Below are 56453 nucleotides of genomic sequence, written 5' to 3'. Positions count from 1 at the left end.
TCGTCGGCGGTGGCCAGGAGCCGGGAAACCGCCTCGCCGGACACCTTGCCCAGCACGCCGGCGGGCAGGGTCGCGGTGAAGCGCGGGTGCGAAGGCCAGTCCGGCGGCGTGGGCAGGGAGGACCGCCACTGACGCTGGACAACGGCGTGCCGCGCGCGCCCGACGACCTCCGCCGGCCCCATCCGGGACAGCCGGCGCAGGTACCAGCCGGGACCCATCATGCCGGGGCACCCGCCTTCAGCTCCACCGGCGCGATGCCCGCCCGGGCACCCGCCTCCAGCTCCATCGGCGCAATGCCCGCCCGGGCACCCGCCTTCCGCGACAGCTCCACCGCCGCACCCGGCCGGGCGCCGGCCGCTCGCAACCGCACCAGCCCCGCTCGACCCATCATGCCGGGGCACCCGCCTTCCGCGGCAGCTCGATCCGCACCGGCGCCGCGTTCGCGACGCTCGTCTGCGCGGCGAGGGTCGCCAGCGTCGTCGCGGCCAGGGACTCGACCGGGATCGGCATCGGGCCGCCCGTGCGCACCGCCTCCAGGAACGCGTTGACCTCGGCCGCCTGACCCTTGTCGCGGCCCTTCGGGAGGCGGGAGCTGGCCCACTTCTTGCGCGCGTACACCGATGCGCGGACGAAGTCGTCGAACTTCAGGACCTTGCCGTCGGCCGTGAGGTCCAGGGTCTCCTTCGGGAAGCCCGACGAACCCGTCTCGGCGTAGGTGATGACCGCCGTGGAACCGTCCGGGTAGCCCAGCGTCACCTGGACGTCCCCGGTGGCGTACACCGAGACCGGGTCGGCGTCGAGCAGCCAGCTCACCGTGTCGATGAAGTGGCCGCCCTCGCCGGCGAAGCGGGAGCCCTCCGTGGCCGTCTGGTTGTACCAGCTGCCGTGGTCGAGGCGGCCGGCGTTGACCAGGTAGCGGACCGTCGCCGGGCCGACGCGGGGGCCGAACTGGTCGCGGGCCTCGTGCAGCAGCGGCGCGAAACGGCGGTTGAAGCCGACCTGGAGGCGGTCGTTGCCCGACTCCTCGATCGCGTCCAGGACCTTCTGCAGCTCCGAAGGCGACAGGGCCAGGGGCTTCTCGACGAACACCGTCTTGCCCGCCAGCAGCGCCTGCCGGGTCAGCTCCGCGTGGGAGCTGTGCCGCGTCACCACGAACACCGCGTTGATCGAGGAGTCGCCGAGGACGTTGTCGATGTCCGTCGACGCCGCCGCGAAACCGAACTTGCGGCGGGCGTTGGCGCCGGACAGCGCCGAGGTCGTCGCGACGTGCTCGAGCTGGACGTCCGGGCGCTCCACCAGGTGCGGCAGCAGCATCGACGACGCGTAGTTGCCCGCCCCGATGAAGCCCAGGCGCACCGGCTGTCCCGCCGGCAAAGCCGCAGCAGAAGACGAGGCCGGCCCGAGCCGCGCGGAGGCGATCACGGGCTCCGTCCGGGCGACCGCGTCCGGGTAGCGGAACAGCACCGCCACGGCCTTCAACGCGCCCTCGTTCAGGGACTTGTACGTCTCGACCGCCGAAGAGAAGTCCGAGACGTGCGTGATCAGCGGCTCGACGTCGAGGCGGTCGCGGGCGATCAGGTCCAGCACGCACTCGAGGTTGCGGCGCTCGGTCCAGCGGACCTGGCCGATCGGGTAGTCACGCCCTTCCAGCTCGTACGACGGGTCGTAGCGGCCCGGCCCGTAGGACCGCGAGAACCGGACGTCCAGTTCCTTTTCGTAGTAGGCGTTCCACGGCAGGTCGAGCTTGCACTTGCCGATGTCGATGACGCGGCCGCGGTCGCGCGACAGCTTCGCGGCCAGCTCCACCGGGTCGTTGGTGTTGCCGCCGGCCGCCAGGTACGTCTGGTCGACGCCCGCGCCGTGCGTCAGCTCGTCCACGGCCGTGTCGACGATGCCGGACGCCGGGTGCGCGCAGGTCAGCGCGCCGAGGCTCTCGGCGAGCTTGCAGCGCTCCGGGTCCGGGTCGACGCCGACGACGCGCACGCCGGACGCCGCCAGCAGCTGCACGACCAGCTGGCCGATCAGGCCGAGGCCGATGACCAGGGCGACGTCGCCGATCTGCGGTTCGCCGCGGCGAACGCCCTGCATCGCGATCGACCCGACGGTGCCGAACGCCGCGTGCCGCGGGTCGACGCCGGCCGGGACCCGCGAGTAGAGGTTCTTGGGCACCCAGTTGAGCTCCGAGTGCAGCGCGTGCTCGTTGCCCGCGCAGGCCACGAGGTCGCCCACGGCCACGTCGGTGATGCCGTCGCCGACCTGCTCCACGATGCCGCACAGCGAGTAGCCGAGCGGGGTGTAGGAGTCCAATTTGGACGTCACCTTGCGGTAGGTCGCCGACAGCCCGTTGGTGGCGACGCTCTGCATCACCTTCGCCACCTGGTCGGGCCGGGCCTTCGCCTTGCCCACCAGGGACATGCTGGCCTCGGACACCTTCATCATCTCGGTGCCGGTGGAGATCAGCGAGTACACCGTCCGCACCAGCACGCCACCCGGCTTGCAGGCGGGCTCGGGGACCTCGAGGAGCGCCAGTTCCCCGCTCTTGTAGTTCTGGACTACCTGCTTCACTTCGCTCCCGCTCCAGACATCGCGTTCCGGTACCAATACTCGAGGGTCAAGACGTGCCAGAGGTGCTTGCCGCGGTCTTCCTGGCCGGCGGCGTCCTCGGCGACCATCCGCTGCAACGCCTCGCGCTGCAGGAGGCCGGACGAAACGAGCACGCCTTCGTTGACGACTTCGCGCACCAGCGGCGCCAGGTCGCGGCTCATCCAGGCCCGCAGCGGCGCGCTGAACAGGCCCTTCGGCCGGTGCACGATCTCGCTGGGCAGGATGTTCAAGGCCGCGTTCTTCAAGGCCACCTTCCCGGCGCGGCCGACGATCTTCTTGCTGCCGGGGATCCTGAACGCGGCTCGCACGACCTCGACGTCGACGAACGGCGTCCGCACCTCGGTGGACGCCGCCATCGTCGAGCGGTCGGTGTAGGTCAGGTTCAGCCCGGGCAGGAACATCCGCGAGTCGGCCAGGCACATCCGGTTGACGAAGTCGTCGAGCGCCTGGTCGTTGTAGGTGTCCGCGTGCTCGGTCAGCACCGAGTCGACGTCGGCCGCGAGGTCCGGGTTCACCAGGTCGAGCAGCTCCGCGCGGTCGTACATCGTGTAGCTGCGCCGGAACGCCGTCTCCTCGGGCAGGCCCGCGAAGGACAGGAACCGCTTGGCGAACCGCACCGACCGGTACCCGCGCTTGGCCGACGCCACGGGCAAGCGGTCCACAATGGACTCGACCGGCCGCCGGACCGCGCCCGGCACCTTGTGGTAGCGCAGCGCGATCAGGTTCGCGAGGTGCTTGCGGTAGCCGGCGAACAGCTCGTCGGCGCCCATCCCGGACAGCATCACCTTGACGCCGGCCTCGCGCGCGGCCGAGCAGATCAGGAACGAGTTGATCGCCGCCGGGTCGCCGATCGGCTCGTCGAGGTGGTAGGTCATCTTCGGCAGCAGGTCCATGACCTGCGGCGCGATCTCGATCTCGTGCAGGTCGACGCCGAACTGCTGCGCGACGATCCGGGCGTACTTGAGGTCGTCCGGCATCGCTTCGAACTTCGCGTCCTCGGCCCGGAAGCCGATGGTGTACGCGGAAATCCCCGGCTGCGACCGTGCGGCCAGCGCCGTCAGGTAGCTGGAGTCCAGCCCGCCCGACAGGAACGTCGCCACCGGGACGTCCGAAAGCAGGTGCTTGGCCGTCGACTCCGCGATCACCTCGTGCAGGTCGACCTCGCCGTCGAACGCCGCGCCTTCCTCGGCGACCTCCCGCAGCGACCAGAACCGGCCGCGGTCGACCCGGCCGTCCGGGCGACAGCGCAGCCACGTGCCCGGCTGCAGCTTCTCCGCGCCCTGGTAGGCGCACCGGCTGTCCGGCACCCAGTAGTAGAGCAGCGACGCGATCAACGCGCCGTTGTCGACCTGCAGGGACCCGCCGAGCTCACCGGCGATCGCCTTCAGCTCGGAGGCGAACACGACGCCGCCGTTCCGCTGCACGACGAACAGCGGCTTGATGCCCAGCTGGTCGCGGACCAGGAACAGCTCGCCGGTGCCCTCCTCGAACAGCGCGAAGGCGAACATCCCGCGCAGCTTGGGCAGGCAGTCCGTGCCCCAGCGCCGCCACGCCTGCAGCAGCACCTCGGTATCGGACGTGCCGCGGAAGCGGACGCCGGCGGCGGACAGCTCGGCCCGCAGCTCGGGCGCGTTGTACAGCTCGCCGTTGTAGCTCAGCGCGAGCCCGTCGAGGACCATCGGCTGGGCGCCGGTCTCGGACAGGTCGATGATGGAGAGCCGCCGGTGGCCCAGGTGGACCTCCCCGGTCCCCGCGCGGTGCTCGTAGCGGCCGGAGCCGTCCGGGCCGCGGTGGGCCAGCGTTTTCGTGAGCCGGTCGGTGAGCGGGCCGCCGTCCGGCCAGAGGTAAGTGCCTGCGATGCCGCACATCTCGGGTGCATTTCCCCTTCGGTCGCGGCGCAGGTCAGGAGACCTACGCGCTCTTTTCGGGGGCCTGGGTGGCGGAGCCCCCGGCCTGGGGCGAAGCCCCGGTTGTCACAGTGCTCTTTTCTGGCTCTAGTCCGGCGTTCAGTTCGCCCTTGTGGGCCGGTTCGCCGTGGTCGCGCTTGAACGGCGTCGGCCGTTTCGGCGGCTTGACCGGGGCGAACTTCTTGGTCGGCGCGTTCAGGTGGTCCGGGACGCTGACCGCGCCGGGCGGCGGCAGTGGCGAAGCCGGCGGCCGCGGGGTGGCGAGCGCGGGTGGCAGCACCGGCCGGATCGGGGTGAACCGGCGCGTCGGCTGCTCGGTCCTGGCGACGCGCTCGGCGACCCGGGCGACCAGCTCGTCGAGCCGGTCTTCGCGCTCGGCCGGCTGGGCCGCCGGAGCCTGGCTGCCGCGGCCGCGCAGGGCCGTGTGCAGGCCGTCCCACAGCGTGCCGTCGGACTTGTCGCGCGGGTCCGGGTCGACCACCACCACGCCGATGACCGGGATGCCCTGGTCGGCGAGCTGCCGCGCGACGGTGTGCAGCCACAGCGTGTTCGCGTGCCCAGCCTTGACGACCAGCACGGTCTCCGTGCCGAGGTGCTCCAGGTCGGTCCACGCCGTGCCCGGCGACACCGTGCCGACGCCGATCCGCAGCTCACCGGCCGCGTCCCCGGTGCCCACGACGGTGACTTCGCTCTTGGTCTCCTGCGCCAGCTTGCGGACGTCCTCGCCCGGCAGGTCGTCGATCACGCTCACCGCGCCGTCGTCCGCCAGCTCCGCGGCCATGTCGAGGGCGAGCGCGGCGACGACCTTCGGGGCGCCGAGTTCGAGCAGCGACACCGGGCGCTGGTCCTGCTTGACCAGCCGGACCAGCGTCGTGGCGACGCGCTTGCGTTCGGACACCGCGCGCGAGCGCCGCCACAGCCGGGCGGGGCCGCGCAGCTTCGACGGCAGCTGCGCGATCACGGACGCGCCGAGGTGCGTCGAGATCTCGCGGCGCAGCACCGGGCGGTCGCGCGACACCGCGCCGACGGCGACGAGCGCGAGCCCGAGGAACAGGCCGAGCGCGAAGCCGACACCGGCATCGGTCGCGGTGGTCTTGAGGACCGCCTTGGGCAGCACGCGGGGCGCGTCGACGATCTGGGTGCCCGCGGTGACTTGCGGGCTGCCGATGCCGGCCTGCTGGGCGCGCGAGGTGAAGTCCGAGATCTGCGCGGTGAGCGCGGCCCGGCGGCTGTAGAGGTTCTCGAGGGTGGGCTGGCTGGCCTGGCGGCCCTTGCCCTCCTCGTCGACGATCTGCTGCTCGACCTTGGCCAGCTCGTCCTGGGCGTTCTTGCGCTGGTCGAGGATGGCCTGCGACTGGGCGGCCGCGGCCGCCTGGCTGCGCTTGACGTGGTCGGCGATGAACGTGTCGGCCAGCGCCTGCGCCTGCGCCACGGCCTCTTCGTTGCTCTTCGCCTTGACGGTGATCTGCAGGACGTTGTTCGTCACGCCGAGTCCCGCGTAGTTCTTCATGAAGTTTTCGGGCGTCTCGGTGCTGCCGAGCTTCTTCAGGGCGCCTTCGGCGATCTGGGTCGTCTGCAGCACGGCGACGTCGGTGCGCATCAGCGTGCCGCTGTCGGTCGGCGAGTCGTCCTGGTGGACCACGATGACCTTCGCCACCGCGGTCGGCGGTGCGGGGAGCACGAACGCGACCGCCGCGCCCGCGATCAGCCCGAGCAGGGCGGTGGCGAGCCAGACGCGCTTGCGGCGGCGGATCGCGACGAAGAGCCGCGAAAGGTCGAACAGCGGTGCCGCCGGGGTTTCGGGGGAAGTCGTCACGCCGAACCTGCCAGGGCTTTCTCGGGGGCTTCCGCCGCGGGTTCGGGTTTCTCCGGCTCGGCAGGCCGGACGGCGTGGGTGAGGACCGCGCCGACGATCTCCTGCCCGCCGTCGGTGCAGGCTTCGGCGAGCCGGACGAGCTGCCACGCGGTGCGCGTGCCGGACCCGAGCACGACCAGGACGCCGGAGTCGGCGGTCGCGTCCGGCACCGTCGGGCGCTCGGCGGAGTACTCGAAGACGCGCAGCGGCACGGACAGCCGGTCGGCCAGCTCGGCGAGCTGCGCGGCGGCCAGGCGGCCGGTCTCGTCGTCGTCGGCCACCAGCAGCAGGACGTCGGCGGGGCCGGTGGCCAGCCGGGCCAGCACCCGGCGGTAGCGGATGTCGCGGTTGACCTCGTCGGCCGAGGTCGCGATCGGTGGCAGCACCCACGGCCGGTCGCCGCCGAGCAGCCGCCGGACCTTGCCGAGCAGGCCGGTGGCCGGGCGGCGGTCGCCCTCCGGAGTGGTGACGTCGACCCCGGCGAGGATCGGCGCGCCGAGCGCGGACGCGATCTCCGGCTCGCCCCGCAGGCGCCGGTCGGTGCGGGCGGTGAACAGGTGGCCGAAGACACCGGCGATGAAGAACAGGACCGCGCCGCCGGCGACGAACTGCGTCATCGTCGGAGCGGCCGGCGACGTCGGGCGCTGGGACGGCCCGAGCACCACGGTGTTGCCGACGCCGGTGGCCAGGTCGGCCTGGTTCAGGTCGTTGATCGCCTGTTCCAGCGACGTCTTCAGGCCCTCGAGCTGGGTGCGGACCTGCACGCTCTCCACGGTCAGGCCGCCGCCGACGTTCTTGGCGAGGTCGCTGATCTTGTCCGTGGTCAGCTTGACCTGCTGGCGCAGCGACTCGCGCTGCTCTTGGGCGAGCTGCACCGACGCGTCGGCGGAGTTGCTCGCCAGCTGCGTGGAGTACTTGACGTACTGCTGCGCGACCTGGTCGGCGAGCTGCTGGGCGTGCTCGGCGGTGTCGGCCGAGACGGTGATCGTCACGACGTTGCTCTGCGCCACCGACGCGCTGACCTGCTTCTTCAGGTCGGCGCCGGTGGGGTGCCACGGCAGCACCGCGGCGGCGCGGTCGAGGACGACCGAGGCGGTCGCGATCTCGGCCTGGGTGAGCAGCTCGTCGGCCTGGCGCGGGCCCTGGAGCAGCACGCCCGAGGTCGTCTTGTAGCCGGGCGAGAACAGGATCGACGCTCCGGCGCCGACCAGCGCGCCCAGGACGGCGAGGGCGGCCAGCAGCCGCCATCGTCGTCGCAGGACCTGCCCGACCAGGGTCAGGCGCACCGTGTCGTCAGTCAACGGCGGGATCTCCATTCCTGAGACGGGTACGCCGAACGGGTTCAGTTGATCGGCCGGTTACCCGAACCGTCGCACGACCGGGAGCATTGGTTACACGTTCGGTGGGTTCTTGACCGAACGGCGATCAAGACTTCACAGCGTGCTCATACGCAGCTAGCAGGGCCTTCGCCGAGTTCTCCCACGAGAGCGCACCCGCGACCCTGGCCTGGCCGAGCTTACCCATCCGCGCCCGCTCCTCGGGGTCGTCGAGCAGCTGGGCGACGAGCTTCGCGAACGCCGATTCGTCGTTCGCCGGGGCGTAGACGGCCGCGTCACCTGCGGAAACCCGCGCTTCGCGCAGTTCGAACGAGACGATCGGCTTGCTCATCGCCATGTACTCCATGACCTTGTTCATCGTGGAGACGTCGTTGAGCGGGTTGAGCGGGTCCGGCGACAGGCAGACGTCGGCGGTGGAGAGGTAGCGGACCAGGTCCTCGTCGGAGATCCGGCCGGTGAACTCGACCTGGTTCGCCAGCCCGAGCTTCGCCGAGAGCGCCACCATGTCGTCGAACGCGTCGCCGGAGCCGACGAACACCGCGTGCCAGTCGGTGCGCCCGACCTCGTCACGCAGCTTCGCGAGCGCGCGCAGGGCGTAGTCGACGCCGTCCTGCGGGCCCATCACGCCGAGGTAGGCCAGCATGAAGGGCTTGCCCTTCTTCAGCTCGGGCTCGGCAGGCACCTCGTGGAACCGCTCGACGACCGGGGCGCTGCGCACCACGAAGACGTCCTCGGGCTTCTTGCCGCCGCGGATCCGGGCGACCTCCTTGTAGCTCTCGTTCGTCGAGATGACGACGTCGGCGGCGCGGTAGGTGGCGCGCTCGAGCGCGCAGACCCCGCGGTAGAGCAGGTCCTGCCCGCGGTCGAAGCGCGAGAGGTACAGCTCCGGGCACAGGTCGTGCTGGTCGAAGATGAACCGCGCGCCGTGGCGCTTCAGGTACTTCGCGACCAGGTACAGCAGGTCCGGCGGGTTGCAGGCGTGGACGACGTCGACCGGGCCGACCTTGCGGGCCAGCCGCAGCGTGTGCCACAGCGCGCTGCCGTACTCCTGCAGGTAGCCGGCGGGCCCGCCGGTCGCCGCCTTGAGCGGGTAGCGGTGGATGTGGACGCCGTCGACGACGGCTTCGGCCTCGGTGTCGCGTTTCGTGCCCTGCGGGCAGATCACGTGGACTTCCCACCCGGCGTCGCGCAGGGTCGTGGACTCCTGCCAGACCCGCCGGTCGAAGGGGACGGAGAGGTTTTCGACGAGGATGAGCGCTTTACCAGGCAAGGCCGGCGTATCCCTCTTCAAGGCGACGCTCGGCGGCGTCGGGCAGGCGGACGAGGTCGATGAGCGCCCGGTCGCCACCGTGCGGCAGCGCCGCCAGCACGTCCGGGTCCTTGGTGCCGACGAGCAGGACTTCGGCGTGGTCCACGACTTCGCCGACCGACCCGGCCAGCAGCTGGCCGAGGTGCGGGAGCCTGCTCTCGATGTACTCGCGGTTGGCGCCCATCAGCCGGGAGAGGCTGACGTTGGCGTCGTAGATCTTCAGGTCGAACCCCTTGCCGAGCAGCTTCTCGGCCAGCTCGACCAGCGGCGACTCGCGCAGGTCGTCGGTGCCCGGCTTGAACGACAGCCCGAACAGCCCGACCTTGCGCTTGCCGGTGCGCGCGACCAGGTCGAACGCCCGCTGCAGGTGCTCGGCGTTCGACGCCAGCACGTGCGACAGGATCGGCACGCTGACGTCGGCGCGGTGCGCGGCGTAGACGAGCCCGCGCAGGTCCTTCGGCAGGCACGAACCGCCGAAGGCGAACCCCGGCTTCAGGTAGGCCGGGCTGATGTTGAGCTTGGTGTCGGCGAGGAAGACGTCGATCACCTGGTGCGAGTCGAGGCCCAGCGCCCGGCAGACCGCGCCGAGCTCGTTCGCGAAGCCGATCTTCAGGCCGTGGAAGGAGTTGTCGGCGTACTTCGTCATTTCCGCGACCGGGATGGGCACGCGGAAGACCGGGCCGGGAAGCCCCTCGTAGAGCGCCGCGACGGCGTCGCCGCTGGCTTCGTCGATCTCGCCGATCACCGTCTTCGGCGGGTCGAAGAAGTCGCGGACGCTGGTGCCCTCGCGCAGGAACTCGGGGTTCACCGCGACACCGAAATCGACGCCGGCGGTGCGGCCCGAGGCCTTTTCCAGGATCGGGACCAGCAGGTCGAGGCAGGTGCCGGGCAGCATCGTGCTGCGGAAGACGACGGTGTGCCGCTCGCTCTTCTTCGCGAGCGCTTCGCCGATTTCCTCGGCCACGCGCTCGAGGTAGACCGTGGACAGGCTGCCGTTCGGCGCCGACGGCGTCCCGACGCAGATCAGCGAGATCTCGCTGTCCGCGACCGCTTCCGCGACGTCGGTCGTGGCTCTCAGCGCGCCGCTCGCGACGACCTCGGCGGTGAGCTCGCCGATCCGCTCCTCGACCACCGGGGCGTTGCCCTGGGTGATGAGGTCGATCTTCACCGGGTTGACGTCCACGCCGACCACCCGGTGCCCCTGCCCCGCCAGGCACGCGGCGGAGACACAACCGACGTAACCGAGCCCGAAGACACTGATCTTCACGCCAAACCTCCGCTATTCCGCGCGACCCTCAAGTTGGTCGGCGGGCACCCCTGGATCGTTACCGCCGGCGCGGCGAACGGGGGACGGCGTGAGACTGCGGTGAGACACAAGGGATTCGGGTGAGAATTGTGTCTCGATCCGGTACGCGGACCGGCGGCGGACCGTGGACGAGAACCACGGTCCGCCGCCGGGCGGTGAATAGGTGTCAGTTGTTGTTCACGAAGGTGGTGGCGAGGCTCTGGCCCTTGCTCACCGCGTTGGAGTGGTTTTCGATCGGCGAGACGGTCGAGTTCTTGAAGCAGATGTAGGTGACGCCGGAGTCGGTGCCGCCGTTGGACGGGTCGGGGTTGATGCCGAGGTCCTTCGCGGTGGCGTAGGAGGCTTCGCCGATGATCTGCGTCGGGCCGGTGTCCCCGATGACGGCGTACTCGACCTTGCCGTTGTAGATCACCGCGCAGGAGCCGCCGCCCTTGAGGCCGGAGGAGGAGTACTTCCAGATGCTGCTGGAGCTCGGCACGACGATGTAGGGCAGCTTCGCGGCGTTGAGGGGCTTGCCGTCGGACTGGTGGAACGCGGTGTCGTCCTGGTAGCAGCAGTCGGTGTTTTCGTTGCACTGCGAGGAACGCTGGCCGTCGCAGTCGATGTCCATGTCGGCTTTCCAGAAGACTGCGCCATTGGCGTCGCAGATGGCGACGGTCTTGCTCGAGACGTCCTCGTCGGTCTTGTACTTGCCGTTCGAAATCTGCTTGCAGCCGGTGGTCTTGGCGAGCAGCTGGGCCGCGGTGGGGGCGGCCTCGACGGTGGCCGGCGCGGCGGCCGGAGCCGGCGACGCCGACGCGAGGGCCGACGGCATCACGGCCGCGGTCAGCGCGAGGGTCGCGAGCAGGATCAGTTTCCGCATTCCTGGTGCTCCCTTAGTTAGGAAACTTTCCTTACGGCGGCGGGGCACCAGGATGCACCGGCGCGACGGCCGGTTCAAGACCTGGGGGTACGGGAATTTCCCATCAGGTGGCCGAATTTGACGAAAAGGCTGCTCATCGGGGCGAGGTGACGGGGACGGGTTCGCGGGAGTGTCCCGTTCGCCGGGACGCGGCGAGTCGGCCCGGATCCGGCGAACGGCATCTGACGGGCAGGCGCGTTCAGCGACGCGACCTGCCGAGGCGACCCAGCAGGTCTTACCCGCGCGACGCACAGCGGACCGCCCCTGACGAGCAGCCCGCTCACTGCGGCCCCCCTACCGAGCCGCGCGCCGCAGCAGGCGGTTCACCCAGTGCGCCCGCCGGGAGCCGGCGGACAGCACACCGTCGAGCTGCTCGCCGTCGAGGTCGTGCCTCAGCTCGATCCGCGCCTGCAGCCAGCCGTCTCGGCGGGCCGCGCCGCCGTCGCTCGTGTACACCCGGGTCGCGCCCGCCTGCCGCAGCCGGGCCAGCACGCGCCGGTCGTACGCGCCGAACGGCAGCGAGTACCGCCGGACCGGCCGGCCGCACAGGTCGCCGAGCAGCTTCGGCGCCTCGGTCAGCTCGCGGCGGGCGTGGCGGTCGTCCAGCCACCGCCAGTCGCGCGGCTCCCAGCCGTGCGAGCCGATCTCCATCCCGGCGCGCGCGAGTTCGCGCAGGCCGTCCCGGTCGAGGTAGCCGCGCTGCCCGAGCCGGCCGGCAAGGGGGAAGAACTCTGCCGTCAGCCCGCGCTCGACCAGCCGCGGCAGCACGACCTCGACGTCGGATTCGTTGCCGTCGTCGAACGTGAGGTGGACGTCCTCACGGCCGGCCGCGCGGTCGAGCACCTCCTCGAGCTGCTCGACCGTCAGCCAGTGCTCGTCCTCGCCCGGGTCCAGCTGGCGCGCCGGCCGTCCCGCCCCGTGCATGGCGAAGATCACTGTCACCACTCCCACCGCCTGCCACCGCGAGTAGTCGTTTTGTTACTTCGATTAATCGCACTGGCAAACGGGTGAGTTACAGGTTTTTGCCGTGATTTAGCCTTTGCGAATTTCCAGCGTGCAGCACTTGGGGCCGCCGCCGGCTTTCCGCAGCTCAGAGATGTCGACGTAAACGGGGTCGTAACCACGCGCGGCGAGAAGTTCACCCAATCGGGTGGCCTCGACGGGCAGCACCACGTTGCGCCCGTCGGACACGCCGTTGAGGCCGAAGCATTCGGCGTCTTCGCGCGTGGCGAGCACGGCGTCCGGGAACAGCCGCTCGAGCACGCGGCGCGAGCCCGCGGAGAACGCTTCGGGGTAGTAGACGATCTGCGCACGCGTCGTGTCGGTCGCCTCGGCGAGCACGAACAGGGCCGTGTCGAGGTGGTAGTAGCGCGGGTCGACCAGCTGCAGCGAGACGACCGGGACGCCGAGGACCTCCTGCGCCTCGGCGTGCGCGGCCGGGTCGGTGCGGAAGCCGGTGCCGGCGAGCAGCAGCGCGCCGGTCCAGGCGAAGTCGCCCTCGGCCTCGTTGACCTTCTCCGGCATGGTGATGTCGCGGTAGCCGTGCTCGACGAACCAGCGGCGGAAGTGCTCGGCCTCGGCGGCGCGCTGCGGCGCGCGGAACCGCGAGCCGAGCACGCGGCCGTCGACGACGGTGCCGGAGTTGGCGGCGAAGACCATGTCGGGCAGGCCGGGCTGGGGCTCGATCTCCTCGACGGTGTGGCCGAGGCGGCGGTAGGTGTCGCGCAGCTCGGTCCACTGCGCGACGGCGACGTCGGCGCTGACCGGCTGAGTCGGGTCCATCCAGGGGTTGATCACGTAGTCCACCGCGAAGTGGCGCGGGGAGCACATGAGGTATCGACGGGTGGTCGGTACGCGCATCGCCTGCATGGTTGCAGGGTAAGGGGCGCCTAATATCGCAATCAATCGCTGTTCGCTGCGCGTATCTGTGCTAGATGTTGCGTGTGAACACCATCGACCAGCGAATCGTTTCGTGTCTCGTGGCGAACGCGCGCTCCAGTTACGCGGAGATCGGCAAGGTGGTCGGCCTGTCGGCCCCGGCGGTCAAGAGACGGGTCGACCGCCTGCTGGAGACGGGCATCCTGCGGGGCTTCACGGCGGTGGTCGACCCGGAGGCCCTGGGCTGGGGAACGGAGGCGTTCGTCGAGGTCACGTGCCAGGGCAACATCACCCCGGCCCGGATCAGGGCGCGCTTGGAGCCGCTCCCGGAGGTGGTGGCGGCGTACACGGTGTCCGGAGCGGCGGACGCGATCGTCCACCTGCGGGCGGCGGACATCCACCACCTGGAGACGGCGCTGGAGCGGCTGCGGGGGCTGGAGATCGTGGACCGGACGGTGTCGACGGTCGTGCTCTCCCGGCTGCTGGAACGGCCGCCGACGCCGGAGCAATAAGGCAGGCGTGCCACCCTGGCCGCATGACCGACAGCATCGTCAGCGAGCACTCCGACGGCGTCGCTCTGCTGACCGTCGACGCTCCCGGCAGCCGGAACGCGCTCACCCTCGACCTCTCCGCGCAGCTCGCCGCCGCTGTCGAGGCCGCCGAACGGGATGAGTCCGTGCACGCCGTCGTCGTCACCGGTACTCCGCCCGCCTTCTGCGCCGGTGCGGACCTCTCCGCGCTGGCCGAGGCCGACGAAGCCGGCCTGCGGGCCATCTACGAAGGCTTCCTCGCCGTCGCCCGCTGTGCGCTGCCGACCATCGCCGCTGTCGGGGGTGCTGCCGTCGGGGCCGGGCTGAACCTCGCCCTCGCCGCCGACGTGCGGCTGGCCGGGCCGCGGGCGAAGTTCGTCGCGCGGTTCCTCGAGCTGGGGCTGCACCCCGGCGGCGGGATGACCTGGATGACGCAGCGGCTGGCCGGCCCGCAGCAGGCCGCCGCCATGACGTTGTTCGGGCAACCGCTCGACGCCGAGGCGGCGGTGCGGGCCGGGTTGGCACTGCGCCTGGTCGACGGCGGCCATGACGAACTGCTGACCGCCGCGCGTGACCTCGCGCACAGTGCCGTTGCCGCGCCGCGCGAAGCGTTGATCGCCACGAAGCGCAGCCTGCGCGCCACCGCCGGCCTGGCCGAGCACAGCGACGCCGTCGACGTCGAGATCCGGCCGCAGCTGGCCTCGCTCGCTTCACCGGAGTTCGCCGAACGGCTTTCCCTGTTGCGGGCCCACATCCGTTCTCGGCCGTGATTCGAGCCGGACGCTCTACCGTCGGCGGGAGACACGCATCACAACGCACCACCGCGGCTACCCGTTACCATCAGTTACAGGTATCTGGCGGACCAGCCAAGAGACATGAGAGAGCACCGATGAGGTCGCCCACTACCCGGGACACTACCAACATCGGTGTTGGGGGCGAGCTAACCTCGGGAGTAGACCTGGTGAGCGCAGCCGCGGCACCGGCAGGCGAACGGAAGCCGTACCGTCGGGAGAGAGGGAATCCCTGACCCATGAGCACGAGTGCGAACGGCAACGGCGCTGGCCACGGCTCGCTCGCCGCAACCAGGCCGACCGAGGTCAGCAAGCTGGACCGGGTGGTCATCCGGTTCGCAGGCGACTCCGGTGACGGCATGCAGCTGACCGGTGACCGCTTCACGTCCGAGGCCGCCGCGTTCGGCAACGACCTGTCGACGATGCCGAACTTCCCCGCCGAGATCCGCGCGCCACAGGGCACCATCCCCGGCGTCTCCAGCTTCCAGGTGCACTTCGCCGACTACGACATCCTCACCCCCGGCGACCGGCCGGACGTGCTGGTGGCGATGAACCCGGCCGCCCTCAAGGCGAACCTCGGCGACGTCCCGCACGGCGGCACGATCATCCTGAACACCGACGAGTTCATCAAGCGCAACCTGACCAAGGTCGGCTACGCGACGGACCCGCTCGATGACGACACGCTCACGCCGTACCAGGTGCACCGGGTCGCCATGTCGACGCTGACCCAGGGCGCGCTCGCCGACACCGGCCTCGGCAAGAAGGACGCCGAGCGCTGCAAGAACATGTTCGCGCTCGGCCTGCTGTCGTGGATGTACCACCGGCCGACCGAGGGCACCGAGCGGTTCCTGCGCGAGAAGTTCGCGAAGAAGCCCGACATCGCCGAGGCGAACATCCTCGCCTTCCGGGCGGGCTGGAACTACGGCGAGACGACCGAGTCGTTCGCGACGACGTTCCAGGTCGCGCCGGCGAAGCTGAAGCAGGGCACCTACCGGCAGATCACCGGCAACACCGCGCTGGCGTACGGGATCGTCGCCGCCGGCCAGCGCTCCGGCCTGCAGATCCTGCTCGGCACGTACCCGATCACGCCGGCGTCGGACATCCTCCACGAGCTGTCCAAGCACAAGCACTTCGGCATCATCACGTTCCAGGCCGAGGACGAGATCGCCGGCATCGGCGCCGCGCTCGGCGCGTCCTACGGCGGCGCGCTCGGCGTCACCTCGACGTCCGGGCCCGGTGTCGCGCTGAAGTCCGAAGCCGTCGGCCTCGGGGTGATGGTGGAGCTGCCACTGGTCGTCATCGACGTCCAGCGCGGCGGCCCGTCCACCGGCCTGCCGACCAAGACCGAGCAGGCCGACCTGCTGCAGGCGATGTTCGGCCGCAACGGCGAGTCGCCGGTCCCGATCATCGCGCCGCTGTCGCCGGCGGACTGCTTCGACGCGGCCGTCGAGGCGACCCGGATCGCGCTGAAGTACCGCACCCCGGTACTGCTGCTCTCGGACGGCGCGATCGCGAACGGCTCCGAGCCGTGGCTGATCCCGGACGTCGAGACGCTGCCCGACCTGCGGGTCGAGTTCGCCACCGAGCCCAACGCCGACAACGAGTCCGGCGAGTTCTGGCCGTACGTCCGCGACCCCGAGACCCTCGCCCGCGCGTGGGCGATCCCGGGCACGCCGGGCCTGCAGCACCGCATCGGCGGGCTGGAGAAGGCCGACAAGACCGGCCACATCTCCTACGACCCGGCCAACCACGACAAGATGGTCCGGCTGCGGCAGGCGAAGATCGACGGCATCGACGTCCCCGACCTCGTGGTCGACGACCCGAGCGGCGGCAAGGCCCGCGTGCTCGCGCTCGGCTGGGGCAGCTCGTTCGGCCCGATCGGCGCGGCCTGCCGGCGCGTGCGCAAGCTCGGCCTGCCGATCGCGCAGGCGCACCTGCGGCACCTCAACCCGCTGCCGGCCAACCTCGGCGACATCCTGCGCAGCTACGACAAGGTCGTGGTGCCGGAGATGAACCTCGGCCAGCTGTCCCTGCTGCTGCGCGCGAAGTACCTGGTGGACGTCCATTCGCACACCAAGGTCGCCGGGATGGCGTTCAAGGCCGAAGAGCTGCAGAACCTGTTCTCGGAGATCATCACCAGCGTTGCTACGGAGGCGGCACGATGACCGCGATCGATATCGGGCTCCCGACCGTCGGCGGCCTGGACCTTGTGCCCACCACCGACGAGCCGCAGAAGGCCAAGGACTACAAGTCGGACCAGGAAGTCCGCTGGTGTCCCGGCTGCGGCGACTACGTCGTGCTGAACGCGGTCCAGTCGTTCCTGCCGACGCTCGGCCTCAAGCGCGAGAACATCGTGTTCATCTCGGGCATCGGCTGCTCGTCGCGGTTCCCGTACTACCTGAACACCTACGGCATGCACTCGATCCACGGCCGCGCGCCGTCGATCGCGACCGGGCTCGCGACCACGCGCCCGGACCTGTCGGTGTGGGTCGTCACCGGTGACGGCGACGCGCTGTCCATCGGCGGCAACCACCTGATCCACGCGCTGCGGCGCAACGTGAACATCAAGATCCTGCTGTTCAACAACCGGATCTACGGCCTGACCAAGGGCCAGTACTCCCCGACGTCCGGCCAGGGCATGGTCACGAAGTCGACCCCGATGGGCTCGGTGGACACACCGTTCAACCCGCTGTCGCTGGCGATCGGCGCTGAGGCGTCGTTCGTGGGCCGGGCCATGGACTCCGACCGCAAGGGCCTCACCGAGGTCCTGCAGGCCGCGGCGCAGCACCGCGGCTCGGCGCTGGTCGAGATCTACCAGAACTGCCCGATCTTCAACGACGGCGCGTTCGACGTCCTCAAGGACGCCGACGAGGCCGCGGCCCGGCTGATCCCGCTGCGCGCGGGCGAGCCGATCCGCTTCGGCCCGAACCAGGAGTTCGGCGTCAAGCGCGGCGACTGGGGCGGCCTGGACGTCGCCAAGGTCGCCGACATCGGCGAAGACAACGTGGTGGTGCACGACCCGTCGATCCAGGACACGTCGTACGCGTTCGCGCTGTCCCGGCTGGGCGACCAGAACCTCAACCACGTCCCGACGGGCATCCTCCGCCAGGTCGAGCGCCCGACGTACGACGACGGCGCCCGCGCCCAGGTGGAAGAGGCCCGCGCGGCCCGTACCCCGGACCTGCAGGCCCTGCTGCGCGGCAAGGACACCTGGACGGTCGCGTAACCAGCTGCTCCCGAAGGCCGCCATGCCCGGTGCATGGCGGCCTTCGGCGTCTCTGGGGTTGCCTCGATTGGGACACGTGTCCTAAGTTCTAGGTCATGCGACCTGACTCTCCATTCGTGTTCTTCGACGTCCGCACGGCCGACGCCGCGGGCAGCAGGCGGTTCTTCGCCGAATTGCTGGGCTGGGAGGCCGACGACACCCTGCTGAAGAGCGGCGGCGTGCCGTGGGGCGGCCTCACCGAACTGACCCCGGGCGACGACCGGACGCCGCAGTGGCTGCCCTACGCGCCGGTGTCCGATGTGGACGCCGCCGCGGCGAAGGCCGTGCAGCTGGGCGGAACCCTGGTGCGCGAACGCACCGACCTGCCGTTCGGCTCCCTGGTGGTGGTCACCGATCCCGGTGGCGCCGCGCTCGTCCTGTTCCAGAAACTCAGCTGAGCGGGCGGAACCCGACGCGTTCGGCGTCCTCGGCGGTCCGGAACCACACCTCGGCGACCATCTTGGGGAACTGCGTCGAATCCTCGGTGCAGTAACGCAAAGCCGTGACACTGGCCTTCACGGCGAAGCTGTCGCTGGGCGCTCCACCGCCGGGGCGCGGCATCGCCGAACCGGGACCGAACGGGCCCGGCGGCACCGAGTCGCCCGCCGCCTCCCGCGCGGGGGGCGGCTCGGGGGCCGCGATCGCCGCGGCGGCCTGGTTCGGCTGCACCGACGGCTCGAACAGCGAGCCGCTGTGCGCGCCGGCCAGGTCGGGCTCGCGCCGCTCGACCGTGCGCATCGACGGCTGGATCGGCTGGGGCGCGTCGAAGCCGCCGCGCACCGCCTCCCGTGGCTGCCGCTTCGGCAGCACCTGCGTCGCCTCGGCCGGGGTCTCCGCCGGCACGTCGAGCTCGCTGTCGGCGACGTCGCCGCCGAACGCGTACTGCGGCGCCTCGTCCTCGTCCGGCTCGTCCTTGCGCACCGAGCCGAGGTAGCGCGTGCGCTCGACCGGCTCCTCGAACGCCGACCGCTCGCTCCGCGGCTCGTGGTCGAACCAGTCCGGCGCGGGCGCGTCCTCACCCGGGGGCTGGAACAGCGAGCCCGCCGAGGAGTCGGGGTCGAGCTGCGCCAGGGCCGGGGAGACGGGCTCCGGTTCCTCGTCGGGAACCAGGTACTCGGTGGCCGGGGCGTGGTAGGCGTCCGCCTGCTCCGGCTCGACGACCGGCGTCAGGAACTGGGTGGCCGCGGACCGGTAGGGATCGTCCTCGTCGGGCTCCGGCACCGGCTCCGGCTCGGGCGCCGGCGGCACCCGCGCAGGCACCTGGGCGTCCAGCTCGGCGAAGTCCTCGTCGATGTCGTCGTGGACGTCGTCGCGGTGGATCGGCGGCGCGGCGACCAGCGTGCCGGGGTAGGAGGTCTCCTGGCGCGTCGGCTCCGGCTCGAAGCGCGGCTCCGGCCGCGAGAAGACCTCGGTGCCGGTGGCCGCCGCGTTGGCGGGGGTGCGCGCGGCGTCGGCGTGGGCCTGCGCCAGCGCGCTCTCCAGCTTGCGGACGCTCTTGCGGAGCGGCAGCACCAGCACCAGCCAGGTGAGGACTGCCCCGACGAAGAACGCCGCCAGGCTCCACAGCCAGACCTGTCCGAATATGGACATCGTTTCCTGCCCCTGTTTAGTGCATCAGTGCGTACGCGCGACCAGGTAGTCGGCAACCGACTCGCAGGCGTCCCGGGCGGGTGACGCCGGCAGCGCGGAGAGCTCGGCTCGCGCGCGCTGAGCGTAGTCGGAAAGGGTGACGCGTGCTCGTTCGAGTCCGCTACTGACCCGCAGCAGCTCCAGCGCCTCCTGCACGAGCGCGTCGTCGGCGATCGGGCCGGACAGCAGCTCGACCAGCCGGGGGTCGGTGCCCGGGTCGGCCAGCGCGTACAGCATCGGCAGCGTCCGGACGCCTTCGCGCAGGTCGGTGCCCTGCGCCTTGCCGAGCTCGTCGGACGGCGAGGCGATGTCGATGATGTCGTCGGAGATCTGGAACGCGGTGCCGATGATGTCGCCGAACCGGCGCAGCGCCTCGATGTGCTCCTCGGCGGCGCCGGACATCATGCCGCCGAACCGGCCGGAGGTGGCGATCAGCGAGCCGGTCTTCTGCGCGATGACGGTGAGGTAGTGCGCGACGGCGTCGTCACCCGGACCGGGGCCGACGGTCTCGCGCATCTGCCCGGTGACCAGCTCGCCGAAGGTCTCGGCGATGATCCGCGCCGCGTCGGTGCCGAGGTCGGCGACCAGGCGCGAGGCGTGGGCGAAGAGGAAGTCGCCGGTGAGGATGGCGATGGTGTTGTCCCACCGCGCGTTGACGCTCTCGGCGCCGCGGCGCATGTCGGCCTCGTCCATGACGTCGTCGTGGTAGAGCGTGGCGAGGTGCACCAGCTCGACGGCGGCGGCGGCGACCACGACGTGGTCGTCCTGCTTGGGGCCGAACTGCGCGGACAGCAGCGTGAAGAGGGGACGGAAGCGTTTGCCCCCGGCCTCGACCAGGTGCAGGGCGGCGTCGTGGACGGCCTGGACGTCGCTGCGGACGACGTCACGCAGCAGTTTCTCGACCTCGGCCAGCCCGCCGGCGATGGAGCGCAGCAGGGCTTCGTCGGCGATCTGCAGGCCGACCGACGCCCGCAGGTCGTCGAGGGCGCCACCCGGCGCAGCGGGGAGGGATCCCGCCCCGGGGGCTGGGGAAGGCACAGACACGTCGGCTCCGCTCTACTCGTGCACCGGTCGGGTTGCCCCTTGAGCGTAGTGGCTACCTCGCGTCGTCGTTTACCCGCTGTCCAGCGGAAACGGTGACGAACATGACACCGCCCACCATCACCTCCCGGGTGGTTCCCGATCCTCGAAAGGGTGATCGGAGATTCCGGGCGCAACGGACGTCTCCGGCAGGCGGATATTCAGCCGAGGAGGAGCGGCCGCCCAGGCCGCTCTCCGGCGGCGAGGAGGACAGTGGGATGCGCACCACGATCGTCACGGCGGTGCTTTCGTTGGCGGCGGTTGCTCCGGCGCAGGCGGCCCAGGCCCCGGGCATGGCGAGCATCGGCTCGGCTTCGTTCACCAAGGCGGGAGTGACGGTCGAGGTGCCACCCCAGGGAACGTGTTCGCTGGAAGGCCCGGCAACCACGACGGCCCAGGAGGTCTCCCGCCCAGGCATCACATTCGGCGGCGGAACATCCTCGTGCAAGCCATCATCATTGACGGCAACGGGCAAGAACTTCGAGCTGTCGGCACTGGTCCCGGCGGGCGGCCCACGGGTGAAGCTGTCGACATTCACGGTGACATGCACGGCAACGCGAACGCAGACGAGCGCGAACTGGACGTACGACGGCCTGTCGGGCATCCCGAACCCCCCGAGCCCGGTACCGGCGTCGTACGTGTCACAGATCAGGAAACCGGACGGAACGGCCCTGGCAAACGCGGTGTTCAACATCCAGCGGCTCCCGGGCGACGGAAGCGCGGGTCTGACGATGTTGCGCATCGACTTCCTCCCGTCATCGGGCCTGTCCGGCCAGGTGACGCTGGGCGAAACGAGCTGCTCGCCGACCCCGTAGCCGTCACGAGGGCCGCGGCCGGGGAGAGCACCGCGGCCCTCGTGACCTCGCCTTTTCCACGGTGGGAACTTTGATAGGGTCGGCGGCGTCGGATACGCAGGGTGCTCGGGGTGGAGCAGCCTGCAAGCTAGGGGAGAGCTGATGACGACAGGCAAGGGGCCGATCTACGACCCGGGTGGGGATTGGACGCTGCCGGGGCCGGACGGGGTGCCGGTTCCGGGGTCTTATGGAGGCGGGGACGGCGGTGCGGGGTTCGCGTATGACGAGGAGACACTGCACGAGCTGGTGCGGGAGTGGAACGACTTGGCGAACGAGTTCCGCGACGACCGAAACCGCGCACAATTGATAGCCCAGGCGCAAGCGCCAGGGCTCGAGTACGCGAGCGAAGGCAACGCCGAGCAGATCCGAAACTCCGGCTTGGCCCTTCTGGCCACGCTCGACGAGCGGGAACGATACTGCCGGGGGATGGCAAAGAAATTCGAAGCTGCGTTGGGCAGGTACGCAACCGTCGAGGCCGCGCACGACTCGGAGATCAAGCAGACTGGGGGCACGCTTTGATCCGCCGGACGCTTGTTCTGCTGGGCACCTCGCTACTGGTGCTGACGGCCTGCACCGACCAGATGAATGGCACCGCTTCGCCCTCGACTTCCGGGACCCAGCCGACGACGGCTCCGCCCTCGAGCGGCGTTGTACCCGGACCCGGCGTGCCAAAGGTCGACAACCCACTGGACGTCAGCCACTTCCAGCAAGCGCCTTGTGACTCATTGAGCCCGGAGCAGAGCCGGGAACTCCTCGGCTCTGCTGTCACAACCAATCCGGCGGTCGACGATCAAGCCGGCCCCACCTGCCGCTGGAACGTTCCTGCGGTCTCTCAAGCCGGCGTTGGAGTGACTTATTTCAAGACCACCCAGCTCGGTCTGACCGGCATCTACCAGGCCAAAGACACCATCTATCCGTTTTTCGAGCCACTCGATCCGATCGACGGCTATCCCACAGTGGCTTTCGGCCAGATCGACGAGAGAAGCACGAAGGGGCGCTGTCTGCTCGCACTCGGCACGAGTGACACCCAACAAGTGGACATCGCCATCTCTCTTTCCGAGGCGAACATCGGAAAGAAGGATCCTTGTGCTGCCGCTCACGAGGTGGCGGCAAAGGTGCTCGAAAACCTGCGGAAGGCGAACTGATGGTCACCGAGGGCCCACTGACGGCGGCACAGATCTATGAGCAAGTCACTGGCGGAGCCGGCAGTGATTCACTCGCCAACGCGCAAGACGGTGCTACCGACCTGACTAACCGGATGGTTGAACGGGCTCAGCGGATCAGTGCGCTTCGGGCCAAGACCATGTCCGGCTGGCGTGGACGCGCCGGTGAGGCCGCGGCCGACGCCACCCTTCCGCTTGTCCAAGCCGCCGCCGATGATGCTGTTCATCTTCAGAATGCCCAGACCGCTGTTGGGGCTCAGATGGATGCCTTCGGTACCGCCAAGCACTCCGTCAAGCCCGTTGCCGCTCAGCCGCCTGAGCTGGGGATTGAAGATGTCCGGAATGTTCTTGCCGGTCGTGGGTGGGATTCCTACAGCTCCAAGGTTGCCGGTTGGCAGGCTGACAGTCAGGCCAACATCGATGCCTTCAGTGCCTATCACTCCGCCAGTTCCGACAATGGTGGGCGGATGCCCGCGCAGTACGCGCAGCTTGCCGACTCCGGTGCCTCCGTCTCCATGACCGATCGGTCCTCGGCCGCGAAACCTGGGCCTACCGATACCGGGGAATGGGCGCGCAATCCTCGGGACACCCAGGTTCCCGCGCAGGATCGGCAGACCGTCCGGCCCGGCCAGGACCAGGGCACGAAGCAGGTCGCACAGCAGGACACCCACAAGACGGATCAGACAGCGAACCGGCCTCAGAACCAAACCCAGCCGCAGAACCCCTTCCCGACGCAGCCTCCCGGGAATGGGAACACGAACGGCGACGCCACCCACGCCAACAGCTACGTCCCCAGTCCCATCGCACCACCCGCCGCTCAGGGTGGGTATGTCTTCGGGCCTACCGGGGGTTACAACACGAACTGGTCCAGTGCCGGCAGCTTCTCCGGCGACTTCGGGCCCGGGACCGGCGGCGGCTACTTCCCAGGAACGGGCACTGGAACCGGAGCAGGAACCGAACCGGGAACAGGCCAGGGAACAGGCACCGGCAACAGGCCAGGAACCAACCAGCCCGGCACCCGAAACCCCGGCACCGCCACGGGCACCCGCCTCCCCGAGGAACGCTTCCCCGGCGCCAACCCCACCCGCGGCGCGGCCGGCCCCCGCGGCGCCAACGCCACCCCCATGGGCGGCCCCATGGCGGGCCGCGGCGGCAAAGAAGAAGACCGCGAAAAGAAGAAAGCTCCCTACCTGCAAAACCCCGACCCCGACGAAACCTTCGGCGGCTTCACCGAAAAGCCAGTACCCCCAGTGATCGGCGAGAAGAAGAAATAATGGCCGTCTTCTCCCTGAACACCCTGCTCACCGCCATGCGCGACGTCGGCTGCGGTGACCCGCACCCCGTTCTCGCCAAAGGACTTCGCTACATCCCGCCGTCCGCCGCAAAGCGCGTCCACCGGGAAGCCTTCGAAGAACTCAGCCCCTACGGCTTCATCCAAGGCGACGGCTTCACCCCCGAATTCGAAGACGCCCTGCACCTCATCGGCAATCCCGCCGAGCAATTCGTCGCCTATGCCCGGGACACCGTCGAGCAAATCGGCGTCCTCGTGGCAAAACGAGGCCGGACCGCCGTCAGCGTTGTCTGCCGCGGGGAACACGTCGAACTCGAGAGCGTCTCCCCCGACGTCCACCCCGCCGACGCCCTCATCTCGAAGCTTCCGCCCTGCCGACCGGCCGACATCAAACCCTTCTCGCTGCCTCAAGAGGACTTCCAGAAGGACAGCGACATCTTCGACGAAGCCGGCAGCCGCGAAGCGCAGGAACTCGACGCCCTCTTCGAACAACCTCACTACGGCATCGGGCAGCTCCAAACCGAAGGAACCACCGTCAGCTACCTCGACCTGGAAGCCGGCCGCGTCGGGATCGCCGTCGCCGACGGCTACATCAGCGTCGTCCCGGGGGAACCGCGGCAACTTGCCCACAAACTGAAAGTCGCCGCCCCTCGGTGAGAGGGGCGGCGACAATGGGCCAAGCTCAGAAAGCGAAACCGCCGGCTCCTGCCCAAGACAGGGCGAACGCCGGGACCAATCCGAGCACCAACGTCACCGCCGTGCCCAGGAAGATCGCCGTCCCCGTGCCGAAGCCCGGGACCGATACCGACGGCCCGTCCGCCGCCGGCTCGGAGAAGTACATCAGCACGATCACCCGGAGGTAGAAGAACGCCGCCACCGCGCTGAACACCAGGGCCACGACCACCAGCGGGGCCATTCCGTCCGACAGCGCCGCCGAGAACACCACGAACTTGCCCACGAACCCCGACGTCAACGGAATACCCGCCAACGCCAGCAGCAAGAACGTGAACACCCCCGCCAGCAACGGTGACCGCTTCGCGAGACCGGCCCACGCCGAGAGGTGCGTTGCCTCGCCCGAGGAATCACGGACCAGGCTGATCACGCCGAACGCCGCCAGCGTCGTGAAGCCGTACGCCAGCAGGTAGAACAGCGTGCTGGACAGGCCGTCGCGGGTCATCGCGATCGCCCCGACCAGCAGGAAGCCCGCGTGGGCGATCGACGAATACGCCACCATGCGCTTGACGTCCGTCTGCGTCAGGCCCAGCACCGCGCCGATCACCATCGAGATGATCGCCACGCCCCAGAGGACTCCGCGCCACTCCCACGAAGTCGACGAGAACGCCACCGACAGCACCCGCAGGATCCCGCCGAACGCCGCCACCTTCGTGCACGCCGCCATGAACGCCGTCACCGGCGTCGGCGCTCCCTGGTACACGTCCGGGGTCCACGTGTGGAACGGGCCCACCGACCCCTTGAACAGCAGGCCCACCACCAGGAGCCCCAGGCCCGCGAACAGCAGCGTGTCCGACCGGTCCGAACCCGCCGCCGCGGCCGCGATCTCGCCCAGCTTCACCGAGTTCGCGTAGCCGTACAGCAGCGCCAAGCCGTAGAGGAAGAACGCCGAGGAGAACGCGCCCAGCAGGAAGTACTTGACCGCCGCCTCCTGCGAGAGCAACCTGCGGCGACGCGCGAGGCCGCACATCAGGTACAGCGGCAGCGACAGCACTTCCAGCGCGATGAACATCGTCAGCAGGTCGTTCGCCGCGGTGAACGCCATCATGCCGCCGAGGGCGAACAGCGTCAGCGGGAACACCTCGGTCTGCATCACCGTCGCCGTCTGCGCGCGGTCCTGGACCGTGCCCGGGCGGATGCCCGCCTGGGCGACCAGCGCGCCGCCCGGCTCGACCACGCGGTCCGAGATCAGCAGCACCGCGCCGACCGCCAGGGCCAGCAGCGTGCCCCAGAGGAACAGCGCCGGGCGGTCGATCGAGATCGCGCCGCTGAACGTCGTCACGCCGCCCGCCGGGGCGTTGCCCGTCGCGTAGATGATCAGGCTGACGCCGGCCGCGACGATCGCCGCCAGGCTCAGGCCGACCTGGATGCCGAACCGGGAGCGCTTCGCCGCGAACGCCTCGACCAGCACGCTGACGCACGCCGCGCCGAAGACGATCAGCACCGGCAGCACCGCCGGGTAGTCGACCGACGGCGTCGCGATCGGCGCCGGCGCCTGGGTCAGGAGGATGTCGAGCACTTTTACTTGCCTCCCTGAACCGCGGACAGCGTCTGCTGCACCGTCGGGGTGACTGTGTCGAGCACCGGCTTCGGGTAGAAGCCGAGGACGATGATCAGCACGACCAGCGGCGCGAGGATCGCGATCTCCCGGCCGTTCAGGTCGCGGATCGCCTTCTTCGCACCCAGCTCCGGCGCGATCGCCGTGCCCGGGCCCCCGCCGACGCCCACGAGCGCGTCACCGCGGACCGGCCCCTGGAAGACCCGCTGGTAGAGCCACAAGACGTACGCCGCGGCCAGGACCATGCCCACCGTGGCGAGGATCGTGTACACCGGCTGGTCCACGAAGGACCCGATGAGCACCAGGAACTCCGAAACGAACGAGTTCGTGCCGGGCAGGGACAAAGTGGACAGACCGGCGAGGAGGAACAGCCCCGCCAGCAACGGGGTCACCTTCGCCATGCCGCCGTAGTCGGAGATCTTCGAAGACCCGCCGCGCGCGATCACCAGGCCGATCACCACGATCAGCATGCCGGTCGCGAGGCTGTGGTTGAGCATGTACGTCGCCGAGCCGACCATCGCCTGCTCGTTGAACGCGAAGATGCCCAGCGAGATGAACCCGAAGTGCGCGATGGAGACGTAGGCGATGAACCGCTTCATGTCCCGCTGCCCGGCCGCGAGGATCGATCCGTAGAGGACACCGATCACCGACAGCACCAGCACCAGCGGCGCCAGCGTCTTGCTCGCCTGCGGGAACATCGGCAGGCAGTAGCGCAGGAACCCGAAGGTGCCCACCTTGTCCAGCACGCCGACCAGCAGGACGGCGACGCCGATCGGCGCCTCCCCCGCCGCGTCCGGCAGCCAGGTGTGGAACGGCACCAGCGGCGCCTTGATCGCGAACGCCAGGAAGAACCCGAGGAACAGCCAGATCTGCGTGGACAGCGGCGCGTCGCGCACCACCGTCACCAGCGTGGCCCAGTCGAACGTGCCGTGCCCGAGCTTGTCCTTCGCCAGCGAGTACGCCCCGATCGCCGAGGCCAGCATGATCAGGCCGCCGAGGAACGAGTACAGGAAGAACTTCACCGCCGCGTACTGCCGGTTCGCGCCGCCGTAGCCGCCGATGAGGAAGTACATCGGGATCAGCATGATCTCGAACAGCACGTAGAACAGGAAGACGTCGGTCGCGGCGAACACGCCGATCGTGAGCGCTTCCTGCAACAGGATCAGCGACAAGAAGCCGCCCGCGCTGCGGCCCGGCGGCAGCTTGTCCAGCGTGCCGAGCCCGCCGACGACGATCGGCACCAGCAGCGCGATCACCGCGATCATGATCAGCGAGATGCCGTCGGTGCCGAACGCGATGTGCACGCCGAAGCTGGGGATCCAGTCGAAGCTCGACGTCATCTGCAGCCGGGGCCCGGAAGCCGTGTAGCTGAGCCAGAACGGGATGATCAGCAGGAACTCGAGGATCGAGAACCCGAGCGCGGCCAGCACCGCGGCGCGGTCGTTCCCCTTGAGGAACGCCAGCACCAGGGAGCCGGCGAGCGGCACCAGGATGAGGATGAGCAACCAGGTCATCAGGAGAACCTCACCAGCAGGAGAGCCGCCAGAAGCAGGAACGTGCCGCCCAGCATCGACAGCGCGTAGGACCGGACGAACCCGGTCTGCAGCCGCCGCAGCCGGCCGGACCCGCCGCCGAGACCGGCGGCCAGGCCGTTGACCGCGCCGTCGACGCCGCGGTTGTCGACGAACACCAGCGCCCGCGAGAGCCAGGTGCCCGGGCGGGCGACCAGCGTCTCGTTGAGGGCGTTGCCGTACAGGTCCTTGCGCGCGGCCCGGGTGACGAACGAGACCCGCTGCGGCTGCTCGACCGGGACGTCACGGCGGAAGATCAGGTACGCGAGCGCGACCCCGAGCAGCGAGAGCACGACCGCCGCCACCGAGATCACCCAGGCGTCCACCGGCAGGTGGTGCGCCTCCTCCAGCTCGCCGACCGACGGGGTCAGCCAGTGGGCGAAGGTCTTGCCCTGGGAGAAGAACCAGCCGGCGCCGACCGAACCGACCGCCAGCACGGCCATCGGGACCCACATGACCGGCTTGGACTCGTGCGGGTGGAAGTCGTGGCCGTCGGTGCTCTTGATGTCCTTCCAGCGTTCCTTGCCGAAGAACGTCATCACCATCAGGCGCGTCATGTAGAAGGCGGTGAGCCCGGCGCCAAGCAGCGCTGCGCCGCCCATCACCCAGCCGCGCCAGCCGCCCTGGCCGAACGCCGCCTCGATGATCGCGTCCTTGGTGAAGAAGCCCGACAGCGGCGGGATGCCGATCAGGGCCAGGTACCCGAGGCCGAAGGTGATGAAGGTGATCGGCATGTGCTTGCGCAGCCCGCCGAACTTCCGCATGTCGACCTCGTCGTTCATGCCGTGCATGACCGACCCGGCGCCGAGGAACAGCCCGGCCTTGAAGAAGCCGTGCGCGACCAGGTGCATGATGCCCAGCGCGTACGCGATCGGCCCGAGGCCGACCGCCAGCATCATGTAGCCGATCTGGCTGACCGTGGAGTACGCGAGGACCTTCTTGATGTCGTCGTAGGCGCAGCCGATGATGCACCCGAGCAGCAGCGTCACCGTGCCGACCAGCGTGACGATCAGCCGGCCGTCCTCGGTGGCGTTGAAGATGTCCTTCGAGCGGGCCACCAGGTAGACGCCGGCGGTGACCATCGTTGCCGCGTGGATCAGGGCCGACACCGGGGTCGGGCCCTCCATCGCGTCCGGGAGCCACGCCTGCAGCGGGAACTGGCCGGACTTACCGCAGGCGCCCAGCAGGAGCAGGATCGCCATCGCGGTGATCGCGCCCGTCGAGAACTTGCCGTCGCCGACCGCCTGGAACACCTGCGCGTAGCCGGTCGAACCCGCGTACTTGAACATGATGAAGATCGCCAGCGCGAGCCCGACGTCACCGACGCGGTTCATCAGGAACGCCTTCTTCGCCGCGGTCGCGGCGGACGGACGGCCCTGGTACCAGCCGATCAGCAGGTAGGAGGCGAGACCCACGCCTTCCCAGCCCAGGTAGAGCGTCACGAAGCTGTTGCCCAGCACCAGGATCAGCATCGAGGCGACGAAGAGGTTCAGGTACGCGAAGAAGCGGTACCGGCCCTCGTCGTCGGCCATGTAGCCGATCGAGTAGTAGTGGATCAGCATGCCGACGCCGGTGATGAGCAGCACGAACGTCAGCGACAGCGCGTCGATCCGCAGCCCGAAGTCCACCTGCAGCTGCCCGACCGGGATCCACGAGTAGACCTTGGTGTCGGTCGTGGTGCCCGTGTCGGCGCTGAAGAACAGGATGACGCCGTAGATGAAAGCCAGGGTGACGGTGGCACAGCCGAGCAGATGCCCCCAGGCCTTGGCGCGCTTCCCCGCCAGCAGCAGGATCAGGGCGCCGAGGCCAGGCAGGGCCACCAGCAGCCACGATGATGCGGTCACTCGGTGTCTCCTAGTACTTCAGCAGGTTGGTGTCGTCGACCGAGGCCGAGCGCCGGGTGCGGAAGATGGCCATGATGATCGCCAGGCCGACCACGACCTCGGCGGCCGCGACGACCATGACGAAGAACGCCATGATCTGGCCGTCGAGCCCGCCGTTGATCCGGGCGAAGGTGACCAGCGTCAGGTTCACGGCGTTGAGCATCAGCTCGATGCACATGAACACGACGATCGCGTTGCGCCGCACCAGCACGCCGACCGCGCCGAGCGCGAACAGCAGCGCCGACAGCAGCAGGTAGTACGTGGGGGTCATGCCTTCTCCCCTTCCGAAACCTCCGGGGCCTTCGAAGCACCCTCGGAGCCGACCAGCGCGTGCGCGTCCGGGTGCGGTCCCTCGTCGGCGACGAGCTTGCGTTCCTTCGCCAGCTCGATCGCCGAGGTGGACTCGATGATCGCCGACAGCGACTCGGGCGCGATCGAGCCGTCCGGCAGCAGCGCCGGGGTGGCCACCGAGTTGGCGGTGGCGAAGACACCCGGGCCGGGCAGCGGCGACGGCCGGTCGTGCTCACCGCGGAAGCGCAGCAGCACCAGTTCCTTCTGCGTGAGCTTCCCGCCCTTGGCGTGCCGGTCGGTGAAGGCCAGCACCATCGCGCCGATCGCGGCGGTGATGAGCAGCGCCGACGTCAGCTCGAACGGGAACAGGTAGTCGGTGAAGATCAGCCGGCCCAGGCCCTTCGGCCCGCCGCCCGCCGGTGTCGCGGAATCGAGCGGGATCGCCGGGGTGACGTTCGCCAGTGCCCGGTAGATCCCCATCGCCAGCAGCGCGGCGAGCCCGATGCCGAGCACCGTCGCGGCCAGCCGCTGTCCACGGAGGACTTCGACGACCGAGTCCGAGCTCTCCCGGCCGACCAGCATCAGCACGAACAGGAACAGCATCATGATCGCGCCGGTGTAGACGATGATCTGCGTGAAGCCCAGGAACGGCGCCGACTGGATCATGTACAGCGCGCCCAGGCTCAGCATGGTCAGCACCAGCCACAGCGCCGAGTGGACGGCGTTGCGGGAGAAGATCATGCCGAGCGCGCCGAGGAGCGAGACCGGGCCGAGGACCCAGAACGCGATCGCTTCGCCGGTGGAGACACCCGCGGACGCGTTCGGCGCCGCGGCCAGGAGAGCGGTGATCACTTGACGCCCTCCCCGCGCGCGAGTTCGGGTCCGTTCACGTAGTAGTCCTGCTCGTTCTCGCCGAGCCGCATCGGGTGCGGCGGCTGCTCCATGCCGGGCAGCAGCGGGGCGAGCAGGTCTTCCTTCGTGTAGATCAGCCGCTGGCGGTCGTCGTCGGCCAGCTCGTAGAAGTTGATCATCGTCAGCGACCGGGTCGGGCACGCCTCGATGCAGAGGCCGCAGCCGATGCAGCGCAGGTAGTTGATCTGGTAGTCCGCGCCGTACCGCTCGCCCGGCGAGTACCGGGCTTCCTCGGTGTTGTCACCGCCCTCGACGAAGATCGCGTCCGCCGGGCACGCCCACGCGCACAGCTCGCAGCCGACGCACTTCTCGAGACCGTCCGGGTGCCGGTTCAGCTGGTGCCGTCCGTGGTACCGCGGTGCGGCCGGCGCGCCGGCCTCCGGGTACTCCTCGGTGGCGACCTTCTTGAACATCATCCCGAAGGTGACGCCGAAGCCCTTGACGGGATCAAGAAACCCCATCTTGCGCTCCTTCCTTTGCGGTACCGACGGCCGCCGGCTTGCGGCGGGCCGCCTTCGCCTCGGCCTTGGCCAGGGCCTTCTGACGCGGGGTGGTCTGCGGAACCTTGAGGTCCAGCGGCGGGACCGGGAAGCCGCCGCCGGTCACCGGGACCGACTCGCTTTCCTCTTCGCGGCCGGCGGCGCGGACGTAGAAGAACAGCGCGACGACGATGAAGATCGCGACCGCGGCGATGATGATGGTCGTGGTGTTCCAGGTGATGACCTTCGCGAAGGTCACCATGACGATCCACACGAGGTTCAGCGGGACCAGGACCTTCCAGCCCAGGCGCATGAACTGGTCGTAGCGCAGGCGGGGCAGCGTGCCGCGCAGCCAGATGAACCCGAAGAGCAGGAGGAACATCTTCGCGAAGAACCACAGCATCGGCCACCAGCCGGTGTTGAGCACGTTGTTCCCGATCAGCGACAGCGGCCACGGGGCCATCCAGCCGCCGAGGAACAGCGTCGTCGCGAACGCCGAGACGATCACCATGTTGACGTACTCGGCGAGGAAGAACATCGCGAACTTCATCGAGCTGTACTCGGTGTGGAAGCCGCCGACCAGCTCCGACTCGGCCTCGGGGAGGTCGAACGGGGCCCGGTTGGTCTCGCCGACCATCGAGATCAGGTAGATCACGAAGCTCGGGACCAGGTAGAGGAACCACACCTTGTGCTGCGCGCCGACGATGTCGGCCAGGTTCAGCGACCCGGCCTGCAGGATCACCGCGACGATCGACAGGCCCATCGCGATCTCGTAGGAGATCACCTGCGCCGCGCTGCGCATGCCGCCGAGCAGCGGGTACGGCGAGCCGGACGACCAGCCGGCGAGCACGATGCCGTAGACGCCGATCGAGGAGCAGGCCAGGATCACCAGCACGCTGACCGGCAGGTCGAGCAGCTGGAGCACGGTCCGCTCGCCGAAGATCGACACGACCGGCCCGAACGGGATGGCCGACAGCGCGATCAGCGCAGGCACCACGCAGACGACCGGGGCGAGGAAGTACACCTTGCGGTCGGCGGTGTCCGGGATGATCTGTTCCTTGAACGGCAGCTTGATCGCGTCCGCCAGGGACTGCAGGTAACCGCCGGGCCCGACGCGGTTGGGGCCGGGCCGGTTCTGCATCCGGCCGACCGCCTTGCGCTCCCAGACGATCAGGAAGATCGTCAGGATCGGCCCGATCAGCAGGATGACCACGCACTTGAGCAGGATCAGCCACAACGGGTCGTCCGCCAGCAGCGCCGCCCGCGTGGCCGCGTCCGGCACGCTGCCGACGGCAGCTTCGGTCAGCAGCGGGGTCATTGCCCACCTCCAGCGAGGTTCACGACGGCGCCGTGGCCGGCACCGAGCGTCTTGAACACGGCGGAGCCGTCCGAGTTGCCCGGCAGCCACACGACACCGTCGGGCAGGTCGGCGATCTCCACCGGCAGCGTGATCGCACCGCGTTCGGTGCTCACCGTGACGGTGACGCCCAGGCCTTCGGCGGTCTTCGCCGAGAGCCGCGCGACCGGCGTGCGCTGGGTGCCCTTGAGGTGCGGCTCGCCGTCCTGCAGCGATCCGTTGTCGATCAGCTGGCGCCAGGTCGACAGGACCGCCTGGCCGGCACCCGGCGTCGCGGGCGGCGCGACCTCGGCGGCGACGTGGCTCCAGCGCAGCGCCGAAGCCTGGCCCAGCTTCTCGAAGTCACCGCGGGCGGCGGCCGGCGTCTGCGTGAACAGGTCCGCGTCCATCTCGACGGCGAGCGTGTCGAGCACCCGGCAGTCCGGCAGGGCGCCGGTGCCTTCGATGGTCGTGTCGAACGGGCGGGTGCGGCCCTCCCAGTTGAGGTAGCTGCCGGCCTTCTCGTCCGACGCGGCCACCGGGAGCACGACGTCCGCGCGCTCGGTCACCGCGCTGTGCCGCAGTTCGAGGCTGACCACGAACCCGGCGTTGTCCAGCGCGCGCAGCGCGAGGGCCGGGTCCGGCAGGTCGTACGGGTCGACGCCGCCGACGACCAGGCCGCCGAGCTCGCGGGCCGAAGCGGCCAGCAGGATGTCGGTCGTGTCACGACCCGGGACGGCCGGGAGCGGGACGCCCCAGGCGTTCTCGACCGCGACGCGGGCGGCGTCGTCGCCGACGCGCCGCCCACCGGGCAGCAGCGACGGCACGCAACCGGTCTCCAGCGCGCCCCGGTCGCCGGCGCGGCGCGGGATCCACGCGAGCCGGACGCCGGTGCGCTCGATCAGGTCGTGCAGGGCGGCGAACAGGCCGGGGATCGCGGCGGCGCGCTCGCCGACCAGGACGACGGCACCTTCGCCGCGCAGGGCCTCGTCGAGGTCCGGCGCGTGCTTGGCGATGCCCTCGACGGCGGCGGCTTCCTGGCCGGGGACGCAGGCGAGCAGCTCGCCGAACGTCTTGCGCACCGACGACGTCGTCCACTGTCCCAAGTGGACGACCCGGGTCTTGTTCCGGCGGGCCGCCTTGCGCAGCCGCAGGAACACGATCGGGGCTTCGTCCTCGGGCTCGAAGGCGACGCACAGGACCGTGCGGGCCCGCTCGATCTCGCCGAAGGTGACGCCGGACTCCGGCGTCACGCCCACGGCGTGCGAGGTGAGGAACGCGAGTTCCTCGGCCGAGTGCGGGCGGGCGCGGAAGTCGACGTCGTTCGTCTTCAGGGCGACGCGGGCGAACTTCGAGTACGCGTAGGCGTCCTCGACGGTCAGCCGGCCACCGGGCAGGACGCCGACGCCGCCGTTGGACCGGGCTTCGACGAGCCCCGCGGCCGCGGCGCGCAGAGCGTCGGTCCAGGACGCTTCTTCCAGCTCACCGGTCTCGCGGTTGCGGACCAGCGGACGCCGGATGCGGTCCTCGGCGCCGGTGTAGCGGAAGGCGAACCGGCCCTTGTCGCAGATCCACTCTTCGTTGACTTCCGGGTCGTCGCCGGCCAGCTTGCGCTGGACCTTGCCGCGCCGGAAGTCGGTGCGCTCGGCGCAGCCGGACGAGCAGTGCTCGCAGACGCTCGGCGAGGACACCAGGTCGAACGGCCGCGACCGGAACCGGTAGGCGGCGCTGGTCAGGGCCCCGACCGGGCAGATCTGGATGACGTTGCCGGAGAAGTAGGACTGGAACGGCTGGCCGGACGTCGTCCGCGAGGCCAGGTCCAGGACGTCCGCCGTCTCCGCGGTGCCGATCTGCTGGTGGGCGCCGCGTTCGAGGAGCTCGATGAACGGGTCGCCGGCGATCTCGCGGGAGAACCGGGTGCAGCGCTGGCAGAGGACGCAGCGTTCGCGGTCCAGCAGCACCTGCGTCGAGATCGGCAGCGGCTTCGGGAACGTCCGCTTGGTGTCGACGAACCGCGATTCCGTGCGGCCGTGGGCCAGCGCCTGGTTCTGCAGCGGGCACTCGCCGCCCTTGTCGCAGATCGGGCAGTCCAGCGGGTGGTTGATGAGCAGCAGCTCCATCACACCCTGCTGGGCCTTGTCCGCGACCGGCGACGTCAGCTGCGTCTTGACGACCATGCCGTCGGCGACCGTCATCGTGCAGGACGCCTGCGGCTTCGGCATCGGACGGCCGCCCATCTCGACCTCGACCAGGCACTGGCGGCAGGCGCCCGCCGGGTCGAGGAGCGGGTGGTCGCAGAACCGCGGGATGACCGTGCCGAGGCGTTCGGCCGTGCGGATCAGCAGCTCGCCCTTGGGGGCGATGACCTCTTCGCCGTCGATGACCAGCTTGACGTGGCCCTCGGGGACCGGCGTCTCGGTGGTTTCGGGCTTGTCAGGCGCGATCGTCATGATGCCTGCGCTCCCACGAGTTCGGGCTTGGTCTGTTCGTGCCGGTTCGCTTCGCACAGCGCGAGGAACTCCTCGCGGAAGTACTTGATGCCGCTGGTGATCGGCGACACCGCGCCGTCACCGAGGGCGCAGAAGGACCGGCCGAGGATGTTGTCGCAGACGTCGAGGAGGGTGTCGATGTCCTCTTCGGTGCCGTGGCCGTCGACCATCCGCTCGAGGATCTGCGCCAGCCAGTACGTGCCTTCACGGCACGGCGTGCACTTGCCGCAGGACTCGTGCTCGTAGAACTGCGTCCACTTCATCACGGCCCACGGCACCGACACGGTCTCGTTGAAGACCTGGACGGCGGTGGTGCCCAGCATCGACCCGGCTTCCGCCGCGCCTTCGAAGTCCAGGGGAACGTCGAGGTGCTCGGCGGTGAACATCGGGGTCGAGGAGCCGCCCGGGGTCCAGAACTTGAGCGGGATGCCGTCCTTCATGCCGCCCGCCATGTCGAGCAGCTCGCGCAGCGTGGTGCCGAGCGGGCACTCGTACTGGCCGGGCTTCTCGACGTGGCCGGAGATCGAGTAGATCTTCGGACCGGGCGACTTCTCGCGGCCCATCTCGCGGAACCAGCTCGACCCGCCGTTGACGATGAACGGCGCGCTCGCGATGGTCTCGACGTTGTTCACCGTGGTCGGCGCGGCGTAGAGACCGGCGGCGGCCGGGAACGGCGGCTTGAGCCGCGGCTGGCCACGACGGCCTTCCAGCGAGTCGAGCAGGGCCGTCTCTTCGCCGCAGATGTACGCGCCCGCGCCCGCGTGGACGGTGATCTTGAGGTCGAAGCCGGAGCCGAGGATGTTCTCGCCGAGGTAGCCCGCCGCTTCGGCTTCGCGCACGGCCGCGTTGAGCCGGCGGATGCAGTGCAGCGCCTCGCCGCGGACGTAGATGAAGCAGTGGTTGGACCGCATCGCGTACGAGGCGATGATGCAGCCCTCGATGAGCGAGTGCGGGTCCGCCATCATCAGCGGGATGTCCTTGCAGGTCCCCGGCTCGCCCTCGTCGGCGTTGATGACCAGGTAGTGCGGCTTGTCGAAGTTCGGCGGCATGAAGGACCACTTGATGCCGGCCGGGAAGCCCGCGCCGCCGCGGCCGCGCAGGCCGGAGTCCTTGACCAGCTGGACGAGCTGCTCGGGCGTCCCGGCCAGTGCCTTGCGGACGGCGGTGTAGCCCTCGAGTGCCTCGTACGTCCCGATCTGCCAGGAGTTCGGCGACAGCCACCGCTTCGTGAGGACCGGGGTAATGGGATCGGCCATTACTTCTTCTCCACTTCCGGCAAGGGGACGTCCTGAGCCACCGGGGCGACCCAGCCGCGGTCCTGCGCGAGCTTCGCGCCCCGCAGCGTCTCGACGGCCTGCGAGGGGCCGTCGACGTCCCGGCGGTAGGCCGCTTCGTCCTCCGGGAAGAACCCGGCGAGCTGCAGCTCGGCGCCCTTGAAGTTCGTCAGCGGGGCACCGCGCGTCGGGGCCGGCTTCTTCCCCGCCTGCAGCGCGTCGACCAGCGCGACGGCCTTCTCTTCGGTCTGGTTGTCGAAGTACTCGTAGTTGACCTGGATGACCGGCGCGAGGTCGCAGGCCGCGAGGCACTCGGCGTGCTCGAGGGTGATCGAGCCCGGCTCGTTCGGCGTGCCCGCGGTCTCGTTGTGCCCCAGCGGTTCCGCCTCGGAACCCAGGTGCGTCTGGAGCCGCTTGTAGATCGCGTCGCCGCCCATGGCCGCGCACAGCGTGTTGGTGCAGACGCTCACGAGGTGCTCGCCGCACGGCTTGCGCTTGTACATCGTGTAGAACGTCGCGACCGCGCTGACCTCGGCGTCGGACAGGTCGAGCTGCTTCGCGCAGAACGCGATGCCCTCCTGGCTGACGTACCCCTGCACGGACTGCACGAGGTGCAGCATCGGCAGCAGCGCCGAGCGGGACATCGGGTAGCGCGCGATCAGCTCCTGCGCCTTGGCGTGGATGTCCGCGTCGAAGATGTCTTCCAGCGGCGTCTCCGTGATGATCCCGGCGGCGACCGCCGGGTCCGGCGCGATGGCGACGACGTCGGTGTCCGGGCCGGCCGCCGCGTGCGTCTTCGCGGAGTAGTTCGGGCCCGGCTCGGGAACTGCTGTGGTCATCGGTCCACTCCCCCCATGACGGGGTCGATCGAGGCGATGGCGGCGATCACGTCGGCGACCAGGCCGCCCTCGGCCATGGCGGGCATCGACTGCAGGTTCACGAAGCTCGGTTCGCGCACGTGGACCCGCAGCGGCCGGGTGCCGCCGTCGGACACCAGGTGCGCGCTCAGCTCGCCGCGCGGCGACTCGACGGACGTGTAGACCTGCCCGGCCGGCACCTTGAAGCCCTCGGTGACCAGCTTGAAGTGGTGGATCAGGGACTCCATCGACTGGCCCATGATCTTCTTGACGTGCTCGAGGGAGTTGCCCATGCCGTCGCTGCCGATGGACAGCTGCGCGGGCCAGGCGACCTTCTTGTCCTCGACCATGACCGGGCCCGGCTCGAGCTTCTCCAGGCACTGCTCGATGATCTTGAGGCTCTCGTGCATCTCGTGTACCCGGATGAGGTAGCGCGACCAGCAGTCGGCGCCGTTGTCGACCGGGACGTCGAAGTCGAACTCGTCGTAGCAGGAGTACGGCTCGGTCTTGCGCAGGTCCCACGGCAGGCCTGCGCTGCGAAGCACCGGGCCGGTGACACCGAGCGCGAGGCACGCATCGACGGGCAGGTACCCCACGCCCTTGAGCCTGTTCCGCCAGATCGGCTGCCCGGTGAACAGCTTGTCGTACAGCGGAAGGCGCTTCTTCATCGTCTTGACGAATTCGGTGACCTTCTCGCGGTAGTCCGCCGGCATGTCCTGCGCGAGGCCGCCGGGGCGGATGAACGCGTGGTTCATCCGCAGGCCGGTCAGGTGCTCCAGCAGGTGCAGCACCTCTTCGCGCTCGCGGAAGCCGAGCGTCATCGCGGTGGTGGCGCCGAGCTCCATGCCGCCGGTGGCGATGTAGACCAGGTGCGAGCCGATGCGGTTGATCTCCAGCAGCATCACGCGCAGCAGCTGCGCGCGGCGCGGGGCCTCGATCTGCAGCAGCTTCTCGACGCCGAGGCAGTACGCCATCTCCGTCGACAGCGGGGCCAGGTAGTCCATGCGCGTCACGAAGGTGACGCCCTGGGTCCAGGTCCGGTACTCGCAGTTCTTCTCGATGCCGGTGTGCAGGTAGCCGATGACCGACCGCAGCTGCGTGACGGTCTCGCCCTCCATCTCCAGCACGAGCCGGAGCACGCCGTGCGTCGACGGGTGCTGCGGGCCCATGTTGATGACCATGCGCTCGTCGTGCGCCGCGTCGGCGATGACGTCGTCCCAGTCGCCGCCCGAGACCGTGTAGACGCGGCCTTCGGTGGTGTCGCGGGAGTCGGCGTAGCCGACGTTGTCGGTGCCGGCCTTGTCGTCGGTGCTGTCGCTGCCGGCCTCGGTCGTCGAAGTACCGGTCGTGACGTCCGACAGGTTTTCGGTGCTCACGAGTAAGACCTCCGCTGGTCCGGCGGCGGGATCTCCGCGCCCTTGTATTCGACCGGGATCCCGCCGAGCGGGTAGTCCTTGCGCTGGGGGTGGCCCTCCCAGTCGTCCGGCATGAGGATCCGGGTCAGCGCCGGGTGGCCGTCGAAGACGATCCCGAACATGTCCCAGGCCTCGCGCTCCTGCCAGTCGGCGGTCGGGTACGTCTCGACCAGCGACGGCACGTGCGCGTCCTCGACGTCGAGGGTGACCTCGAGCCGGATCCGGCGCCGGTAGGTCAGCGACGTGAAGTGGTAGACCGCGTGCAGCCGCTGCGGGACGTCGACGCCGTAGTCCACACCGGACACCGAGGACAGCAGCTCGAACCGCAGGCCGCCGTCGTCGCGCAGGGTCTTGGCGATCGCCGGCAGGTGCTCGCGGGCGACGTAGAAGGTGATCTCGCCGCGGTCGACCGTCGTCTGCAGGATCGCCTCGGCGGGGATCTTGCGCTCGGCCAGCGCGGCGTAGAACTCGTCGGCGAACTGGTCGAACCAGCCGCCGTACGGGCGCTCGGCCGGCGCCGGGCTGTAGGCCGGGAGCCGGACGCCGCCGTAGCCGGAGGTGTCGCCGGTGCCGTGGACGCCGAACATGCCCTGGCGTTCGCGGCCGGTGACGACCGCTTCGGCCGCGCCCGGTCCCTTCGCCGTCAGGCCGGTCTCGGCGCGCTCGGCGCTGGACTGCTCTTCGCCGGGTTGGGGGTTCTCAGTCATCGCTCTACTTCTTCGCGTACTTGATCGACGACGCGACGAGCTCGGTGCGCTCCCCGCTGGCGGCGCGGATGGCGGCGCGGCGGGCGTTGATCGGCTCGTCCTGGATCTTGGCGTGCAGCTTGAGGATCGCGTCCAGCAGCATCTCCGGCCGCGGCGGGCAGCCGGGCAGGTACATGTCGACCGGCACGATGTGGTCGACGCCCTGGACCACGGCGTAGTTGTTGAACATGCCGCCGGAGGAGGCGCAGACGCCCATCGCGAGCACCCAGCGCGGCTCGGCCATCTGGTCGTAGATCTGGCGCAGGACCGGGGCCATCTTCTGCGTGACGCGCCCGGCGACGATCATCAGGTCGGCCTGCCGCGGCGTCGCGCTGAAGCGCTCCATGCCGAAGCGGGCGATGTCGTAGCGGGAACCGCCGACCGTCATCATCTCGATCGCGCAGCAGGCGAGGCCGAAGGTCGCGGGCCACAGCGAGTTCTTGCGCGCCCAGTTGACGAGGCCTTCGAGGCTGGCCAGCAGGATGCCGTTGGGGAGTTTTTCTTCCAGGCCCATGGGTCTAGTTCCAATCCAGGCCGCCGCGCCGCCACACGTAGGCGTACGCGAAGCCGACCGTCGCGATGAACAGCAGGATCTCCACCAGGCCGAACGTGCCCAGCGCGTCCGCCTGCACGGCGAACGGGTAGAGGAAGACCATCTCGATGTCGAACAGGATGAACATCATCGCGGTGATGTAGTACGCGACCGGCATCCGCCCGGCGCCGACGAGCGGCTGCGGGGACGGCTCGATGCCGCATTCGTAGGCGGACAGCTTGGCCTTGTTGTACCGGCTGGGGCCGACCAGCGGCCCGAGCAGGACCGACAGCACGGCGAAACCGAGCGCCAGCACGAACAACAGGACCAAGGGCAGGTAGGGCTTCAGGCTCGGGGCCTCTTGCGCCAGCTGCACCGTGTCGGTCCGGGTCAGCAACGTCAGCACGGGGTCTTCGCCATCCTTTCCGCGCCGCTGCGGTTGTGCTTGTGGTGGGGAACCGCTGGGCCTCGTCGGCACCCTAAGGGACCTGGGTCACACCGCCGAGGGTCAGGGTCTCCTTACGGCCCGTGGCTGGACCGGGGGCTGCTTGTGAAATAGTTCACAAGCCACTCGTCGCGGATGTGAAGCGATTCACAAAGCATGGAGGGAGTCTAGGACGCGACTCACACTCTTGTCCCTAGTACCCCGTGTTATAAGGGTCGCCTAAGTTCCGGCGCCATCGTTGTCACGGCTCGGCAACGCCGCGCGCGCGACCTGCGCGAAAGGCGTCCAAGATCGCGATCCGGCCGGACAAAACGGGCGCTGACCTGTGATCTATCCCACTGACCGCACGGCCAACTTGCTAGGCCACTCGTGTGTCCGCGCGCGCGCAGGAAGCGGCACTTTCACGTGAAAGTGCCGCTTTGGGAGTGGGGTCAGCGCGGGCTCGGGGTCGCCTTCGCGAGGGCCGCGATGAGGCGGTCGACGCCGTCGCCGCCCTTGGCGTCGTAGCAGCCCGACAGGCCCTTGTAGACCAGCGGCAGGAGCTTGTTGATGCGCAGGCCGTACTTCGTGCAGGCGTGCATGATCTTCGGCTTGCCGATGATCTTCGCGAAGACGTTGCCGAGCTGGTAGTAGCCGCCCATCAGCTCGCCCACGGCCCGCGGGTACGCCTCCAGCGCCCGCTCCCGCGAAGGGCCTTCGCGCCGCGCCAGGGCCTGCACGACGACCTCCGCGGCGATCTGCGCGGACTCCATCGCGGCCGAGATGCCTTCGCCGTTGAACGGGCTGACCATGCCGCCCGCGTCGCCGAGCAGCAGGAGGCCGTCGCGGTAGTGCGGGGTGCGGTTGAAGCCCATCGGGAGGCCGGCGCCGCCGACCTTGCCGATCGCGTTCTCCTCGCGGTAGCCCCACTCCTCCGGCGTCCCGTCGAGCCACTGGCGCAGCAGCGCGCGGTAGTCGGTGTTCCGGAACGAGGCCGACGTCGAGAGCATGCCGAGGCCGACGTTGACCGTGCCGTCGCCGAGCGGGAACGCCCAGCCGTAGCCCGGCAGCAGCTTCGGGTCCCGCGGGTCGGAGCGGTCCCACAGCTCGAGGTGGCCCTCGATGAACGGGTCGTCGTGGCGCGGGCTCTTATAGTACTGGCGCACGGCCACGCCCATCGGGCGCTTCTCGTTCTTCTGGATGCCGACGCTCAGCGCGAGCCGCGCGGACACGCCGTCGCAGGCCAGGACGAGCGGCGCGCGGTAGTGCACCGGCGTCTTCTCCGGGCCGACCTTCGCCTCGACGCCGACCACACGCCCGGTCGCGTCGGTGATCGCGCTGGTGACGGTCGTGCGCTCGTACAGCCGCGCACCGGCCTTCACCGCGAGCTTCGCGAGGAGGTCGTCGAAGTCGTGGCGGGTGCGGGAAACGCCGTAGGGCGGGTAGCTGGTCAGGTCCGGCCAGTCGAGCTCCAGCGTCAGGTCGCCGGTGAGGATCCGCAGGCCGCGGCTGTGCACCCAGCCCGCGTCCTCGCTCGTGTCGATGCCCAGGTCGATCAGCTGCTTGACGCCGCGAGGGGTCAGGCCGTCGCCGCAGACCTTCTCCCGGGGGAACTCGGTCTTCTCCAGCAGGAGGACGTCGACGCCCGCCCGCGCCAAGTACGTGGCCACGGTGGAACCAGCGGGTCCGGCGCCGACGACGATGACTTCGGCGTCCTGGTCTGCGGTACGACGGCTCATGGCCGCGAGTTTATGCGGGCTTCCGGGCGCGGTGGATCGCCACGACGCCGAATGTGAGGTTCAACCACTCGACGTCGGTCCAGCCCGCGCTCGCGATGATCTCGCCGAGCGTGCGCTGGTCGGGCCAGGTCAGCATCGATTCGGCCAGGTAGGAGTAGGCCTCGGGGTTCGACGACGTCCGCTTGCCGACCCAGGTCAGCAGCTTCAGCATGAACCGCCGGTGGACGAACCGGATCGGGGCGAACGGCGGCGTCGAGACCTCGCAGATCACCAGCCGGCCGCCCGGCTTGACCACCCGGGCGATCTCGGTGAGCGCCGCCTTCGGGTCGACGAAGTTGCGCAGCGCGAGCGAGATCGTCACGGCGTCGAAGCTCTCGTCGGCGAACGGCAGGTTGAGCGCGTCAGCCGCAACCATCGGCACGTTCCGGTGCTTGCCGGCGCGGAGCATGCCGAACGAGAAGTCCGCGGCCAGGCACCAGGCGCCGCCACGGGCGTACTCGACGGTGGACACGCCGGTGCCCGCGGCGAGGTCCAGGACCTTCTCGCCGCGGCGGGCGTCGAGCACGCGGGCGGTGGTGGTGCGCCAGCGCCGGTCGAAGCCGAAGGTCATGAACGAGTTCGCCCGGTCGTACCCGGACGCGACGCCGTCGAACATCGCGGCGACTTCGTGCGGGTCCTTGTCCAGGCTTGCGCGTGACATGACCTGAGATTAGTCCGCTGCTTCAGCGGAAGGTCGCCAGCATCCCGGCCACCGCCGCGGGCCAGCTGAACTCCTCCGCCCGCGCCCGGGCCGCAGCGCGCCGCGCCTCCTCCGGGCTGTCCAGGAGACTCGTGACGGCCGAGGCGAACGCGGGCGCGTGGTCGTCGACCGCCGCACCACAGCCGGGACGCACGATCTCCCGCAGCGCCGACGACGCCGACACCACGACCGGCGTCCCCGACGCCAGTGCCTCCAGGGCCGCGAGCCCGAACGTCTCGTGCGGGCCCGGCGCCAGGGAGACGTCCGCGCTGGCCAGCAACCTCGCGACGTCGCCGCGGCCGGACAGGAACCCCAGGAACGTCACCGGCAGCCCGCGCGCCCGGCGTTCCAGGGCCCGTCGGCGCGGCCCGTCACCCGCCACCACCAGCCGCACGTTCGCCCCCGCCTCCGTCAGCGAAGCGACGGTGTCCACGCTGCGCTCCACGTGCTTCTCCGGCGAGAGCCGTCCACAGTGGACGAGCAGGGCGTCCGCGCCGGAGGCCAGGTCCGTGCGCCAGCCGTCGTCGCGCATGGCGGGCCGGAAGGTCGCCAAGTCGACACCGAGCGGCACGCGGCGGACGTTCGGCGCGGCGATCCGGTCGAACTCCGCGCGGGCGAACGCCGTCGTGCAGACGACCGTGTCGTAGCTGGCCGCCATCCGCCGGTTGGCGACGTCGGCGACGCGGCGCGCGACCGGCTCGGGCAGGAGGAACTGCTCCAGCAGGCGGTCGAGGCGCTCGTGGGAGATGACCGTGCTGGGTACGCCGTGCCGCCGCGCCCAGCCACCCATCCCCCGCAGCGTCAGCCGGTCCGACACCTCCAGCCGGTCGGGCTCGAGCCTTCGCAGGACCGCGCGGACGCGGTGCGGGTCGACCGCCCGGTAGCCGCCGGTGCCCGGGATCTTCGGCGCCGGCAGGGAAAACCGGCGCACCCCGGTCGGCAGGACCTCGTCGGCGTACCGGGTGCCGGGCACCACGAGCGTCACCTCGTGCCCGCTGGCGACGTACCCGGCGCCGAGGTGGTGCAGCGCGGTGCGCAGCCCGCCCGAGCGCGGCCCGTAGAAGTTCGCCAGCTGGACGATGTGCATGGTCAGGCCGCGCGGGCGGCCCGGCCCTGCACGGCTTCGTAGTGCCCCATCAGCTCGTGGCAGACGGCGGGCCAGGTCCGGCCGAGCACGACCTTGCGCGCCTTGTCGCCGAGTCTCGCCCGCAACGCGGCGTCGCGCAGGGCGTCGACCTTCTCGACCAGCGCCGGGCCGAAGTCTTCGCGGTCCGCGGGCAGCAGGTAGCCGGTGCGGCCGGGCAGGACGAGGTCCTTCGGGCCACCGGCGGCCGGCGCGAGCACCGGCAGGCCGGACGCCATCGCCTCCTGCACCGCCTGGCAGAACGTCTCGTGCGGGCCGGTGTGGACGAAGACGTCGAAGCTCGCGTACGCCTTCGAGAGGTCATCGCCGTACTTCGCACCCAGGAAGGCCGCGCCGGGCAGCTGCCCCCTGAGGTTCTCGAGTTCGGGCCCGTCGCCGACGACGACCACGCGGATCCCCGGCATCCCGGCCAGCGCGGCCAGCCGGTCGACCTCCTTCTCGGGCGCCAGCCGGCCGACGAACCCGACGAGCAGCTCGCCGTTCGGGGCCAGCTCGGCCCGCAGCGCCGCGTCGGCGTGGTCCGGCGAGAAGCGCTCGATGTCGACGCCCCGCGCCCAGCGGTGCACCCGCGGGACGCCGTGCAGCTCCAGCTGCTCGACGGAGTCGCTCGACGGGGCGAGTGTCCGGTCGGCCCGCGAGTGCAGCCGCCGCACCCAGCGCCACGCGGCGCGCGCGGCGATGCCGAAGCCGTACGCGGCCGCGAACCCGGCGATGTCGGTCTGGTAGACGGCGATCGACGGGACGCGCAGCCGTCTCGCCGCCGCCAGCCCGCGCGCGCCGACCACGAACGGCGAGGCCAGGTGGACGACGTCCGGGCCGAACGCGGTGAGCGCGTTGAGCACCGTGCGCGTCGGCACGCCGATCGGCAGGGAGTTCACGCCGGGGAAGTCCAGCGCGGGGATCCGGACCACCGGGGCGCCGCGGTAGGAGTCCGGGCCCGGGCCGGGGGCGATGATCAGCACGTCGTGGGCGCGTTCGCGCAGGTGCTCGACGACCCGCAGGACGGAGTTGGTCACGCCGTTCACCTGGGGCAGGAAACTTTCGGTGACTATGGCGACTCGCACGTCCTGGACGATCGCACCCGATCCTGGCGACCGCGTGACACGGCGGCCAACGCTGCCGGAACAGATCGGCTACGACATGTCATCTCAAGGTCGTGTGCCGGAAACCAGGGTGGCCCAGACTAAGCAGGCATGACCCTCTTGTCCTCACGGCCGCCGCGGCCCGTCGAGCCCGGCCTGCTGTCGAGGGCGCTCGAAGTGGCCGGGCGGCTGGCCAACGACGCCACCGACGTGATCACCGCGACCGCCGGCCGCGGCGCCCACCCTTCGACCCTGGATTCGCCGTTCGACTGGGTCACCGACACCGACCGCATCCTGGAGCGCCACACGCGCCGCGTCCTGACGGCGGAGTTCCCGGGCATCCCGGTGGTGGGCCACGAGTTCGGCGCCGACCACGGCGCGGACGTCGCCGAGTACCGCTGGGTGGTCGACTCGGTGGACGGCACGGCGAACTACGTGGCCGGAGTCCCGTGGTGCGCGTACAGCCTGGCCTTGGTGGACGCGGCGGGCCCGGTGGTGGGAGTGGTGGCGGACCCGTACCGGGCCCAGATCTACGCGGCGGCCCGCGGCCGCGGAGCCCGCGCGAACGGCAAACCGGTCAAGCTCCAGGACCGCTGCGTGACGGCGGGGGCGCTGGTCTGCACGGAATTCGCGCGGCGAGGGCCGTGGCCGGGAATGGGCGGCTTCATCGAGCGAGCGGCGGCGGCGCACGCGGGAGTGCGGGTGCTGGGCTCGGCGGCGTTGTCGATCGCCCAGGTGGCGTTGGGCCACGCGGCGGCGGCAGTGCTGCACAGCTACCACGAGTGGGACGTGGCGGGCTCGGTGGCAATGGCGATCGAGGCGGGCGCGGTGGTGCTGGACAAGCACGGCGAGGACACGGCACTGCCAACGGACGGCTTGCTGGTGGCGGCACCGGGGGTGGCGGACGAGGTCCTCGGCTGGTGGCAGGAGACAGCGGGCTAAAACGGATTGCGCGCGCGGCGAGGATCGGAGCATGCCCACGCTGCACACAAAGCGCCTCACCCTGGTGCCCTTGGCCGACGAGCACCTGGAGCTGGAGTACGAGCTGGACTCCGACCCCGAGGTGATGCGCTACCTCACCGGCCGCGCGGCAACCTGGACCGAAGTCGAGCAGGCGCACCACCGCCGCAAGGAAACCGCCCCGGGATTCGGCTTCTGGATGGGCTTCACGGGCGACGACTTCATCGGCTGGTGGATCCTGCGCCCACCCCACGGCCCGGACCAGCCGAAGACCGAGGGCGAGGCCGAGCTGGGCTACCGCCTGCTGCGCCGCCACTGGCGGCAGGGATACGCCACCGAAGGTGCACGCGAACTGATCCGCTACGGATTCGAGGAGCTGGGCCTGAACCGCATCTTCGCCCAGACAATGGCGGTCAACACGCCTTCACGCGCAACGATGGCCTCGGCCGGAATGACGTTCGCACGGACATTCGTCTCGGCCGAGGAGTACGAAGTAGTGCTTCCCGGAACGGAGCACGGCGAGGTCGAGTACGAGATAACCCGGGAACACTGGCTGGAGACGCGGGCCTGAGTCACCCAAAGCACCAAAGGCCACCCACCAAAGCCGCACCAGCAACCCGAACCAACCACCCGCCCTACACCTCCCCCGCCCCTCGTCCCAGCCGCAGTCAGCACCGGAGAGCCGGGGTCAAGGGTGAGCTTGCTCATCGCGAAGCGACGCCGAAGGCGCCCTTGAGGCCGGCTCTCCGGTGTTGAACAATCAAAGACGAGGAGCGGGGAACCACAAAATGGCCTTCAGACGGCCACAGCAGCAGCCCGCCGACCCTGCCGCCGAATCCACCAAAGCGCAGGCCCGGCCACCAGCCAGGTGAAGAACACAAAGCTCCCCAGCGGCAGCAACGTCAAGGTCGCCGACCGCCCGGCCACCCGAGCGAGCTCCGGATCCGAAGCGTCGTACTCGATCCGCACCAGCTGCCCAGCGGCCAGCCCATCCGGGTACAGCACCCCGTTCGCCGGGCTGTGCACGATCCCATCAGGGGTCTCGAAGTGGATGATCGTCCGGTCGAACGCGACCGAATCCACCGTGGCCGTCGCCGTCCCGAGCTGCGAAGAGATCGCGCTGTCGTTGCGGATCGCCGCGAAGACCAGGCAAATGCACATCACGGTGAGGAGTGAGGCGACGCCGAGGATGACCCACCACCCGACGCGCCTCACCCGCTCACCTCTCGTGCTCACGCCGCGAGCGTAGCGGTCCCGCTCAGCCCACGTGCCCGGCGGCGAGGAACCGGTGGTTCGCCTGGATCTGATCGAACGACTTCGGCTTGACCGAAGCCGGAACCGAAGCCGCAGCCGAACCCGCAGCCGAAGCGCGCAGAGCCGGAGCGGCAGCCCCGTTCGGGCCCACCGCCGGCTTGCCCGCCGTGTACAGCCACGTCTGGAACAGGTCGTGCAGCGGCTTGCCCGAGATCTTCTCCGCCAGCGCGATGAAGTCGAGGATCCGCCCGGTCGACCCGCCCCGCTGCGCCTGCCACGTCTGCAGGATGGCGAAGAACGCCTGGTCACCGACCGCCGTCCGCAGGGCCTGGAGCGCCAGCGCGCCCCGGTCGTACACCGCGTTGTCGAACTGGTTGTCCGCGCCCGGGTCGGCCGGGACCAGCTTCCACAGGTCGCCGTCGGCCGGGTTCGAGTCGTACGTGTACTGCGCCAGCTCCGCGACTGTGCCCTCGCCCTCGTGCTCGGACCACAGCCACTCCGCGTACGACGCGAAGCCCTCGTTCAGCCAGATGTCGCTCCAGCGGCCGAGCGAGACGTTGTCGCCGAACCACTGGTGGGCGTTCTCGTGCGCGATCAGCGTCGTGTTGGAGCCCGCGCGGAAGTTGCGGACGCCATACGTCGGCCGGGTCTGGTTCTCCAGGGAGAAGCCGATGCCGCTGGTCACGACGCCGCCCTCGGCCTCGAACGGGTACGGGCCGAACTGGGTCGCCAGGAACTCGTCGATCTCCGGCGTCCGCTCGACGCTGGCCTTCGCCGCGTACAGCGAGTCGCCCAGGTCGGCGCCGTAGGCGGTGATGAACGGCTTGCCGTCCGGCGTGGTCGACTCGACGACCTCGTACTTGCCGACGATGAACGACGTCAGGTACGTGGCCTGCGGTTTCGTGCTCCGCCACTGCCAGCGGGTCCAGCCCGCGCGGCTCTTCGTCTTGCGGACGAGGGTGCCGTTGGAGATGGCGGCGTTGTCGTCCGGCGCCTCGATCGAGACGTCGTAGGTCGCCTTGTCGGTCGGGTGGTCGTTCGCCGGGAACCACCACGCCGAGCTCTGCGGCTCGTCGATGCCGAGCGCGCCGAAGGCGCCCTTCTTCCACGCGTTCAGGCCGTCCACCGTCTCGGTCGACGGCGTGTCCGAGTAGGCGACGACGACGGTCGCGGTCTGGCCCTTGAGCAGCGGCTGCGCCGGCGTGATGACGAGCTCGCCGTTGCCGGTCTGGTTCGTGAACTGGGCGGGACGGTTGTTCACCCGCACGCTCGACGCCTTGAGCGCGAAGTCCAGGTCGAACCGCGAGAGGTCCTGCGTCGCGGTGAGCAGCAGCGTCGTCGTGCCCGCCAGGACGTCGGTCGCGGGCTGGTAGCTGAGCCGGATGTCGTAGTGCAGCACGTCGGTGCCGCCGTTGCCGGCGTTCGGGTAGTACGGGTCGCCGGCACCGGGGGCGCCGGGCGACGGCGCCGCGCTCGCGGTGCCCGCGAGCAGCACCGAGACGACGCCGGCCGCGAGCGCACCGAGACCGGTGCGCGTTCTTGCACGCATTCGAATTCCTCCTGCAGGAGTGAGAAGCAGCGCGCTCGAACGTAGCCAGGTGACAACCACCCAGGAACAGCCGAAGGGAGGTTTCTTGCCTGCTGGGAAACCACCCGGAAAGCGGTTGACGTCAGCTCGCCGACACCGCGGCCGACACCGCCGCGCGCAGGCGGGCGTGCAGGTCGCGGTGCTGCGACCGGTCCACCCGCACCTCGACCACCCGCAGGCCCGGCGCGGGCGCCAGCGCCGCCCGGAACTCCGTCAGCGTCTCCGCGACGACGTGCGGGACGCGGTAGCCCGCGCACAGCGCGCCCAGGTCGGCGCCGTGCGGGGTGCCGAAGACGCGCTCGAAGCTCGCCGAGTGCTCCGGCGCCCCCTGCTCCAGCAGGGAGAAGATGCCGCCGCCGTCGTCGTTGAGCACCACGATCGTCAGGTCGGGCCGCTGCTCGGCGGGCCCGGTCAGCAGCCCCGACGCGTCGTGCAGGAACGTCAGGTCGCCCAGCAGCGCGTACGACGGACCCCGGTGCACGTAGGCGGCGCCGATGGCCGTCGACACCGTGCCGTCGATACCCGCGACGCCGCGGTTGCGGTGCACGAGGACGTCGGGGCGCAGCCGGCCGGCCAGCGCGACGTCCCGCGTCGGGTTGGACGAGCCGACGACCAGCAGCGAGTCCGGCGGCAGCGCGTCCACCAGCTCGGTCGCCACCCGCAGGCCGCTGGGCCACGGCTCCGAAGCCAGCATCGACGCCACCGCGCCCGCGGCCGCGGCGTCGGCGCGGCGCCAGCCGGCCAGCCACTCCGGGTCGGCGGGCTTGGTCGGCTCGTCGAACCACTGCCCGACCTGCCGGACGTTGTGCGCGGGCGCCGGCCAGTCCGAATCCGGGCGGACCAGCAGCACCTCGACGTCGGCGTCCGAGAGCACCTTCTGGATCTGCCGGAACACCGTCGGCCGGCCGAGGCAGAGCACCTGCTCCGGCTTGTGCTTGCTGATGAACTCCTCCACGGCCAGCAGCCACACCCCGGACGAGATCGCCGTGCCGCCGGACAGCCCGATCCCGCCGGTTTCGGAGATCACCGGCCAGCCGTGCTGCTCGGCCCACTCGCTGGCCGCCTGGACGCCGGTGTCGCACGCGATGACCAGGCCGTGGCGCGCCGAGGGCACCACGAACGACGGCAGCGCGCCGAAGTCCGGCAGCTCGGTCCAGCGAGACCCGTCGGGGCGGCCGTCGAGGGACTCGTACCACTCGCCGTCGTCGTCCAGGTCGGGCACGAGCGGCTCGCGGAACGGGATGTTCAGGTGCACCGGCCCGCAGCGCCACTCGCCGTAGGCGGCGTTCCAGGCCCGGCAGATCTGGCTGCGCCAGTACGAGTTCTGCCCGGCCCGCCGCTCGGCGACGGCCAGCTCGTCGAAGTAGCGGACGGCGTCACCGTAGAGCTGGTGCTGGTCGATGACCTGCGACGCCCCGGCCGCGCGCAGCTCGGGCGGCCGGTCGGCGGTCATGACGATCAGCGGGACGCCGGCCCGGTCGGCTTCCAGGACCGCCGGGTGGAAGTTCGCGGCCGCGGTGCCGGACGTGCAGAGCACCGCCACCGGGCGGCCGGTGCGGGCGGCGATGCCGAGGGCGAGGAACGCGGCCCCGCGCTCGTCGATGCGGACGTGCAGCTGGAGCTTCCCGGCCGCCGCCGCGTCGTAGAGCGCGATCGACAGCGGCGCGTTGCGGGAGCCCGGGCAGAGGACGACGTGCGAAACGGTGTTGCGGACGAGTTCGTCGACGATGACCCTGGCCTGCGCGGTGGAAGGGTTCACCGGCAGGCTCCAGGTGCGTCGAGATCAGATGTGTCCACAGGTCCTATTCTCCCAAACGTGGATGACGCCCGAGTTTCCGAGCTGTTCGACCCCGCCGCGTGGACCGAGGTCGAAGGTTTCGCCTTCACCGACATCACCTACCACCGCTCCGCTGAGAGCCGTGGCGGCAAACGCGTCGTGCGGATCGCGTTCGACCGCCCGGAGGTCCGCAACGCCTTCCGGCCGCACACCGTCGACGAGCTCTACCGGGCGCTGGACCACGCCCGGATGAGCGCCGACGTCGGCTGTGTCCTGCTCACCGGGAACGGCCCGTCGCCCAAGGACGGCGGGTGGGCGTTCTGTTCCGGTGGTGACCAGCGTATTCGCGGACGCTCCGGGTATCAGTACGCGAGCGGGGAGACCTCCGACACGGTGGACCCCGCGCGGGCCGGCCGGCTGCACATCCTCGAGGTCCAGCGGCTGATCCGGTTCATGCCGAAACCGGTGATCGCGGTGGTGCCGGGCTGGGCCGCGGGCGGCGGGCACTCCCTGCACGTCGTGTGCGATCTCACCCTCGCCTCGGCCGAGCACGCGAAGTTCAAGCAGACCGACGCCGACGTCGGCTCGTTCGACGGCGGCTACGGCTCGGCGTACCTGGCGAAGATGGTCGGCCAGAAGTTCGCCCGCGAGATCTTCTTCCTCGGCCGCGAGTACTCCGCCGAGCAGATGCACCACATGGGCGCGGTCAACGCGGTCGTCCCGCACGCCGACCTGGAAAAAGAGGCGCTGAACTGGGCGTGGGAGATCACCCGCAAGTCGCCGACGGCGCAGCGGATGCTCAAGTACGCGTTCAACCTCACCGACGACGGCCTGGTCGGCCAGCAGCTGTTCGCCGGCGAGACCACCCGGCTGGCGTACATGCAGGACGAGGCCGTCGAAGGCCGTGACGCGTTCCTCGAGAAGCGCGACCCCGACTTCAAGGACGTCCCCTATTACTACTGAGCTGCTCCCGGTCCACCTCGACGGCTCGCCCGCCGCCCTCGACGCCCTGACCAGGGCGGTCGCGGACGCGCTGGACGGCGGCCCGGCGGTGCTGCCGTTCACCGACCCCGCGCTGCGTGACGCCATGGCGCCGGACGAGCCCGCCGAGCCGGGCACCGCCGTGGTCATCGCCACGTCGGGCTCGACCGGCGCGCCCAAGGGCGTCCTGCTGTCCGCCCGCGCGCTGACCGCGTCCGCCGAGGCCACCCACGCGCGGCTCGGCGGGCCGGGGCACTGGCTGCTGGCCACCCCGGCGCACTACATCGGCGGCCTGCAGGTGCTGGTCCGGTCGCTGCTGGCCGGGACGACCCCGGCGCTGCTGACCGGCAGCGGCTTCCGGCCGGACGACTTCGCCGCCGCGGCGGCCCGGCTGCACGGCGGCCCGCGGTACACGGCGCTGGTGCCGACCCAGCTGGTCCGCCTGCTCGACGACGGCGGCGCGGGCCTGGCCGCGGCGAAGACGTTCGACGCCATCGTGGTCGGCGCGGCGGCGACGTCCGCGGGCCTGCGGGAGCGCGCCGCCGACGCCGGCGTCCGGATCGTGCCCGCGTACGGCATGAGCGAGACGGCGAGCGGCTGCGTCTACGACGGCGTTCCCCTCGACGGCGTCCGCGTCGACGTCTCGGGTGACCGGATCCGCATCGCCGGGGACGTCCTCGCGCACGGCTACCGGCGGCAGCCGGAGCTGACCGCGGAGGCGTTCTCGGGCGGCTGGTTCACGACGTCGGACCGGGGGGTCCGCCACGACGACGGCCGGATCGAGGTGCTCGGCCGGGCCGACGACATGATCAACACCGGCGGCGTGAAGGTGTCGGCGAACGCGATCGAGCGGTGCCTGTGCGCGCAGCCGGGAGTGCGGGACGCCTGCGTCGTCGGCCTGCCGGATCCGGAGTGGGGCGAGGCGGTGGTCGCGCTGGTCGTCCCGGAAGGCGAACACGGGGACCTGCGGGCGGCGGTCCGCGCCGAGCTGGGCGCGGCGGCCACTCCCAAGCGCATCGAATTCGCACCGGAACTGCCCCTCCGGGGCCCCGGGAAGATCGACCGGGTGGCCGTCAAGACCCGCCTTCAGTAGCGGTTGCGCGGCTGAATGGCGGTACTTCGTTGACACGCACAGGGTGCGCCCGCTTGGCTACTCACCATGACGCGCTGGATCAGAACTGCCTTCGTCGCCACGGCCGTCACGCTGGGCATCCTGCTGCCCGCGAGCGCGGCCCTCGCCGACAGTGTGGACCCCAACAGCGGCTCCCTCGTCTGGCAGCTACCGACCTCGGACTGAGTTCCCGGGTTCCCGCGGGGCAATGATCGCCATGGCGTTGAATGGCGCCATGGCGAGCTTGAGCGAGTGGATCGAAGGGGCCCGGCCCCGGACGCTGCCGAACGCGGTGGCGCCGGTGGTGGCGGGCGTCGGCGCGGCGATCGCGCTGGACGCGTTCTCGTGGTGGCGTTCGGTGCTGGCGCTGCTGGTCTCCCTCTCGCTGATCGTCGGGGTCAACTACGCCAACGACTACTCCGACGGCATCCGCGGCACGGACGAAAACCGCGTCGGCCCGCTGCGGCTGGTCGGTTCGAAGGTCGCCGCGCCGAAGGCGGTGCTGACCGCGGCGCTGGTCGCGCTGGGCCTGGCCGGGGTGCTCGGCCTGGTGCTGGTGGCCGTCAGCGGGCACTGGTGGCTGCTGGCGATGGGTGCGCTGTGCATCCTCGGCGCCTGGTTCTACACCGGCGGCAAGAAGCCCTACGGCTACTACGGCTTCGGCGAGATCGCCGTGTTCGTGTTCTTCGGCCTGGCCGGCGTCCTCGGCACGGTGTACGTCCAGGCGGACCGGGTGAGCTGGCCGGCGCTGGCGTGCGCGATCGCGGTCGGCTGCTTCTCGACGGCGGTCCTGACGGCCAACAACCTGCGTGACATCCCCACGGACGTCGAGGCGGGCAAGCGGACCCTGGCCACCCGCCTGGGCGACCAGGGCACCCGGCGGCTCTACCTGGCGCTGATCGCGGTGCCGTACGTGCTCACCGTGGTCCTGCAGTTCACCACGGACTCGCTGATCTCGGTCACCCTGATCAGCGCCGCGTTGCTGGTCCATTCCGTCAACGCGATCCTCCGCGACGCGACCGGCCGCGACCTCGTCCCCGCGCTGCGCGACACCGGCCTGGCCATGCTGGCCTGGGCGCTCCTCGCGGCCTACGCACTGAACGTCTAGCTCTCCGGGACGAACTTCCCGGTCGCCAGGAACTCCTCGAACAACGCCGTGTGCGGCGCCAGGTCCAAGCCCTGCTGCGTCAGCCACTCGTCGTTGTAGTAGGTGTGCGCGTACCGCTCGCCGCCGTCGCACAGCAGCGTCACGACGCTCCCGGCCTGGCCGTCCTCGACCATCCGGGAGATCAGCCGGAACGCGCCGTAGAGGTTGGTGCCGGTCGAGCCGCCCGCCCAGTGCCCGGTCCGCTCGCGCAGCAGCCGGATCGCCGCCAGGGAGCCGGCGTCGGGGATCCGGAACATCTCGTCGATGACGCCGGGGACGAACGACGGCTCGCAGCGCGGCCGCCCGATGCCCTCGATCCGCGACGGCATGCCGGTGCCGTAGTCCAGGGCCCCGGTCTCCCAGGCGCCGTAGAACGACGAGTTCTCCGGGTCGACCACGCAGATCTTCGTGGTGTGGCGCTTGTAGCGGACGTACCGGCCGAAGGTCGCGCTCGTGCCGCCGGTGCCCGCGCCGACGACGATCCACTTCGGGATCGGGTGGCGCTCCGAGCGCATCTGCGCGAACACCGACTCGGCGATGTTGTTGTTGCCGCGCCAGTCCGTCGCGCGCTCGGCGTAGGTGAACTGGTCGAGGTAGTGCCCGCCGGACTCGGCCGCGAGCCGCTCCGCCTCGGGGTACATCGCCGGCGCCTCGTCGACGTAGTGGCACTCACCGCCGTAGAACTCGATGAGCGCGATCTTCTCCTTCGACGTGCGCCGCGGCACGACGGTGATGAAGCGCAGGCCGAGCATCCGGGCGAAGTAGGCCTCGGACACCGCGGTCGACCCGCTGGATGCCTCGACGAGCACGGTGTCCGGCCCGATCTGGCCGTTTACGAGCCCGTAGAGGAACAGTGACCGCGCCAGCCGGTGCTTGAGCGAGCCGGTCGGGTGAACCGACTCGTCCTTGAGGTAGAGGTCGATGCCCCACTCCGGGGGCAGCGGGAAGACGTGCAGGTGCGTGTCGGCGCTGCGGTTGGCGTCGGCCTCGATGATCCGGACGGCCTCGCGGACCCAGCTGCGGTTGTGCGGGCGGCTCACTCCGGCTGCCCGTCCCCCCGCAGCTGCGCGCGCAGCTCGGCACGGGCGCGGGCCCGCTTCTCGTTGCGCTTCGCCAGCCCGGCGGTCACGCGGGCGTTGAGCGGGCGGAACAGCAGCAGGCCGAGCGGCAGCCCGACGACCAGGCCGATGACCAGGGCGACCAGCAGCGGCACCCCGGCCAGGGACAGCGCCCAGGCGATCACCGCGACCAGCACGAACCGCGCCAGCAGGTACAGCGTCAGGTCACGGGGCAGGTTGTTGCTCACATCGACGCAGGCTACGCCCCGCCCGAGCGGTCCTTCTGCAGGCCCGCGTTGTTCGGGCGGCCCTCGAAGCGCGTCGAAAGCACCACGGTGGTGTTCGTCCGCCCGACGCCGGGGATGCGGCGGAGCCTGCCGAGCGTGCGCTCCAGCTCGTCGACCGTGGGCACGCGCACCTTGACGACGAACGCCTCGTCCCCGGCCACCGCGTAGCAGCTCTCGACCTCGTCGAGCTCGGCGAGCGCGTCGGCGACGTCGTCCTCCGTGGCGGTGTCGGTCGGGTGGATGCTGACGAGGGCGGTGACGCCGAGACCGACCGAGTTGGGGTCGACGACCGCGTGGTAGCCGGTGATCACCCCGGCGGCTTCGAGCTTGCCCACGCGTTCGTGCACCGATGACGCGGAGAGCCCGACGGCTCGTCCGAGATCGGCGTAAGTGGCCCGTCCGTTGATGCGCAACGCTGCGATGATCTTCCGGTCCAACTGATCCACAGGGATCACTCTATGCGGTTGGACAATCCCCCATTGGCACCACGCCCGCCTGCCGCCGACCGGCCGGGACGGCGTCTACGCACGTCAGGTCACCGCACGGTAGTTGCCAAGGGTAAGCAATCTGTCCGTTTTGACCTTTAAGGGCTCTTTACTCGTGGACAACCGTTCGAGTACCCGACGGGTGAAGTGCAACGATTGCCTTGTTGGCTACCCCGGCGCGACGGGCAGAAGGGCCCGGACGCCTCCGGTATAGCAGTGAGTTCGTTAAGGAGGCGGAAAATGACCGCGACGATGGGCGGACGCCTGCTCACCCCAGGCGAGGTGGCAGCGCTGTTCCGGGTGGACCCGAAGACGGTGACGCGGTGGGCGACCGCGGGCCGGATCGGCTCGATCCGCACCCCGGGCGGGCACCGGCGGTTCCGGGAGTCCGAGGTGAACGAGCTCCTGGCCGAGCTGACCACCGACGCGAGCGAACCGGCGCGCAACGCCTGAACCATCCGCACACGGGGGCCGTGTCGGGGTACGGGACCACCCCGTCCCCGCGCGGCCTTCGGGTATTCCCGGCCCGCTTCAGACCCACCACACGGCCGCGCGGGTTAACCTCGGTGGACAGGCAGCCATACGGAAGGATCCGGCATGCTCGCTCTGCTCGCGGCGGTCGGCGCGCTGGTCGTCGCCCTGCTCCTGTGGCGGTCGTTCGCCGGCCAGCGGATCGGGGTGACGTCGGCTCCGCGCCGGGCCCCGCTCGCCCCGGACGACGACCCCGATTTCCTGCGCCAGCTGGCCGAACAGCAACGCAAACGCCGGGACGAAGACCTCTAGCCCGCCCCGTTACCTTCACCACGGCTGTCGTGTGGTGGTTTGGGGGGGGTTAAAGGCCCAAACCCCCACCCCCCCCGCGGGCGGGGGCCCGCGGGGGCGGGGGGGGGGGGCCCGCCGCG

The 56453-nt window shown here is 70.3% G+C and carries 55 protein-coding genes (1 of these 55 running past the window's edge); 17 read left to right on the top strand and 38 right to left on the bottom strand.

All coding sequences use genetic code 11. From position 1 onward, the window contains the following. The 11 genes from AB0M93_RS42025 to ddaH form a co-directional block, all read right to left on the bottom strand. A protein-coding gene (locus AB0M93_RS42025) for an alginate lyase family protein (RefSeq protein WP_364285230.1) crosses the window boundary here: on the bottom strand, positions 1-221 show its beginning. It extends 1909 nt beyond the left edge of the window; only the first 221 of its 2130 coding nucleotides appear in the window; its start codon is at positions 219-221; its stop codon lies off the left edge, out of view. Beyond that, the gene (locus AB0M93_RS42020; protein ID WP_364285228.1) at positions 218-391 is read right to left on the bottom strand and encodes a hypothetical protein; all 174 of its coding nucleotides are present in this window, start codon (positions 389-391) and stop codon (positions 218-220) included. Before AB0M93_RS42020 ends, AB0M93_RS42025 begins: the two co-directional genes overlap by 4 nt. Next, positions 388-2565, bottom strand: coding sequence for a bi-domain-containing oxidoreductase (locus tag AB0M93_RS42015; RefSeq protein WP_364285226.1), 2178 nt, complete (start codon positions 2563-2565; stop codon positions 388-390). Before AB0M93_RS42015 ends, AB0M93_RS42020 begins: the two co-directional genes overlap by 4 nt. Beyond that, positions 2562-4472: an asparagine synthase (glutamine-hydrolyzing) gene (gene asnB, locus AB0M93_RS42010; RefSeq protein ID WP_364285224.1), complete on the bottom strand. Its 1911-nt coding sequence runs from the start codon at positions 4470-4472 to the stop codon at positions 2562-2564. Before asnB ends, AB0M93_RS42015 begins: the two co-directional genes overlap by 4 nt. 43 nt (positions 4473-4515) lie before the next feature. Further along, a complete protein-coding gene (locus tag AB0M93_RS42005; protein WP_364285222.1) occupies positions 4516-6327 on the bottom strand; it encodes a Wzz/FepE/Etk N-terminal domain-containing protein in 1812 nt (603 codons plus the stop codon). Beyond that, positions 6324-7682 (bottom strand): exopolysaccharide biosynthesis protein, encoded by a 1359-nt coding sequence (locus AB0M93_RS42000; RefSeq protein WP_364285220.1) that lies wholly within the window; start codon positions 7680-7682, stop codon positions 6324-6326. The genes AB0M93_RS42005 and AB0M93_RS42000 overlap by 4 nt, the downstream gene beginning before the upstream one ends. A 109-nt stretch (positions 7683-7791) precedes the next feature. Further along, positions 7792-8973, bottom strand: coding sequence for a glycosyltransferase family 4 protein (locus tag AB0M93_RS41995; RefSeq protein ID WP_364285218.1), 1182 nt, complete (start codon positions 8971-8973; stop codon positions 7792-7794). Then, on the bottom strand, positions 8963-10279 hold the full coding sequence (locus AB0M93_RS41990; protein ID WP_364285216.1) for a nucleotide sugar dehydrogenase: 1317 nt from the start codon (positions 10277-10279) through the stop codon (positions 8963-8965). Before AB0M93_RS41990 ends, AB0M93_RS41995 begins: the two co-directional genes overlap by 11 nt. A 205-nt stretch (positions 10280-10484) precedes the next feature. Beyond that, complete coding sequence (locus AB0M93_RS41985; protein WP_364285214.1) at positions 10485-11180, bottom strand: glycoside hydrolase family 75 protein; 696 nt, start codon at positions 11178-11180, stop codon at positions 10485-10487. A 333-nt stretch (positions 11181-11513) separates the two neighbouring features. After that, a complete protein-coding gene (locus tag AB0M93_RS41980; RefSeq protein WP_364285346.1) occupies positions 11514-12143 on the bottom strand; it encodes a polysaccharide deacetylase family protein in 630 nt (209 codons plus the stop codon). A 108-nt stretch (positions 12144-12251) separates the two neighbouring features. Further along, complete coding sequence (gene ddaH / locus AB0M93_RS41975) at positions 12252-13088, bottom strand: dimethylargininase (protein ID WP_364285212.1); 837 nt, start codon at positions 13086-13088, stop codon at positions 12252-12254. Between the two features lie 74 nt (positions 13089-13162). Between ddaH and AB0M93_RS41970 the strand changes: the two genes are divergently transcribed. From AB0M93_RS41970 to AB0M93_RS41950, 5 genes are all read left to right on the top strand, one after another. Continuing rightward, a complete protein-coding gene (locus tag AB0M93_RS41970) occupies positions 13163-13609 on the top strand; it encodes an Lrp/AsnC family transcriptional regulator (protein ID WP_033261465.1) in 447 nt (148 codons plus the stop codon). Between the two features lie 23 nt (positions 13610-13632). Then, positions 13633-14397, top strand: a complete 765-nt coding sequence (locus tag AB0M93_RS41965; RefSeq protein WP_364285210.1) for an enoyl-CoA hydratase — start codon at positions 13633-13635, stop codon at positions 14395-14397. A 260-nt stretch (positions 14398-14657) separates the two neighbouring features. After that, a complete protein-coding gene (locus tag AB0M93_RS41960; protein WP_364285208.1) occupies positions 14658-16583 on the top strand; it encodes a 2-oxoacid:acceptor oxidoreductase subunit alpha in 1926 nt (641 codons plus the stop codon). Beyond that, positions 16580-17644: a 2-oxoacid:ferredoxin oxidoreductase subunit beta gene (locus tag AB0M93_RS41955; protein ID WP_364285206.1), complete on the top strand. Its 1065-nt coding sequence runs from the start codon at positions 16580-16582 to the stop codon at positions 17642-17644. Before AB0M93_RS41960 ends, AB0M93_RS41955 begins: the two co-directional genes overlap by 4 nt. A 95-nt stretch (positions 17645-17739) precedes the next feature. Next, positions 17740-18081: a VOC family protein gene (locus AB0M93_RS41950; protein WP_364285204.1), complete on the top strand. Its 342-nt coding sequence runs from the start codon at positions 17740-17742 to the stop codon at positions 18079-18081. Here the strand turns inward: AB0M93_RS41950 and AB0M93_RS41945 are convergent. From AB0M93_RS41945 to AB0M93_RS41935, 3 genes are read right to left on the bottom strand one after another with little or no spacing between them, the layout of a single operon-like run. After that, complete coding sequence (locus AB0M93_RS41945) at positions 18074-19273, bottom strand: hypothetical protein (protein WP_364285202.1); 1200 nt, start codon at positions 19271-19273, stop codon at positions 18074-18076. The genes AB0M93_RS41950 and AB0M93_RS41945 overlap by 8 nt on opposite strands. A 24-nt stretch (positions 19274-19297) precedes the next feature. Next, positions 19298-20350 (bottom strand): polyprenyl synthetase family protein, encoded by a 1053-nt coding sequence (locus AB0M93_RS41940; RefSeq protein WP_364285344.1) that lies wholly within the window; start codon positions 20348-20350, stop codon positions 19298-19300. 58 nt (positions 20351-20408) lie between these two features. After that, positions 20409-21134, bottom strand: a complete 726-nt coding sequence (locus AB0M93_RS41935) for a hypothetical protein (protein WP_364285200.1) — start codon at positions 21132-21134, stop codon at positions 20409-20411. A 214-nt stretch (positions 21135-21348) separates the two neighbouring features. Here AB0M93_RS41935 and AB0M93_RS41930 point away from each other — a divergent pair, with 214 nt between their 5' ends. From AB0M93_RS41930 to AB0M93_RS41915, 4 genes are read left to right on the top strand one after another with little or no spacing between them, the layout of a single operon-like run. Further along, entirely contained in the window at positions 21349-21765 is a 417-nt protein-coding gene (locus AB0M93_RS41930; protein WP_364285198.1) for a hypothetical protein, read from the top strand. Positions 21766-21803: 38 nt separating this feature from the next. After that, positions 21804-22391, top strand: coding sequence for a DUF3558 domain-containing protein (locus AB0M93_RS41925; protein ID WP_364285342.1), 588 nt, complete (start codon positions 21804-21806; stop codon positions 22389-22391). Continuing rightward, positions 22391-23683, top strand: a complete 1293-nt coding sequence (locus tag AB0M93_RS41920; RefSeq protein ID WP_364285196.1) for a hypothetical protein — start codon at positions 22391-22393, stop codon at positions 23681-23683. Before AB0M93_RS41925 ends, AB0M93_RS41920 begins: the two co-directional genes overlap by 1 nt. After that, a complete protein-coding gene (locus tag AB0M93_RS41915) occupies positions 23683-24357 on the top strand; it encodes an ESX secretion-associated protein EspG (RefSeq protein ID WP_364285194.1) in 675 nt (224 codons plus the stop codon). Before AB0M93_RS41920 ends, AB0M93_RS41915 begins: the two co-directional genes overlap by 1 nt. A gap of 25 nt (positions 24358-24382) precedes the next feature. Here the strand turns inward: AB0M93_RS41915 and nuoN are convergent, their stop codons facing one another. The 18 genes from nuoN to AB0M93_RS41825 all read right to left on the bottom strand — a co-directional run bounded on the left by nuoN (position 24383) and on the right by AB0M93_RS41825 (position 44837). After that, on the bottom strand, positions 24383-25951 hold the full coding sequence (gene nuoN, locus AB0M93_RS41910) for an NADH-quinone oxidoreductase subunit NuoN (protein WP_364285192.1): 1569 nt from the start codon (positions 25949-25951) through the stop codon (positions 24383-24385). A 2-nt stretch (positions 25952-25953) separates the two neighbouring features. Beyond that, positions 25954-27504 carry an NADH-quinone oxidoreductase subunit M gene (locus tag AB0M93_RS41905; RefSeq protein ID WP_364285190.1) on the bottom strand — a complete coding sequence of 517 codons (1551 nt, stop codon included), beginning with the start codon at positions 27502-27504 and terminating at the stop codon, positions 25954-25956. Continuing rightward, positions 27504-29405 (bottom strand): NADH-quinone oxidoreductase subunit L, encoded by a 1902-nt coding sequence (nuoL, locus tag AB0M93_RS41900; protein WP_364285188.1) that lies wholly within the window; start codon positions 29403-29405, stop codon positions 27504-27506. Before nuoL ends, AB0M93_RS41905 begins: the two co-directional genes overlap by 1 nt. 10 nt (positions 29406-29415) lie before the next feature. Next, positions 29416-29715, bottom strand: coding sequence for an NADH-quinone oxidoreductase subunit NuoK (nuoK, locus tag AB0M93_RS41895; RefSeq protein ID WP_360680313.1), 300 nt, complete (start codon positions 29713-29715; stop codon positions 29416-29418). Then, on the bottom strand, positions 29712-30587 hold the full coding sequence (locus AB0M93_RS41890; protein WP_364285186.1) for an NADH-quinone oxidoreductase subunit J: 876 nt from the start codon (positions 30585-30587) through the stop codon (positions 29712-29714). The genes nuoK and AB0M93_RS41890 overlap by 4 nt, the downstream gene beginning before the upstream one ends. Then, positions 30584-31108, bottom strand: coding sequence for an NADH-quinone oxidoreductase subunit NuoI (gene nuoI / locus AB0M93_RS41885; protein WP_003081846.1), 525 nt, complete (start codon positions 31106-31108; stop codon positions 30584-30586). Before nuoI ends, AB0M93_RS41890 begins: the two co-directional genes overlap by 4 nt. Next, positions 31095-32444: an NADH-quinone oxidoreductase subunit NuoH gene (gene nuoH / locus AB0M93_RS41880; RefSeq protein ID WP_364285182.1), complete on the bottom strand. Its 1350-nt coding sequence runs from the start codon at positions 32442-32444 to the stop codon at positions 31095-31097. The genes nuoI and nuoH overlap by 14 nt, the downstream gene beginning before the upstream one ends. After that, positions 32441-34912, bottom strand: coding sequence for an NADH-quinone oxidoreductase subunit G (locus tag AB0M93_RS41875; RefSeq protein ID WP_364285180.1), 2472 nt, complete (start codon positions 34910-34912; stop codon positions 32441-32443). Before AB0M93_RS41875 ends, nuoH begins: the two co-directional genes overlap by 4 nt. Then, a complete protein-coding gene (gene nuoF, locus AB0M93_RS41870) occupies positions 34909-36207 on the bottom strand; it encodes an NADH-quinone oxidoreductase subunit NuoF (RefSeq protein ID WP_364285178.1) in 1299 nt (432 codons plus the stop codon). The genes AB0M93_RS41875 and nuoF overlap by 4 nt, the downstream gene beginning before the upstream one ends. After that, positions 36207-37064, bottom strand: coding sequence for an NADH-quinone oxidoreductase subunit NuoE (gene nuoE, locus AB0M93_RS41865; protein ID WP_364285176.1), 858 nt, complete (start codon positions 37062-37064; stop codon positions 36207-36209). Before nuoE ends, nuoF begins: the two co-directional genes overlap by 1 nt. Further along, entirely contained in the window at positions 37061-38458 is a 1398-nt protein-coding gene (locus AB0M93_RS41860; protein WP_364285174.1) for an NADH-quinone oxidoreductase subunit D, read from the bottom strand. Before AB0M93_RS41860 ends, nuoE begins: the two co-directional genes overlap by 4 nt. Then, positions 38455-39204, bottom strand: a complete 750-nt coding sequence (locus tag AB0M93_RS41855) for an NADH-quinone oxidoreductase subunit C (RefSeq protein ID WP_364285172.1) — start codon at positions 39202-39204, stop codon at positions 38455-38457. Before AB0M93_RS41855 ends, AB0M93_RS41860 begins: the two co-directional genes overlap by 4 nt. Before the next feature lie 4 nt (positions 39205-39208). Continuing rightward, positions 39209-39757 carry an NADH-quinone oxidoreductase subunit B gene (locus AB0M93_RS41850; RefSeq protein ID WP_003081859.1) on the bottom strand — a complete coding sequence of 183 codons (549 nt, stop codon included), beginning with the start codon at positions 39755-39757 and terminating at the stop codon, positions 39209-39211. Positions 39758-39761: 4 nt separating this feature from the next. Beyond that, positions 39762-40181: an NADH-quinone oxidoreductase subunit A gene (locus tag AB0M93_RS41845; protein ID WP_364285170.1), complete on the bottom strand. Its 420-nt coding sequence runs from the start codon at positions 40179-40181 to the stop codon at positions 39762-39764. Positions 40182-40651: 470 nt separating this feature from the next. Then, the gene (locus AB0M93_RS41840) at positions 40652-41938 is read right to left on the bottom strand and encodes a geranylgeranyl reductase family protein (protein ID WP_364285168.1); all 1287 of its coding nucleotides are present in this window, start codon (positions 41936-41938) and stop codon (positions 40652-40654) included. Between the two features lie 10 nt (positions 41939-41948). Beyond that, positions 41949-42638: a demethylmenaquinone methyltransferase gene (locus tag AB0M93_RS41835; RefSeq protein WP_364285166.1), complete on the bottom strand. Its 690-nt coding sequence runs from the start codon at positions 42636-42638 to the stop codon at positions 41949-41951. 22 nt (positions 42639-42660) lie between these two features. Next, the gene (locus AB0M93_RS41830; protein WP_364285164.1) at positions 42661-43764 is read right to left on the bottom strand and encodes a glycosyltransferase; all 1104 of its coding nucleotides are present in this window, start codon (positions 43762-43764) and stop codon (positions 42661-42663) included. Between the two features lie 2 nt (positions 43765-43766). After that, a complete protein-coding gene (locus AB0M93_RS41825) occupies positions 43767-44837 on the bottom strand; it encodes a glycosyltransferase family 1 protein (protein ID WP_364285162.1) in 1071 nt (356 codons plus the stop codon). A gap of 177 nt (positions 44838-45014) precedes the next feature. Between AB0M93_RS41825 and AB0M93_RS41820 the strand changes: the two genes are divergently transcribed. Both AB0M93_RS41820 and AB0M93_RS41815 read left to right on the top strand, forming a co-directional pair. Further along, entirely contained in the window at positions 45015-45845 is an 831-nt protein-coding gene (locus tag AB0M93_RS41820; RefSeq protein ID WP_364285160.1) for an inositol monophosphatase, read from the top strand. Between the two features lie 31 nt (positions 45846-45876). Then, positions 45877-46434: a GNAT family N-acetyltransferase gene (locus AB0M93_RS41815; protein WP_364285158.1), complete on the top strand. Its 558-nt coding sequence runs from the start codon at positions 45877-45879 to the stop codon at positions 46432-46434. Between the two features lie 224 nt (positions 46435-46658). On the opposite strand, the gene AB0M93_RS41810 is transcribed toward AB0M93_RS41815, so the two are convergent. The 3 genes from AB0M93_RS41810 to menD all read right to left on the bottom strand — a co-directional run bounded on the left by AB0M93_RS41810 (position 46659) and on the right by menD (position 50464). Next, positions 46659-47099, bottom strand: a complete 441-nt coding sequence (locus AB0M93_RS41810) for a DUF3592 domain-containing protein (protein ID WP_364285156.1) — start codon at positions 47097-47099, stop codon at positions 46659-46661. A 22-nt stretch (positions 47100-47121) separates the two neighbouring features. Continuing rightward, positions 47122-48666, bottom strand: a complete 1545-nt coding sequence (locus tag AB0M93_RS41805) for a M1 family metallopeptidase (protein WP_364285155.1) — start codon at positions 48664-48666, stop codon at positions 47122-47124. A gap of 121 nt (positions 48667-48787) precedes the next feature. After that, positions 48788-50464: a 2-succinyl-5-enolpyruvyl-6-hydroxy-3-cyclohexene-1-carboxylic-acid synthase gene (menD, locus tag AB0M93_RS41800; RefSeq protein WP_364285153.1), complete on the bottom strand. Its 1677-nt coding sequence runs from the start codon at positions 50462-50464 to the stop codon at positions 48788-48790. Between the two features lie 57 nt (positions 50465-50521). Here menD and AB0M93_RS41795 point away from each other — a divergent pair, with 57 nt between their 5' ends. From AB0M93_RS41795 to AB0M93_RS41780, 4 genes are all read left to right on the top strand, one after another. Then, complete coding sequence (locus AB0M93_RS41795) at positions 50522-51445, top strand: 1,4-dihydroxy-2-naphthoyl-CoA synthase (protein ID WP_364285151.1); 924 nt, start codon at positions 50522-50524, stop codon at positions 51443-51445. Between the two features lies 1 nt (position 51446). Next, a complete protein-coding gene (menE, locus tag AB0M93_RS41790) occupies positions 51447-52556 on the top strand; it encodes an o-succinylbenzoate--CoA ligase (RefSeq protein ID WP_364285340.1) in 1110 nt (369 codons plus the stop codon). A 66-nt stretch (positions 52557-52622) separates the two neighbouring features. After that, a complete protein-coding gene (locus AB0M93_RS41785; RefSeq protein WP_354821323.1) occupies positions 52623-52760 on the top strand; it encodes a hypothetical protein in 138 nt (45 codons plus the stop codon). 49 nt (positions 52761-52809) lie between these two features. Next, on the top strand, positions 52810-53682 hold the full coding sequence (locus AB0M93_RS41780) for a 1,4-dihydroxy-2-naphthoate polyprenyltransferase (RefSeq protein WP_364285149.1): 873 nt from the start codon (positions 52810-52812) through the stop codon (positions 53680-53682). On the opposite strand, the gene AB0M93_RS41775 is transcribed toward AB0M93_RS41780, so the two are convergent. From AB0M93_RS41775 to AB0M93_RS41765, 3 genes are read right to left on the bottom strand one after another with little or no spacing between them, the layout of a single operon-like run. Next, positions 53679-54761, bottom strand: a complete 1083-nt coding sequence (locus AB0M93_RS41775; protein WP_364285147.1) for a PLP-dependent cysteine synthase family protein — start codon at positions 54759-54761, stop codon at positions 53679-53681. The genes AB0M93_RS41780 and AB0M93_RS41775 overlap by 4 nt on opposite strands. After that, on the bottom strand, positions 54758-55027 hold the full coding sequence (locus AB0M93_RS41770; RefSeq protein WP_364285145.1) for a DUF4229 domain-containing protein: 270 nt from the start codon (positions 55025-55027) through the stop codon (positions 54758-54760). Before AB0M93_RS41770 ends, AB0M93_RS41775 begins: the two co-directional genes overlap by 4 nt. A gap of 11 nt (positions 55028-55038) precedes the next feature. Further along, positions 55039-55512, bottom strand: coding sequence for an Lrp/AsnC family transcriptional regulator (locus tag AB0M93_RS41765; protein ID WP_360263461.1), 474 nt, complete (start codon positions 55510-55512; stop codon positions 55039-55041). Between the two features lie 279 nt (positions 55513-55791). On the opposite strand from AB0M93_RS41765, the gene AB0M93_RS41760 reads away from it, so the two are divergent. Both AB0M93_RS41760 and AB0M93_RS41755 read left to right on the top strand, forming a co-directional pair. Next, entirely contained in the window at positions 55792-56004 is a 213-nt protein-coding gene (locus AB0M93_RS41760; protein WP_003081896.1) for a BldC family transcriptional regulator, read from the top strand. A 144-nt stretch (positions 56005-56148) separates the two neighbouring features. After that, on the top strand, positions 56149-56334 hold the full coding sequence (locus tag AB0M93_RS41755) for a hypothetical protein (RefSeq protein ID WP_091303901.1): 186 nt from the start codon (positions 56149-56151) through the stop codon (positions 56332-56334). Positions 56335-56453: the final 119 nt, after the last annotated feature.

The sequence above is a fragment of the Amycolatopsis sp. NPDC051102 genome, assembly GCF_040682815.1.
GTDB lineage: Bacteria > Actinomycetota > Actinomycetes > Mycobacteriales > Pseudonocardiaceae > Amycolatopsis.
The sequence above is the reverse complement of the archived record's forward strand: the minus strand, read 5'-3'. Positions and strand labels throughout refer to the sequence as shown.

What these genes read in the sequence shown, in the direction of transcription:
- AB0M93_RS41820 (WP_364285160.1), top strand. Translation starts at nt 45,015, where the DNA reads ATGACCCTCTTGTCCTCACGGCCGCCGCGGCCCGTCGAGCCCGGCCTG.
- AB0M93_RS41985 (WP_364285214.1), bottom strand. Translation starts at nt 11,180, where the DNA reads ATGCGGAAACTGATCCTGCTCGCGACCCTCGCGCTGACCGCGGCCGTG.
- AB0M93_RS41915 (WP_364285194.1), top strand. Translation starts at nt 23,683, where the DNA reads ATGGCCGTCTTCTCCCTGAACACCCTGCTCACCGCCATGCGCGACGTC.
- AB0M93_RS41760 (WP_003081896.1), top strand. Translation starts at nt 55,792, where the DNA reads ATGACCGCGACGATGGGCGGACGCCTGCTCACCCCAGGCGAGGTGGCA.
- AB0M93_RS41935 (WP_364285200.1), bottom strand. Translation starts at nt 21,134, where the DNA reads ATGCGCAACATCGTCAGACCCGCGCTTCCGTCGCCCGGGAGCCGCTGG.
- AB0M93_RS41755 (WP_091303901.1), top strand. Translation starts at nt 56,149, where the DNA reads ATGCTCGCTCTGCTCGCGGCGGTCGGCGCGCTGGTCGTCGCCCTGCTC.
- AB0M93_RS41815 (WP_364285158.1), top strand. Translation starts at nt 45,877, where the DNA reads ATGCCCACGCTGCACACAAAGCGCCTCACCCTGGTGCCCTTGGCCGAC.
- AB0M93_RS41855 (WP_364285172.1), bottom strand. Translation starts at nt 39,204, where the DNA reads ATGACTGAGAACCCCCAACCCGGCGAAGAGCAGTCCAGCGCCGAGCGC.
- AB0M93_RS41950 (WP_364285204.1), top strand. Translation starts at nt 17,740, where the DNA reads ATGCGACCTGACTCTCCATTCGTGTTCTTCGACGTCCGCACGGCCGAC.
- nuoF (WP_364285178.1), bottom strand. Translation starts at nt 36,207, where the DNA reads ATGGCCGATCCCATTACCCCGGTCCTCACGAAGCGGTGGCTGTCGCCG.
- AB0M93_RS41960 (WP_364285208.1), top strand. Translation starts at nt 14,658, where the DNA reads ATGAGCACGAGTGCGAACGGCAACGGCGCTGGCCACGGCTCGCTCGCC.
- AB0M93_RS41830 (WP_364285164.1), bottom strand. Translation starts at nt 43,764, where the DNA reads ATGCACATCGTCCAGCTGGCGAACTTCTACGGGCCGCGCTCGGGCGGG.
- AB0M93_RS41905 (WP_364285190.1), bottom strand. Translation starts at nt 27,504, where the DNA reads ATGACCTGGTTGCTCATCCTCATCCTGGTGCCGCTCGCCGGCTCCCTG.
- nuoE (WP_364285176.1), bottom strand. Translation starts at nt 37,064, where the DNA reads ATGACCACAGCAGTTCCCGAGCCGGGCCCGAACTACTCCGCGAAGACG.
- ddaH (WP_364285212.1), bottom strand. Translation starts at nt 13,088, where the DNA reads ATGCAGGCGATGCGCGTACCGACCACCCGTCGATACCTCATGTGCTCC.
- AB0M93_RS41840 (WP_364285168.1), bottom strand. Translation starts at nt 41,938, where the DNA reads ATGAGCCGTCGTACCGCAGACCAGGACGCCGAAGTCATCGTCGTCGGC.
- AB0M93_RS41955 (WP_364285206.1), top strand. Translation starts at nt 16,580, where the DNA reads ATGACCGCGATCGATATCGGGCTCCCGACCGTCGGCGGCCTGGACCTT.
- AB0M93_RS42000 (WP_364285220.1), bottom strand. Translation starts at nt 7,682, where the DNA reads ATGGAGATCCCGCCGTTGACTGACGACACGGTGCGCCTGACCCTGGTC.
- AB0M93_RS41920 (WP_364285196.1), top strand. Translation starts at nt 22,391, where the DNA reads ATGGTCACCGAGGGCCCACTGACGGCGGCACAGATCTATGAGCAAGTC.
- asnB (WP_364285224.1), bottom strand. Translation starts at nt 4,472, where the DNA reads ATGTGCGGCATCGCAGGCACTTACCTCTGGCCGGACGGCGGCCCGCTC.
- AB0M93_RS41980 (WP_364285346.1), bottom strand. Translation starts at nt 12,143, where the DNA reads ATGCACGGGGCGGGACGGCCGGCGCGCCAGCTGGACCCGGGCGAGGAC.
- AB0M93_RS41930 (WP_364285198.1), top strand. Translation starts at nt 21,349, where the DNA reads ATGACGACAGGCAAGGGGCCGATCTACGACCCGGGTGGGGATTGGACG.
- AB0M93_RS41875 (WP_364285180.1), bottom strand. Translation starts at nt 34,912, where the DNA reads ATGACGATCGCGCCTGACAAGCCCGAAACCACCGAGACGCCGGTCCCC.
- nuoI (WP_003081846.1), bottom strand. Translation starts at nt 31,108, where the DNA reads ATGGGGTTTCTTGATCCCGTCAAGGGCTTCGGCGTCACCTTCGGGATG.
- AB0M93_RS41835 (WP_364285166.1), bottom strand. Translation starts at nt 42,638, where the DNA reads ATGTCACGCGCAAGCCTGGACAAGGACCCGCACGAAGTCGCCGCGATG.
- AB0M93_RS42020 (WP_364285228.1), bottom strand. Translation starts at nt 391, where the DNA reads ATGATGGGTCGAGCGGGGCTGGTGCGGTTGCGAGCGGCCGGCGCCCGG.
- AB0M93_RS41965 (WP_364285210.1), top strand. Translation starts at nt 13,633, where the DNA reads ATGACCGACAGCATCGTCAGCGAGCACTCCGACGGCGTCGCTCTGCTG.
- AB0M93_RS41805 (WP_364285155.1), bottom strand. Translation starts at nt 48,666, where the DNA reads ATGCGTGCAAGAACGCGCACCGGTCTCGGTGCGCTCGCGGCCGGCGTC.
- AB0M93_RS41945 (WP_364285202.1), bottom strand. Translation starts at nt 19,273, where the DNA reads ATGTCCATATTCGGACAGGTCTGGCTGTGGAGCCTGGCGGCGTTCTTC.
- nuoK (WP_360680313.1), bottom strand. Translation starts at nt 29,715, where the DNA reads ATGACCCCCACGTACTACCTGCTGCTGTCGGCGCTGCTGTTCGCGCTC.
- AB0M93_RS41785 (WP_354821323.1), top strand. Translation starts at nt 52,623, where the DNA reads ATGACGCGCTGGATCAGAACTGCCTTCGTCGCCACGGCCGTCACGCTG.
- nuoH (WP_364285182.1), bottom strand. Translation starts at nt 32,444, where the DNA reads ATGACCCCGCTGCTGACCGAAGCTGCCGTCGGCAGCGTGCCGGACGCG.
- AB0M93_RS41780 (WP_364285149.1), top strand. Translation starts at nt 52,810, where the DNA reads ATGGCGAGCTTGAGCGAGTGGATCGAAGGGGCCCGGCCCCGGACGCTG.
- AB0M93_RS41850 (WP_003081859.1), bottom strand. Translation starts at nt 39,757, where the DNA reads ATGGGCCTGGAAGAAAAACTCCCCAACGGCATCCTGCTGGCCAGCCTC.